Source organism: Bacillus sp. EKM202B (genome assembly GCF_011066025.1).
GTDB lineage: Bacteria > Bacillota > Bacilli > Bacillales > Bacillaceae_G > Bacillus_A > Bacillus_A toyonensis.
On the sequence record NZ_JAAMNK010000005.1, the window covers coordinates 113,621 to 171,291 of the forward strand.

Sequence of the window (57,671 nt, forward strand, 5' to 3'; positions counted from 1 at the left end):
ATTAGAACAATCTCGTAAAGAATTTATGTCTATGATATCCCATGAATTAAAAACACCAATCGCAGCCGTTATGGGACAACTCGATGGCATGATTCACGGAATTGGCGCTTATAAAGATAGAGATAAATATTTAAAACGTTCATATGAGATGATGCAAGATATTAACATATTAACGGAAAAGGTGTCAGAATTATCCAAAATACAAAACCCTCAATTTAAACCCAATTTAAAAGTTATCTCATTGACTAATATTATTGAGGACGTTATAAAGAAAGTAGATTATTTTGTATCTGTAAAACAGTTAAATGTTCAATCTAACATTAAACAAGATGTACAAATTTTAGCTGATCCTAAATTTATGCAAACTGCTATTTTTAACATTATTTCAAACGCAATTCATTATACAATTGACCATCAGCATGTATATATAAAGCTTTATGAAAAGCCAAACGGTTACGCATTAGAAGTATTAAATACAGGTTCTCAAATTGATGAAGATAAACTTGCCCATTTATTTGAGCCATTCTATCGCGCAAATCCTGACAAACATGGCTTAGTACAAGGTAGTGGTCTTGGGTTATATATTGTAAAACAAATATTAGATAAACATCAGTTTCCTTATGGAATACAAAACACACCTCAAGGTGTAAAATGCTCCATTGTATTCCCAAAGGCAATGTAAAACCTATTGTAATTTCATACCCCAAATTCATACTTTGTATGAATGGCGGAATTTTGTAGAGTATGTTACTCTGTTTCGTTCGCCCGTTGTCCTTATTTGGATAGCGGGCGTTTTTTATTTTAAAAGGAGGATTTTTATGGAGAAGTTTAAGTATTCACTACTCGTTTTACTCGGTGCTTGTAGCTACGGCTTGCTTTCAACTATTTTCAAACTCGGATTTATTAACGGATTTTCAGCACATCAACTATTAGGGGGACAATATGTCTTCGGATGGATTGGACTACTTCTGCTCGTTCTTTTCTTTTCACGCCATAAAGTAACAAAAAAGCAATTCTTGTCATTATTAACAGTCGGCACAACAATGAGTATGACTGGTATTTTCTATGCTATTTCTGTAGAAGAACTGCCAGCATCTATCGCTGTCGTTCTACTCTTCCAGTTCACATGGATCGGAGTAGTCATCGAAGCTATTGCAAATCGAACGTTTCCAAGCCGTGAAAAAGTTATATCTATCATCATTTTATTCACTGGTACATTGTTTGCTGGCGGTGTCTTTGAAGGTCTAGGAGAAAGTTTTTCTACGAAAGGTATTATCTTTGGATTATTAGCTGCTGTCTCTTTTTCATTCTATGTTTTTGCAAGTGGACGCGTTGCTACAGATGTTCCGCCTTATACGAAAAGCTTTCTCATGACAACAAGTGCTACCCTTATCGTCTGCCTATTCTTCCCGCCAACCTTTTTAACAGATGGTGCCCTGCAAGCCGGTCTATGGAAATATGCTTTCTTCCTCGGATTGTTCGGCGTTGTCGTACCTGTCATTTGTTTTTCAATTGGTGTACCGAAAGTCGGAATAGGACTTGGTACAATATTAGGAGCAGCTGAATTACCAACGGCCATTATCGCTTCTATTACACTTGTACATGAAGTTGTAACGCTTATGCAGTGGATTGGAATTATATTTATATTGTTTGGTATTTTCACTCCTCAGCTCCTTACGTATAGAAAAGAAAACAAACATAATCGTGTGCATAGTGCATAAGAAAAGACCTTTCATTTACTTGAAAGGTCTTTTCTCTCTCGTTCACTTTACCGCTCCATACAGTTTCTCTATCTCATGCTCAATTTGTTTTACATCGATTCGCTCAAATAATGGCTGTACGCTATCAATTCTATTCGGCAACGTATTTTGCGGTTCCCAATTTCGTTTAACAATCGACAATGTGTTTCGAACTCTTTCACTTGAAAATGGTAAAAATGGTTCAAGGAGATTTGCAAAATTAGCGATAAGATAAACACAATTATAAATCGTTTCTTCACATGAAACTGGATCATCTTCTCTTTGTTTCCAAGGCTGCTTTTCGTCAAAGTATTTATTTGCAAAACGTACTGCATCAAATATTGTCTCTAACGCCACCTTAAATTTAGTTTGTTCAATAGCCGCTCCTACATATTTATATAATCCTTCTACTTTATCTTTCAGCTCTACATGAATAGTTCCCTTCGGTACAACGCCATCATAATACTTTTCAATAAACCTTAATGTCCGATTCACAAAGTTCCCATATGCACCTAACAATTCACTATTATGACTGTAAATAAACTCACGCCACGAAAAATCAGTATCACGATTTTCTGGTGCATTTACTGTTAAAAAGTAACGGATCGAATCTGGATCATAGCTTTCTAATATATCAGGTACCCATACTGCCCAGTTTTTACTTGTCGATAATTTTCTTTTTTCTACCGTTAAATACTCATTTGAAACGATATGACGAGGAATCGCTTCTTCTCCTACTCCAAGTAATACCGCTGGCCAGATGATAGAGTGAAATGGAATATTATCCTTTCCGTGTACATAATACGTTTTCGTTTCTTTATCCCAAAACTCTTGGTCATCTTTCCCTGTTTTTTCAGCCCAATGTTTACTTGCAGAATAATATCCTGTCACTGCTTCAATCCATACGTAAATTTTTTTATCTTCATACCCTTCTACTGGAATTGGTACCCCGATTGGTAAATCACGTGATACAGCCCTATCTAGTAATCCTTCCTTAACATATCTCTCTGTTAGTTGAATCGCATTGTCACGCCATGCCCCTGTTTGCTTTGCGATTTCTACATCCCTTTTAACTTGCTCCTGAAATGTATGCAATGCGAAATAGAAATGCTCTGTTTCCTGTACAGATGGCGTACTACCACATAACTTACATTTCTTTTCTAACAAATCGAGTGGATCTAAAATGGCCGAACAAGCATCACATTGATCTCCTCTTGCTGCTTCATGGCAATGAGGACAAACTCCTTCTACGTAACGATCTGGTAAAAACTGTGTACACGTTTCGCAATATGCTTGTTCCACTGTTTTTTTATAAATATAACCTTCCTCTAATAAACGTAAAAAAACTTTTTGAACTGTTTCATGATGATGCTCGCTATCTGTACGTGTATAGCAATCATAAGTAAAACCAAGGCTATGAAAACATCGCTCAAACTCTTCGTGATACTTATCAGCAATTTCTACCACCGTCACACCTTCTTGTTTTGCTCTAATTGTAATGGGTGTTCCATTACAATCACTTCCTGAAACATACAACACATTCTCACCTTTTGCCCTGTAATAACGTGCTAAAATATCTCCCGGTAACAAACTAGCAATATGCCCAAGATGTAACGAACCATTTGCATACGGCCAAGCGCCTCCAATAAAAATACTCATCTTACATTCCTCCTTTTAAATATAAAAAAGCCCCACCCTTATCTTAAAAAAGATAAGGGCGGGGCTGTATAAACAGTCGCGGTACCACCTTATTTCGCCAATTACTCACATAATTAGCCTTAACAAGTACGGAGCTATGTGCTCTTATACTGTGGTTTTGATAACGAGTACCAACTCTCGTCGCCGCCTACTATTATCATTTGATAAGTTCAGGACGAAGCTCAAAGGCCATTGTTCAAATGAGTATTCTTGCTTCTTCTCACCTACCGAAGCTCTCTGGAAAGAATGGTTTCATCCTACTTTTCCTTTTCAACGCTTTTACGTATAACACGTATTTTACGACTTAATTACAGAAAAATCAAACTCTATTTCAAAAAACAGGAAATCCCATCTTCCTGCCGAATAACTATACGTTCACAAAAGGAGTGATAATATTGAATCAAAAACAACTAAGCGCACGTAATGAAAAAAGCTGGAATGCAGCTGCTTATGAAGCTTGGACGAATCGCCACGGGGCGCCAGTTGATTATGCGAAAAAGATTATGGAAGAGCCCACACGCGAAGTAGCACATTATTTACCTTACATACAATCGCCAAAAGGAAAACGTATTATTAATTTACTCGGGTCAAAAGGAAATAAAGCCGTCGCTCTTTCCCTATTAGGATCTGACGTAACAGTTGTTGATATTTCAGCGAGTAATGCCAAATATGCAAATGAACTTGCAGAAGCCGCTGGTGTCTCTATCCAATACATCGTCTCTGATGTACTGGATGTAAATCTTTCCGAATCATTTGATGTCGTCTTGCTGGAACTTGGTGTACTTCATTACTTTTTAGATTTAAAACCACTCTTTCAAAAGATTGCTAACTTACTTAAACAAGATGGAATGCTTATTCTTCGTGATTATCATCCTGTTTACACTAAATTATTAGGTGTAGATCATCCATCATTTCGGGCCAATGGAAATTATTTCGATAAAGAATTGATTGAAGATGATGTTGCTTATAGCATTCTTCTTACAGAATCGCAGAAAGAGGCTTTACCGAAAACAAACATACGCCGCTGGACATTAGGAGAAATTGTTACAACACTTGCGGAAGAACGTTTTAAAATTGAAAAGCTAGTTGAAGAACACGGATCTCATCAAAGGTGGGTTTTCCCTTCTACTTCACCTGAAGGAATTGAAGAACGTATACCAGGTCTATATACATTAATTGCGACAACATGCAAAAAAGGATCCCTTCACGGATAGGATCCTTTTTGCATGCTTACGCATATAAGTTGAGGTTGGAGATTACCATAATTCTGTAGAATAGGACACAAGATATTTCAACATTTTGTCTCTGACTTACGTCGTCAAAAAGGGGTATGACCAACATAACGAAGAGTAATGTTTCAGTTGATACTGATAATCGTTATCAACTAATTAAAAGTATACATGATGTTATTTCAAATTACAATACCATTTCTAATTTTTATTTATGAATTTTTTGATATACAAATGTATACATTTTAAGAACATTTACTCACATTAATCTGCCATATTCCATTATCTGCTATAATTTTCATGGAACAGATTAATAACTTCTTAATCATGTTTTTATTAATTTCGTTCTAAATATTTATAAATTATAATAAACAGTTTTAAAAGGTAGGGGTAACGATGAAATATGTTAGCATTCGAAAAAAACTACTGTTCACACTCTTAAGCATTTCTTCCTTATTTAGCATTGCTCTTATTGTTATTCTTTCATTTGCGATGCATCAAGCAAGTGAAATCGAAACGTTAAAGAATGATGTATCGAAAAGAGCAACGATTTTAAAAGAACGTGGCGATTGGTTCCAAGCACAGGTCGCTGGTTTACAAGAATATTTACTATCACATGACCAAAAAGGATTGAATAAATTCAACCGGGAAGGAAAAAAACTAGCTGATACTAGGGAGAAAGTAACAAGTGATAAAAAACTCCCAGAAGGAATGAAAGAGGCCATTTTAATGGGAGCAAAATGGCGCAGCGTCGTAGATAATGAAGTCCTCCCTCTTGCGCGTGAAGGAAAATGGGATGAAGCATCCAAAATTGCTCTTGCTCAAACAGATTATGTAAATGACCTTTTAAGTCGTTTTACTAAATATACAAATGAAGAAAATGACAAACGGGATGTATTAATTGCTGACGTAGAGTCTTCTTCATCCCTTATTCAATATATTATTTTCTTCTCACTCATTACATGTACATTAACATCTATTCTATTGGCATGGTGGTTCTCTGGTAAACTCGTTAAACCGATTCGACAAATTGATGCGAAGTTAAAAGAATTAGCTTCGCAAGATGGCGATTTAACCGCTAGATTACACGTAACGAGTAAAGATGAAATTGGTGACATTGCAAATTCCTTTAATCAAATGCTTGCTAACTTACAGCGTATAATAAAGCAAGTTCAACAAACATCAACAAGTGTAAAAGAAGCTTCTGAAAATGTATTTATCGAAACAACTGCTTCTATGGAAAATACCACAAAATCGAAAGAGACTATGAATGCTCTTGTGCACAATATTCGTTCCCAAGTTTCTAGCATCGAAGAAAGTTCAACCGCAATGGATGATATCGCAACGGGTGTTCAGCGTATTGCAGAAACTGCATCTTCTGTCGCTAGCCTAGCTGTTACAACTTCTGAAAAAGCAGATGATGGAAATAAAGTCATTGAGAAGTCTATTACACAAATGCATACAATTAACGAAGCTGTTAACGCTACATCACAAGTGGTAGAGCGACTTATTACACATACGAATCATATTGATACTGCACTTCAATCTATTTCTAATATTGCCGAGCAGACGAATTTACTCGCTTTAAATGCTTCTATTGAAGCGGCCCGTGCTGGTGAACATGGAAAAGGATTCGCTGTTGTTGCCGATGAAGTACGAAAACTTGCTGAACAATCTCAGCTAGCAGCAACTGATATTAACCATTTACTTCATCAAATTCAAGCGGACACAAAAATAGCAAATGACATGATGACACAAGGTCAGTCAGAAGCTTCTGAAGGAATTACAGTCATTCGTACCGCTGGATCTTCATTCTCAGAAATTGTTAATCACATTAACAATTTATCTACACAAATACAAGAAATGTCTGCAACTACTGAAGAAATGGCCGCAAGTTCTGAAGAAATGAATGCAGCTTTAAATAATATCGCTTCTATTTCAAATGAAGTTGCTGCCGAAACATCACAAACAGCAACTTCAGCTGGTGACCAAGTAAACAAAATGAGTATCGTTGCTAAAAAATCATCAGAAATGAAAACAATTGTACAAGAACTTGAAGTGCTCGTTTCTCATTTCAAAACAAATGGTTAAAATGAAAATTCCATTTATACTTCTACGAACTCTAAATTGTTAGAAAGAGCGATTTAGAGTCTCTCTTTTTTCACGCTAAAATATCTCTTTCTATCTCCCATTCTGTCTGCTATAATTCCTAAAGGAAAGAGGAAAGCTTTATTCCTACTGGAATAAAGCTTTCTTTCAATTTTTTACATTAATTAATTCTAATACTAAGATTTTAAAAAGGAGGCTTTTTATCATATGAATTTTATAGGTATCAGAAAAAAACTAATGTTCATGATGGGAACGATTTGTGCTTTATTCGGCATTGCCTTAGCTTTTATTTTATTCTTTACCATGGATCAGTCTCATAAAGCTGAAACATTACAAAAAGAAATTTCTCCTCTTGCAACAGAATTGAAAGAGCGCGGAGACGCTTATCAAGTACAACTTTCTGCTTTAAGAGGTTATTTGCTACAACATGATCAAGCCGAATTAGACAAGTTTAATGAGATGAGTAAACGTCTTGAAGATACAAAAGGGCAACTTCTTTCTAACCCTAACACTTCTCAGTCCGTGAAAAGCACAATGGAATTAGGATCCACTTGGAGAAAGTTCATTGAAGAGAAAGTATTCACTCTTGCAAAAGAACAAAAATGGGAAGAAGCTTTACAAGTAGCTTCTACAGAAAATGGTACTGTTTATAAAGTAATTGGTGATTTCACAAATTACAGTAATGAACAAGCTAAATTACGCGAACAATCTATTGAAAAAATCGATCAATCTTCACTACGAATTGAATATGTTGTCTTCTTATCACTTGTTATTTGTATTGTAACTGCAATTATTCTTGCATGGTGGTTCTCTGGTAAGCTTGTAAAACCAATTCAACAAATTGATATTAAGCTAAAAGAATTAGCCTCTCAAGAAGGCGACTTAACAGCCCGTCTACAAGTAAATAGCAATGATGAAATCGGTGCAATTGCATCATCGTTTAATAAAATGTTAGAAAACCTGCAACATATCATTAATCGTGTTCAAAAAACATCTGTAGAAGTACAAACAGCTTCTGAAAATATGCTAGAAAAGACTAATACATCACGCGAGGCAACAATACGAGTTCAAAGCTCGATGTCCAACTTAAATTCAAGTATTCAATCGCAAACTTCTAGTATGGAAGAAAGCTCAACTGCGATGGATGATATGGCAATAAGCGTTCAACGCATCGCTGAATCTGCTTCATCTGTAGCCGAACTTGCTGTAGCTACATCTGAACATGCTAACGATGGAAGTACTGTTATCCAAAAATCTGTTTCACAAATGACAACGATACATGAAGCTGTAAATGCTACATCAGAAGTAGTCGAACGTCTAATCACCCATACGAAATATATTGATACGGCTGTACAATCTATTTCTAATATCGCTGAGCAAACAAACTTACTTGCTTTAAACGCTTCTATTGAAGCAGCTCGTGCTGGTGAGCAAGGAAAAGGATTTGCTGTCGTAGCTGATGAAGTTCGTAAACTTGCGGAACAATCTAAAACTGCTGCAACAGATATTAACCAATTACTAAATCAAATTCAAAATGATACAGAAACAGCTAGTTCTATGATGTCTAAAGGTCGTTCTGAAGCATTTGAAGGCATTACTGTCGTTCGTGAGGCTGGTACTTCTTTCACAACAATTGTTGAACAAGTAAATAAAGTATCAACTCAAATGCAAGACATATCAGCAACTGCTGAAGAAATGGCTGCAAGCGCTGAAGAAATGAACGCTTCACTTAATAACATCGCTTCTATTTCAAATGAAGTATCTAGTGAAACAGCCGCAACGGCACAATCTGCTGAGCAGAAAGTTATTGTTATGAATGAAATGACAGTAACTGCAAGACAAATGAAACAAACGGTTGAAGAATTAGATCAACTCGTATCTCATTTTAAAACTGAATAGCTCAAAAAAATATTCCTCTTTCAAGAGGAATATTTTTTTGAGCTCATTTCCTGCACATTATACATATATCCGTTATAATGAGAATCGATATCATTAATCTGTAGGGGGTGCTACACATGTCACAACAAGCATTTGAAGAAAAATTATATGCAAACTTAGAAGCTGTTATTGATCCTGAACTAGGTGTTGATATTATCAATCTTGGATTAGTTTATGACGTTACAGCGGATGAAAATAATAATGCTATCATTACAATGACGATGACTTCTATCGGCTGCCCAATGGCTGGTCAAATCGTATCAGACGTTAAAAAAGTACTATCAACGAACGTACCTGAAGTAAACGAAATAGAAGTAAATGTCGTTTGGAATCCACCATGGTCGAAAGAACGTATGTCACGTATGGCGAAAATCGCATTAGGTATTCGTGACTAAATAAAGTGAAACTTTAATCAACCTACACCAATCCAGTGCTTGCTGGATAAAGAAAGACCTGACGTCATAGTCAGGTCTTTTTCTCTTATTATTTAACGCCTACTGCATCATAAGCTTTCGTTACAACTTGTAACTCTTTAGAGTTTTTACCATATAAATCTTCTGCTGACTGAAGTGCTGCTTGACGCATCATTTTAAAGTCAGAGTTTGCAGTTAAATATTTAGTAAGAGCACGGTAGTAAATTTTTTCTGTCGCTTCACGGCCCACTCCAGTTACTTTCACGCCGTAATGCGTGCCACCGTCAGATACTAAGTACGCAGCTTTATTGTTAATACTACTGTTAATATGAACGCCGCCATTATCAGCTGTTCCAGTATAGCGTTTATTGTAATGATCTGGGTAACCTTCACCTGGTTTTAATGGGTTTGGAATAGATGCTGGATCTTTCAGAGAACGAAGCGCATCACCAGGTTTACCAGGTGTATAAATATCAGCACCTAAATCCCAGCTCTTCTTCTCAACCATGACACCCATAATATCAGATAACGATTCATTTAACGCACCTGATTCATTTTTATAAACAAGGTTTGCTGTATGCTCAGTTACAGCATGTGTTAATTCGTGCCCGATAACATCTAGGCCAGCAGATAATGGAATAAATGTCTTGCCATCTCCATCACCATACATCATTTGGATACCGTTCCAAGCTGCGTTATTCCAGCTTTCTCCTACGTGAACAGAGGAGATCAGCTTCGCGCCTTTATCATCGAAAGAGTTACGGTTAAATGTCTTTTTGTAGTAATCGTATACTTTCCCTGCATTTACATGCGCATCAACCGCTGCTTTGTCATCAAAGAACTTATTTTTACTTTCTACTTCGACACCTGTATATCCAAACCATTGTGAGAATATGTTAAACCAGTTTTCATCCATATTCTCTGCATCAAACGTATGAACACCTTGTCCACGCTTACCATCAAATAAATGGAATGCTCCTGTCTTCTCATTTTGAGCAATTTCAAATGATTGTCTAGCACCTAATACTCCGTAACCAAATCCTGTAATGTTATCTACAGCATTATATTTCTCAATCACATTTCCATTTGTTGCATCAACAAAGTAATGCCAATAGCCTGGAGCTGGTTTTGAAATCGATGCCTTAACTAAGTATGCAAGATAGTAGTTTCCATCTTTTTCATACACAAATAAATCTTTTTTCACACCATCATAATTCTTTACTTTACCAACTTCTTTTTCAATATCTGCCTTTGCAATTGTTTCTGCTTGTTCTGCACTAATACTTGCAAAGGTAGGAATATTTTTATCCTCTAAATTCGGAATAACTTGTCCGAAGAATGCTTTTACATTATTCTCTTTATCTAGTGTAACAGTTTGGTCTGAACCATACACAGGAATGTTATTATGTTTCTCAACTAACTTCACATGTGTCGTACCAGATTCAGCATCTTTTTCTTCCCCAACGACATTAAAATGTGTTTCAATATTTCCTGCTAGTTTAAACATATCTTTTTTACTCTCTAAATATTGAAAGACCGTCTCTTTTTTATCTAGTCCTTCCGGTGCTTTCCATTCTTCACCTATGTATGCAGGTGTTTTAAATTCTTGATGATATTGAATTTTTTGTTCTTCTGCTTTCGTTGTCGTTGCTCCAAACGTTCCAAATCCCCCGGCGATAACAGTTAACGCTAATGCTGATGAAATGACTTGCTTTTTCACTATAACATTCCCCATTCCCATAAAGATTTTTGACACTTTTATAAAATTCTGAATTTTTAACCCGATACCTCTTCCAAAAATTTGAGAAACATTTTTCAGATAATTCCACACAAAAAGAGGACACCCTATCAGGTGTCCTCTTTTTTATAAACATTTTGTTATTTTTTTAGCTCAATTGCTAAATAGTGTGATTGCTCTTTCGCTTGAATATGAATATCTTCTTCTACTGCTTCTGCCGCATCGCGCATAACAAGTATCTCACCATTTATCACACTACTTCCTTCAATTTGTACAAGGTACAATTGACGGCCTTCTTTCACAGGAAAATGAATTTCTTTTCCTGCCTCTAACGATAAAGAATATAAATTCGCGTCTTGGTGAATTTGAATTGGCGCATCACCGTCCACTGGGGAAACCATATGGAACCACTCATTTTCACGTTTACTCCAATCAAATTTAAACTCACCATAGTTTGGTTTATGATCAGCACGGTCTGGTAAAATCCAAATTTGTAATAAACGCAATGTTTCATTTCCTAAATTATGTTCACTATGAAATACACCAGTACCAGCACTCATATATTGAACATGTCCACGCTCAATTGTTCCTCTATTCCCCATGCTATCTTCATGTGTTAAGGCACCATCTACAACGTAAGAAATGATTTCCATATCGCGGTGCGGATGCATATCAAACCCAGTTTGTGCCGCTACTAAATCATCGTTAATAACACGTAACGCTCCAAAACTCATATTATTTGGATTGTAATAATTAGCAAAGGAAAAATGAAAATGTGTATTTAACCAACCGTGATTTGCTCTACCCATATTTTTATGATCAACTTTTCTAAACATATCCTTCACCTCATATTATCTCGAATTCAAGATTTACTTTAAAATTGTTTCTTACTGTAATTTTTTTAGTAATTTTAATAATTGATTTTGTTCTTCTATATTTAATTTATGAAACTGCTCCGCTTGGAACGTTTCCTGGGGCGGGACGATCTCCTCATATAAAGCTCTTCCCGTTTCTGTTAACGAAATATATTTCGTAGTACCTTCTTGTTCACGCCCAATCCAGTCCAGCTGCTCCATTTTATTTAAAAGCTGCGTGACATTTCCTTTCGTAACAAATAGCTTCTTCCCAAGCTCTTGCTGCGTTAAACGATTATGTCCTCCAACTTGAGCTAGTACATCAAACTGAGCGGCAGATACATTCCATTTTTTCAAATGCTGATTCGTCTCACGAATACTCTTGTTATAAAAACGTGATAAACGAAACCATAATAGTAGTCCTAATCTATCTTCTGTTTTCATTTCATCACCTCGCTCGTTTCATACTATTAGTTTAGAACTAAACTTTATAGAAGTCAATTACTTATTTTTAGTAAGTAACAAAGGAAGCATAGCGCTATTTCTCCACTATGCTTACATCAATTTTCTATTTTTATATTCATCTAATTTCCTCTCCGCGAACTTCTTCGCATCTTTCTCAATCCATCTCTCTTCATACGATTTACTTCCAACATACAATACTTCTCTCTTATGCTGCATCGCATGGCGAAATTCATGCAGTAGTGTTTTAAGCACTTGCTCATACTCATCCCACATACAAACGAAAATTAATTGTTTTTCTTTATGATAAAAACCACCTACGGGGAATAAAAACTCCTCTTCCTCTTCCCCTAATGATAGAAGTACATGATTTGCATCACACGTATCGCAAAAAATAACTGGCGTTTTACATACTTCAATAAGAGAAAATAAATCCTCTCTAATCCTTTTGACATCCCAAGGAAGCTCCGAATCCAACACATACCAATTCTCCACCTGTTGATATACATTTTGAAACTGGAGTTCCATTTCTTTTTATTCCCCTTTCCAAGCTCTCTTTTTCTATATGTATGCCACAATATGGTAAATATTAAACATACTCTTTCCCCCTTTGAAAAATGACAATAAAAAGAACCTATATTAGTATAGGTTCTTTTCCATAATTACTTTTTTTTCATAATTTTTTTTAGTACAAAATAACCAATTGCGCAAACAATAGCAGCAAGTGCAAAATATTTCACATATGGCCCAGCTACTTTATTAATGCTTTCCCACTCTGAACCTAATTTAAATCCTAAATATACAAACACAATTGACCATGGAATAACAGCTAATGTAGTTAGCGTAATAAACTTAGCATGTGACATTTTCGCAATACCCGCTGGTATGGAAATAGCATGACGCACAACAGGAATAAAACGTGCCGTAAAGATAACGCCAGTTCCGTAACGATTAAACCAATCTTCTGCATAATCAATATGCTTTTTCTGAATTAAAATATATTTTCCATATCGCTCAAGAACAGGTCTTCCTCCGTATCGACCAATCCAATAAATAAATAGTTGTGCGATTACACCGCCAATTGTCCCGAACGCAACAGCTCCCCAAAATGTAATGCTTCCTGTTGATACTAAATAACCTGCATAAGACAATACGATTTCACTCGGAATAACTTCTAACATCAATCCAAGCATAATTCCCCAATAACCAAGTCCTTCTAGAAAAACTAAAACTGAATGAATCAACTCTCCTAACATCATTTACCTCTCTTTACTGTTTTCGTTACCAAAAATAAAAGTACAAGCAGTAAGTATCTTGTACTTTTACTTTTAAAATTTAGTTAGTCTTCGTATCCCACTTAAAGATTTTATTTAAAAATTTATATACATTCTTTGACTCTTTTGTCAGAAGTGGACCTAAGATGGATAGTATAAGCACGTATAGTGCTGAGAATGGTTTTAACACTGACATTAAACCACCTGCGATACCGATATTAGCCATAATGATGGAGAATTCTCCCCTTGAAACGATTGTTAATCCAATATTTGTAGAAGCTTTATGAGATAATCCAGCTTGTCTTCCTGCAATCATCCCTGCTACAAAGTTACCGATTATCGTAAGAAGTACCGCACCTAGCGTTAACCATATTGCTCCGCCTAACGAGAACGGATCGATACTTAACCCGAAGCTGAAGAAGAAAATTGCTCCGAAAAAGTCTCTAAATGGAACAACAAGATGTTCAATTCGATCACTATGCTCTGTCTCAGAGAAAACTAATCCTAAAAGAAGTGCTCCGATTGCTTCTGCAACGTGAATTGTTTCTGAAAAACCAGCGATGAAGAATAACGAAGCAAATACTACAATAATAAAGATTTCATCTGAACTAATATTGAGCAATTTATTTAATAACGGCGTTGCTTTTCTAGCCACAATAAAGAATAGAAGCATATATCCTAAAGCAATTCCAATTGAAGTAAGAGCACCTAAGAAGGAAGCATGATCCCCAAGTACTAAACCAGAAACGACTGATAAATATACAGCAAGGAATATATCTTCAAACATAATAATTCCTAAAATTAGTTCGGTTTCATTATTACCAGTTCTTCTTAAATCCACTAATACTTTCGCAACGATGGCACTAGAAGAAATCGTAATAATACCCGCAATAATTAAAATTTCTAGTAATGGGAATCCCATGATAAACCCGTATAATAATCCAAGTGAAAAGTTAATTAGAATATAGATTGTTCCACCAATCGCAATAGAACGTCCGGATTTAATTAGTTTCTTCATCGAAAATTCTAGCCCTAGATAGAAGAGAAGGAACAGAACGCCAATTCTTCCAAGGAAGGATATTACACTTGCACTTTCAATAAATTTGAGATCGATTACACCTATTGTCGGCGCGTGCGGCCCTACTAACATGCCAAGAACAATTAGAAAAGGAATTACTGAGAACTTAAACTTTCCAGCGATTACTGCTGCAATTGCCACTAGAACTAAAGCTGTACCAACTTCAAAAATTAAAGTATCCATCTAGTCAGTCCCCCTATTCGAAAGTAACTCATTAATAATTTTTTTAATTTCTTCTCTCTCACCTGAAACTACTAGCATATCGCCTTCTTCAATTACTGTTTCTGGTCCTGGATTAAATAGCTTTTTCATATTCTTTTTCATAACTGCAATTATCGTTACGCTATACGTTTTTCTTATTTCAAGATCACCAATTGTTTTTCCGATTGCTGGAGCTGCATTCTCCACTTTAAACCACTCAATCGCTAAACCTTCAAAGACCATCTCAACATTTTCTAATGCCCTAGGCTTATATACCATTCCACCTAATATTGCTGCAACTTGTCTTGCTTCTGAGTCACGTAATGAAATACTAGAAATACTTTCTTCATGATCTGAATCAAAATGATACATTTCTCTACGTCCGTCATCATGAATCACAATCACCATTTTTTCGTTACCTTTCGTAACGATTTGAAATTTATACCCAATACCTGGAAGTTCACTTTCTCTAATATTCATATTTAGCTCCTCCTCAACAATTTTATTTGAATTTTCTGTTTTTCAGTCTTTTGTTCATCCAACCAATTTTAGAAATTCTAACCACTCCGGATACTTATGATTTGGAAATCTTTTATTGTAATAATAAGTGGCCCCTAGAAAAATACTTGAAGATGTAACGATAAAAAATACATTGCTTCTCATTTTTAAACTCTCAAGGCTTACTTTCAATAAAGTTTCTTCTTTCAAATTATCCCCACTTTCTCGCTTTACATTTAGTTTTTTAAAATGTAAATAATTCTAAAAATATTACGATGTAACATAATCATAACATAAAACACATTTAAGTAACATCATTTTTTAGAAAAATTGATTCTAGTATATTTTTTGCATATAATTTTCTTATTACAGAAAAAAGGAAGTGTATTATATGGTTGATATCTTTAGCAGATTCCTTGAGGTAACGAATAATATTTTATGGTCATATATTCTTATTGCAATGCTAATCGGCTTCGGTCTTTATTTCTCTTTCAAATTAAAATTTGTCCAAATTACTCATTTCAGTGAGATGGTCAGTTTAATTAGTAAAGGATTTAATCGAAAAGAAAAAAAGAAAGATAGCATCTCTCCATTCCAAGCATTTTGCTTAAGTGCAGCCGCTCGCATTGGTATCGGGAACTTAGCTGGTGTAGCATTAGCAATTTCAATGGGAGGACCTGGTGCAATATTTTGGATGTGGTTTATCGCGATTCTCGGAGCAGCTACTAGTTTTGTAGAATGTACGCTCGCGCAAATTTATAAAGTAAAAGATGGACGCAGGTTCCGTGGTGGCCCAGCATATTACATGGAAAAAGGGTTAAACAAACGCTGGATGGGTGTCTGGTTTTCACTTCTTATTACAGTTGCGTACGGATTAATTTTCAATTCAGTACAAGCAAATACAGTAACAATAGCGTTTGAAAATGCTTTCGGATTAGAGCGAACGATCGTAGGAGCTATACTAGCTTTACTAGTTGCAGTTATTATTTTCGGCGGTATTAAGAGCATTTCACGCATTACAGAAATGATTGTTCCCCCAATGGCAATTGTTTATATTGGTGTGGCTATTTTTGTCGTGATTAACAACTTCAATATGTTACCAAGCATTTTCATGGAAATCTTTAACGGTGCATTCGGTTTAGACCAAGCCATCGCTGGTGGTATTGGAGCAGCTATCAAGTTCGGAATCCAACGCGGTTTATTCGCGACAGAAGCAGGTATGGGGAGCTCTCCTAATGCAGCAGCAACATCTGATGTATCTCATCCTGTAAAACAAGGACTTGTTCAAGCATTAGGTGTTTTCGTAGATACATTCTTAGTATGTACATCAACAGCGTTTATCGTATTATGTTCTGGACTTTACAAAGGATCAAATTTAGAAGGTATTGAATTAACACAGCAAGCATTAAGTTCACAAATTGGACCGTGGGCAAGCACTTTCTTAGCGATTATTATTTTCCTCTTCGCTTTCAGCTCCTTACTAGGAAACTACTATTATGGTGAAACAAATATCGCATTCATTAAAGAAAGCAAAACATGGTTAATGATTTATCGCGTTGCAGTTGTCGGAATGGTGTTCTTCGGATCAATCGCTGCCCTTCAAACTGTTTGGAGTTTAGCTGATTTATTCATGGGACTAATGGTATTCACAAACTTAATTGCCATCTCATTCCTTAGCAAATTTGCCTATGCAGCATTAGTAGACTACATTAAGCAAAAGAAACAAGGTAAAGATCCTGTCTTCCTTGCAAGTTCTATCCCTGGCTTAAAGAATACAGAGTGTTGGGATGGGCAGGATGTAGAAGAAAAACAAAAGGCTGTTTAACAAACAAAGGCCCTATTACTTCACCGTAATAGGGCCTTTTATTTACAACAGTTCATAATTTGTTCAAATTAATTCCAGCAAAAGGGTTGATTTATACAAATTACTAGATTATAATAATTATAAATTAGTAATTGATATAACATAACAACTCAAAAGGAGATTGATCATAATGAACAAACAAGTAATCGAAGTATTAAACAAACAAGTAGCAGACTGGAGCGTTTTATTTACAAAATTACACAACTTCCATTGGTACGTAAAAGGACCTCAATTCTTCACATTACACGAGAAATTCGAAGAACTTTACACAGAATCAGCTACTCACATCGATGAAATTGCAGAACGCATTTTAGCAATTGGCGGCAAACCAGTAGCAACAATGAAAGAATACTTAGAACTATCTTCTATTCAAGAAGCAGCTTACGGAGAAACTGCAGAAGGGATGGTCGAGGCAATCATGAAAGACTACGAAATGATGCTAGTCGAACTGAAAAAAGGCATGGAAATCGCTCAAGACTCTGACGATGAAATGACATCTGACCTACTACTAGGCATCTACACAGAACTAGAAAAACACGCTTGGATGCTACGTGCGTTCTTGAATCAATAATAGATTTTAAAGCGGAGGTAGCTTGCTCAGAATGTGAGGGGGATGGAGCTTTTAACGTAGAGGCGCTCTTTGCCTCGCAGGAAAAAGCGAAGCCACCGAACATTCTAGCTACCGGAGCTGGATATTATGTAAAAGCGGAAGCGACTCGTTCAGAGTCGCTTTTTTTATGTAATGGTTGCATTTAACGGTACACGAAATTATATCAACGATTTTTCAAATATATCGATCATAACTCGCAATATATCAACGATTTTTTCATTATATCGATCATTACAAGCAATATATCAACGATTCGACAAAGGATATCAATTTATCGACAAATCATGACAATATTAACACCCCCCTCGCCCTACTTTTATCAATATATTACAATCTCATCTATGTTAAAATATAGGAAACACCTTTTAGTAAAATAGATCCAAAAAGCTTTTCCAAATTCATCATTTACTACTTAAATGGCGGGAGTGGTTCAGTTGAAAGACTACTTAATTAGAGCATTTTTTGCGTTAATAACAGTTGGAATCGTCTTACTTATAGCTAATATTTTCAATATACGTGTCGAGGTGAAAGACTATGCTTTCCTCGTTGTCGTAGCAATTGGTGGCGGCTGGGGTGGCTGGTACCTGTATAAAAAACAAAGTAATCAAAATGATAAAGGCATTCCAAAGTAATATGGAATGCCTTCTTTTATTTCCGTCTATAATAAATAACAAAATTCAAACCACTGATACAACCAATCGCAATAAACATAGAAAACGATTGTCCATCTCCACCTAGACTATATTCATCAATGATAAATCCAGACATAAACAATGTTATCGCTGAAACACCAACACACAATATCGAAATAAACCAAAGCGAAAACTCATTAATCAGCTCTTTCTTCTGTCTTAAAACAATTAGCATAACAAGAATAGACGCTGCTAAAATACTTTTAAAAACAGGACGTAAATACACAAACTCCTCCATCTATTCCTCCTTTCCGAAAAACTATATATTCTAACATTAATATATTTAACTAAATTAAAAACACATGTCTTTTTACGATAAAAAAGACATGTGTTTCTATAAATCGCTATAAAAACGTACTATGATAATTGCTTCCACTTCGTCCCCAAGACAGGACGCTCGTAATTTTGGATTTCATGAATTAGTTTATCTGCCGTCTCAGCGGAAACAATTAACTCTTTATTCGATGGATTCATAAAGCCTTCTTCTGCTGCCCGTTCAACCATTTGCAAAATTGGTCCGTAAAAGTCTTTTATGTTCAATAAACCAACCGGCTTATTATGTATACCAATTTGTGACCAACATACTACTTCAAAGAGCTCTTCAAACGTTCCATATCCGCCTGGTAATGCAATGAAAGCATCCGCAAGCTCTGCCATTTTCGCCTTGCGCTCATGCATCGTTTCTACCTCAATTAATTCTGTTAATCCTGTATGTACGATTTCTCCTCGAAATAGACCACGCGGCATAACACCTGTTACACGTCCGCCTAAGCGAAGAACTTCGTTTGCTACTTCTCCCATTAATCCAACGCATGAACCACCGTATACGAGCTCATAGTCGTTCTCAACAAACATTTTTCCTAACTGGATTGCCTGCTCTTTAAACTCTGGTCTCTCCCCTAAATTGGAACCTGCAAACACACAAATCTTTCTCATTCCTACACCCCGAAACTATATATTGTTATGATACAATTGACATTGTACAACATATTGAGGAGATGAGGAAGAAATGGATATCGTTGCATTTCAAAGATGGGTTGAGGAATTTTACGAAAAACGAAGCTGGTCACAGTATAATGCCTTTATTCGCTTAAATTTCTTAACTGAAGAAGTTGGAGAAGTTTCACGAGTTGTTCGCGCTATTGAAATCGGCCGCGATCGTCCCGATGAAGATGCGAAAACAGAAGAAGAGCTAAAACAAGAACTAAAAGAAGAACTTGGTGATGTACTATCTAACCTTATTATTCTTTCGCAAAAATATGATTTGGATTTACAAGACATTATGGACGCACACGTCACAAAGCTTTCGAAAAGGTTCGAAGCACTCAAATGAGAATATTATCAATTATGGTATAATATTCTTGTCACAATAATAAGGGGGATTTTATGTTATCTAAAAAATTGCACGACGCATTAAATGAACAAATGAACTTTGAATTTTACTCTGCCCACGCTTATATGGCAATGGCTGCTTACTGTACAGCTGAGAGCTATGATGGATTCGCTAACTTTTTCCTTGTACAAGCTGAAGAAGAGCGTTTCCACGCAATGAAGCTTTACAACTATATTAACGACCGCGGTGAGCGCGCTATTATTACTGGATTCGATAATCCAAATAACGAATATGAATCTGTATTGAACGCTTTTGAAATCGCACTTGAGCACGAGCGTGAAGTAACGAAACGTATTTATCACTTATCTGATATTGCTTGGGATGAGCGTGAGCATGCAACAATTACATTCTTAAAATGGTTCGTTGATGAGCAAGTAGAAGAAGAAGCTTCATTCGATAGCATCATTCAAAAATTAAAACGTATTACAAGCGATTCAAACGCACTATTTATGCTAGATGCTGAATTAGAGAAACGTACATTTACGCCTCCAGCTGAGTAATATTTTAATCACCTTAATGAGTGTATTAAGGTGATTTTTTTATTTGCTTTCTATCTTAAAATCACCTTAAATTTCCTAGCATTTGACATAGAACCAGTTAAGGAATGGTATTATCTTCAATATAAAGTTCAACTAATCGGGCCTTTACGGGCAGTTGATCTCCCACCTAACCTCTTTGTTGAGGTAGGAGTCTTACTGCTGGTTAATGCGGGATAAAACAATATGTGAGGAGAGAAAAAATGAATCAACGTGTAGAAGCTGTTGATGCAATTCGTGGTTTCGCTTTATTTGGCATTTTACTTGTTAATATAACATTAATTCAATTCGGGTTATTCGCTAATGAAAAACCCACTTATATTTTCGGAAAACTCGATGAAAGTGCTAATTGGTTTATTCAATTTTTCGGCACACAAAATTTCATTTCCCTATTCTCTTTTTTATTTGGGCTTAGCATTATTTTGTTACAAAAAAGTATTATCGCAAAAGGAAAAAAGTTTTTCCCCACATATATAAGACGTATTAGCATTCTTTTACTACTAGGTTTCATTCACGGTACCTTTATTTGGTCCGGAGATATTTTATTTGCATACGGACTTATCGGGATTTTCTTAATGATGTTTATAAATAGAAAACCAAAAACATTATTGATTTGGGCAACTATTCTACTCGCACTCATTACACTTATGTCTTATCAAACTGATCCAAATACAAATATTAATGATTTTGCTCCTTATATTGAAAAAGAGCATAAAGTTCATGAAACTGGAAGCTATATGGATCATGTCAACTTTAGGTTAACTGAAAGTCCTTTCGATTATATTGGGATTAACGGTTTCTTCGGACTAGTTTTCATATCAATTTTCGCAATAATTTTTATGTCCCCACTTTTCTTACTCGGAATGTATGTAGGAAAAAAGGGCTGGCTATTTGAGATTGATAAACACATACCTTCTATCAAAAAGATTTGGCTTATCACTGGTATTTTCTCTTTTACAATTAAAATCTTAGCCGTGTTCGTAAAGCATCCAATTTTAATTATGTTACACGATGGCCTTACATCAGTAACCATGACATTCTTTTACGGAAGCACCATTATTTTATTATTCCATTACAAAAAAGCATCGCGCTTACTAACATATATGGCGAATATGGGGAAAATGTCGGTTAGTAATTACTTAGCTCAATCCATTATCACAACAACAATTTTTTACGCATACGGCTTTGGCTTATTCGGTAAAATCGGATATTTCTTCGGTATTCTTTTGACCATTGGAATTTATACAATTCAATTATTCGTTAGCACCTATTGGCTACAGAAATACCGAATGGGCCCTATAGAATATGCGTGGAGAATGGGAACTTATTTAGAGAGACCACGATTTAAAAAAGACTTGGATAAAGCAAGTTAAACAAAAAAAGCAATGAGCCTACGCTCATTGCTTTTCTTAATTTATTAAAGCATAACCCCAACAATAATCGCTGATAATATACTTACTAACGTTGCACCGTATACAAGTTTTAGTCCGAATGATGATACAACATTTGCTTGTTTGCCATCGATACTCTTTGTTGCACCTGCGATAATTCCGATAGATGAGAAGTTCGCAAATGATACAAGGAAGATAGATAAAATACCTACTGTACGAGTTGATAAATCACCAGCTACTTTTCCAAGGTCAAGCATTGCAACGAATTCGTTCGTTACTAATTTTGTTGCCATAATTTGTCCCGCTGCTAGCATCTCTGATGTTGGAATACCCATTACGAATGCTAATGGTGAGAAGATATATCCTAAAATGCTTTGGAATGTGATTCCGAAAATTGAATCGAATACACCGTTAATTGCTGTAATTAATGCTACGAAACCGATTAACATCGCCGCTACTGTTACAGCGATAGAGAAACCAAGCATAATATATTCGCCTAACATTTCAAAGAATGTTTGTTTCTTATCTTCTTGTAATTCTAAAATATCGTCTTCTTCTTTCACTTCATATGGATTGATAATATGAACGATAATGAATCCACTAAATAAGTTTAATACAAGTGCTGTTACTACATATTTTGGATCAATCATTTTCATATAAGAACCGACGATTGACATTGATACTGTTGACATTGAAGATGCACAAAGTGTGTATAAACGATTTTTCGGTAATTTGCTTAATTGATCTTTTACTGTAATAAATACTTCACCTTGACCAACAATTGCAGCTGCTACTGCATTATATGATTCTAGTTTTCCTAAACCGTTAATTTTACTTAGTACGAAACCGACTGCACGAATGATAATCGGTAAAACTTTAATATGTTGCAAGATCCCAATTAATACCGCTAAGAAAATAATCGGTAATAATACTGTTAAGAAGAATGGTGCTTGTCCATCGTTCGCTAAACCACCAAATACGAAATTAACCCCAGCTTCCGCAAATTTTAAAATAGCGCCAAATCCATCTGCAATCCCTTTTACTAATACAAATCCGACCTTTGTATTTAATAAGAAATACGCAAGTACCAATTGAATGACAAGCATAAGTGCAATTGGCTTATATTTAATTTTCTTACGATCTGAACTTATAAGGAAACCTAGTACAAACACTACAAGTAAACCAACTAGAAACATTACTATTTTCATATGTGAATCCTCCACTTCTCCCACGAGTTATTGGTCGTATAACGTATAACGAATGACGTCTGACCATTGATGTTAAAAAAATTTAAAACCCCTAAATACTATTCAACTGTTATCTAAAATCAGTAAGCGTTTACATAAATTGCAATTTATAAAAGGTAGCCTCTTCTCTCCTACCGTATTAAAAGTCTGAAATTGATACCACCTACAAATCAAATTGTAAGCGTTATCTAGAAGAAATGCAATATAAATTTTAAAAGATTTTCATATGTTAATATATTCCTAATTAATTGGTTTTTTTATGTAATTTAACCATAAAAAACGGCCCTAGCTATGAGCTAGAACCATCCTTTTTTATCCCGCATTAACTGGCAGTAAGATCCCACCTCAAAATGCAGCGAAAGCAAAGAAGTTAGGTGAGGGATCAACTGCCCGTAAATGCCCGATTGGTTCAACTAATAATCACTGGGGGATGAAGCCCCCCGCTGATTAAAGTTTCACTTTATAGCATAACACCAACGATAATCGCTGATAATATACTTACTAATGTCGCACCATACACAAGACGTAAACCGAATGATGATACAACATTTGATTGGTTTTCATCGATACCTTTCGTTGCACCTGCGATAATTCCAATTGATGAGAAGTTCGCAAATGATACAAGGAATACAGAAAGAATACCTACTGTACGAGCTGATAAATCACCAGCTACTTTGCCAAGATCAAGCATCGCAACAAACTCGTTTGATACTAATTTTGTTGCCATAATTTGTCCCGCTGTTACCATCTCTGCTTGCGGGATACCCATTACGAATGCTAATGGTGAGAAAATATATCCTAAAATAGCTTGGAATGTAATACCGAACACTGAATCAAACAAGCTATTGATTGCTGTAATTAATGCTACGAAACCAAGTAACATTGCTGCTACCGTAATTGCAATCGTGAAACCAAGCATAATATATTCGCTTAACATTTCAAAGAATGATTGCTTTTTCTTATTTTCTAACTTCAGTGTATCTTCTTCTTCCGTAATATCGTACGGGTTAATAATATGAATAATAATGAAACCACTAAATAAATTTAATACAAGTGCTGTTACTACATATTTTGGCTCGATCATTTTCATATAAGAACCAACGATTGACATTGATACTGTCGACATTGAAGATGCACATAATGTATATAAACGATGTTTTGGGATTTTACTTAATTGATCTTTTACTGTAATAAATACTTCCGCTTGTCCAACAATTGCAGCTGCTACTGCATTATATGATTCTAATTTCCCTAAACCATTTACTTTACTTAACAAAGTACCAATAGCACGAATAAATATCGGTAAAATCTTAAAGTGTTGTAAAATTCCGATTAATACTGCGAAGAATACGATTGGTAATAATGCAGTTAAGAAGAATGAAACTTCTCCTTTATTAACAAGGCCACCAAATACGAAAACGATTCCAGCTTCCGCATACCCAAGAAGTGCGCCAAATCCATCTGAAATTCCTTTTACTAAAATATAACCCACTTGCGTATTTAATAAGAAATACGATAATGCTAACTGAATTACAAGCATGAGTGCGATTGGTTTATACTTAATCTTCTTTCGATCGGCACTTATAAGAAAACCGAGTACGAATACAACGAGTAATCCTACAAGAAACATAACAAACTTCATTAATAAAATCCTCCATTTAACTCTTCATTAACGTTGAACGTCTGACCATTCAAAACAAGAAATAATCCGAACTTTCCATTTCTCCACCAAAACACTTAACTGGATATGAAAAATCATAAAACCTCTTGTCTCAAAGGCATTTTCCATTCTATCATAAATCCCAACTCATATCCGCACTTTTCTAAAAAAAATTACATTTTATTATAAAAACCTCATTAATGTTCGTCTTTTGCCCCTTTCTCCTGTTTTATAACTACACAAAAAACGAGCATCAAATTTCACTGATGCTCGTTCTATCTTTTATCCCGCTATTTGCCGGGCAGTAAAACTCCCACTGATTAAAGTTTCACTTTATTATACAGCTTTTTCTTTATCTGCTACTTCCGGCTTATCCCAACACTCTGTATTGTTCAACCCTGGAATAGACTCCGCATAAAAGACTGGATCTTTTCCTTGTTTCTTTTGCTTTACGTAATCTGATAACGCTGCGAAAGCGTACTTAGAAAGGAATACAATTGCCACTAAGTTAATAACAGCCATAATCCCCATAAATAAATCTGCTAAGTCCCAAACGATTTGAATTGTTGCTACAGATCCTAACATAACCATACCAAGTACAGCAATGCGGTATGCCGTTAATAACACTTTACTTCCATTTAAGAACTCAATATTTGTTTCACCATAGTAGTAGTTACCTACTAATGAGCTGAATGCAAATAAGAAGATTGCAACCGCTACAAATACAGATGCCCACGGTCCGATATGTTGGCTTAACGCTTGTTGCGTCAATTGAATTCCATTTAAATCAGCTGCACCAGGTACATCAGATAATAAAATGATGAACGCTGTACAACTACAAATTAATAATGTATCTGTAAATACCCCTAAAGTTTGAATGAAACCTTGTTTAACTGGGTGCGTTACGTTCGCAGTCGCTGCTGCGTTCGGTGCACTACCCATACCAGCTTCATTTGAGAATAATCCACGTTTTACTCCTAGTAAAATCGCAGCTCCTAATCCCCCACCAACTACTTCTTTAATTCCGAATGCATGTAAGAAGATTTCTTTAAATACATACGGAATTGCCGTAATGTTTGTTACAACAACGAATAATGCAACTGCTACATATATAATTGCCATTACCGGAACAATCATTTCAACCGCACGCGCAATTCGCTTAACCCCACCGAAAATAATGATTGCAAGTAAACCAGCCATAAACAGACCTACAAGTCTACTATCCATTTTAAATGCGCCATCAAAAGCTGCCGCTACTGTGTTTGACTGTACTGCATTAAAAATCAATCCGAAACTCACTGTTATTAGAACAGAGAAAACAACACCTAACCAGCGTTTCTTTAAACCCTTTTCCATATAATACGCTGGGCCCCCACGGAATGCGTTCCCATCTTTTACTTTATAAATTTGCGCTAATGTGCTCTCTACAAACGCAGAAGCACCCCCAATTACCGCAATTAACCACATCCAAAATACAGCACCTGGACCACCTGCTGAGATTGCAATAGCTACACCAGCTAAGTTACCAGTACCTACACGAGAAGCTGTACTCATACAAAATGCTTGGAATGATGATACACCGCTTTTTTCTTTTTGCGCTTTTCTTGTCTTTGAACTCGCCCCGTCCCCAAGTAGGCGAATCATTTCTCCAAAGTAGCGAATTTGGACGAATTTCACACGAAATGAAAAATAGAGTCCTAATCCAATTAACATCGCGATAATGATATATGACCAAAGGACATTATTTACATCCCCAATTACTTTAGCTAAAAAATCCATAATCGAATTGCCCCCTCTTCCTAACAATAAGAAAATTATATTCTAAAAACTTTTAGTAATCAAGAACTTTATGTTAGGTTTTATGACATGATTAAGTTAGATTTCTTAACATACATATGTTTTTCACTTAAAACTATAACCAATACGTGCATTTATCCACTACTCAATCACTCATCCTATTCGACCAATCATACTTTTAAGACAGTACGTTGCCTACAAATAACGAGAGAAATGAACAAACAAAAATTATATTAATAATTACCTTTCACCCTTCTCATCATTTACTACAACAAAAAAGGCGAGCATCAAATTCCTCTCGATGCTCGCCTTTTCATTACACTGCTTTTTCTTTATCCGTTACCGCTGGCTTATCCCAACACTCTGTATTCGTTAAACCAGGAATAGAATCTGCACTGAAGACTGGATCTTTTCCTTGTTTCTTTTGCTTTACATAGTCTGCCAACGCAGCATACGCAAATCGTCCAAGAAGTGTAATCGCAATTAAGTTTGTAATTACCATTAGACCCATAAATAAATCCGCCATATTCCATACGACTTTAAGCGTCGCAACAGAACCGAATAATACCATTGCAACTACCGCAATACGGTAAATTGTTAACCAAGCTTTACTTTGTTTAATGAATTCAATATTCGTTTCACCATAATAGTAGTTTCCTAGAAGTGAACTAAATGCAAATAAGAAAATAATAATCGCTAAGAAGCTACTTGCCCATGGGCCGATTTGTGAACTTAATGCGTTTTGTGTTAATTCAATACCTTCTAAATTTGTTGCTTTATATGCACCAGAACATAATACGATAAACGCTGTTGATGTACATACTAAAAATGTATCTACTAAAACCCCGATTGTTTGAATAAAACCTTGTTTCGCTGGATGCGTTACATCAGCTGTTGCTGCCGCGTTCGGCGCACTACCCATACCTGCTTCATTCGCAAATAACCCGCGCTGAATACCAAATTTCATTGCAGCACCGATACCGCCACCTACAGCTGAATCTAAACCGAATGCACCTTTAAAGATTTCTGTAAATACATCTGGTATTAAATAGAAGTTTTTAATAACAACGAAAATAGCTACTGCAATATAAATAAGTGCCATTGGCGGAACAATCATTTCTGACATACGCGCAATACTTTTCACACCACCAAAAATAATAACTGCAACTAATGCCGCTAATACAATCCCAACAATATAACGCTCTAAACCGAATGCATTTTCAAATGCTAACGTAACTGTATTCGCTTGTACTGAGTTGAAAATTAAACCGTAACTAATTGTGATTAGAATAGAGAACCAAATTCCCATCCAACGTTTATTTAAACCTTTTTCCATATAATAAGCAGGACCACCACGGAAGCCACTGCCATCTTTTATTTTATAAATTTGCGCAAGTGTACTTTCCACGAAACTTGAAGACGCCCCGATAATTGCAATAACCCACATCCAAAATACAGCTCCTGGTCCTCCCATAGAAATAGCTAGCGCTACACCAGCTAAGTTTCCGATACCGATACGAGCTGCTGAACTCATACAGAACGCTTGGAAAGAAGATACGCTACCCTTTTTACGTGTCTTACCAGTTAGTCCATCACTCATTAATCGAACCATTTCTCCTAAATGAGTAATTTGTACGAATTTTAATTTAATAGAAAAATAAAGCCCTAAACCAATTAGCATTGCAATAAGAACATATGACCAAAGAATCGTATTCGTTGATGAAACGAATTGATCTAAAATATTCATACAATTAACCCCTCCTTTTCTCCATAAATCGAATTATATTCAAAAAATATTCAAAAATCAACATTTTTCGACATCTTATAACTTCCAAATATTAGGTTTCTCTACGTAAATACATCCTTCTTTTATGACTCCACTTTCAGTAGCTGTGCATACTAAAACAAAAAATAATTTCATAAACAACACCATTGACAAAAATATATAACTGTAACTATAATAGTTACATCATGTTGTAACTAACCTAATTACATTACATTCATTCATTTCAGATATACACTTTAACAAAACACTTTGGAGGGATTTATTATGAAAATCGGAATCATCGGAGCAACTGGTAAAGCTGGAAGCCGTATTTTAAAAGAAGCATTAGATCGTGGACATGAAGTTACTGCAATTGTAAGAAATGCTGCGAAAATTACAGAAAAAAATGTAAAAGTTTTAGAGAAAGATGTATTCGCTCTTACATCTAACGATCTACAAGCATTCGATGTAGTTGTAAATGCTTTCGGTGCTCCAGCAGGACAAGAGCATCTTCACGTAGATGCAGGAAATGTACTGATTGAAGCTGTGAAAGGTGCACCACATACAAAATTACTTGTAGTTGGTGGAGCTGGAAGCTTATTTGTAGACGAAGAGAAAACAACACGTGTATTTGATACACCAGGTTTCCCGGGCGAATACCTTGCAACAGCTCAAAACCAAGGTAAAAACTTAGAAATCTTACAACAAACAAATGACATCACTTGGACATTCATCAGCCCTTCTGCACTATTCGCATTAGGAAAACGCACTGGCTCTTACACAGCTGGTAAAGACAATCTTCTTGTTAACTCAAAAGGCGATAGCTATGTAAGTTACGAAGACTTCGCAGTAGCAGCACTTGATGAAATCGAAAATCCAAAACATGTGAACGAACGCTTCACAGTAGTTTCTGAAGCTGAATAATACGAAAAAGCTCGTAAAACATTATGTTTTACGAGCTTTTTTATTTTTTAAGCTTTTACCTCTTGTATACCTTCTGTTCTTTCGAAACCTTGTTTCGTAATTTTAAAGAATACGTCATGTATACCATACTCAAATAACATACCATTAAATTGTTCTGTCAATGCTTTCGTATTTTCCATTCCTTCTAATCCATGTATATAAAAAGCATCGGCAAATGCCAATGCTTTTTATACTATCTTTTAATTTGATTTGGTTTATGTGGTTCGTTTGGAGTATACGGTTTATTCGGTTTCTGTGGTCCTTCAGACTTTTTCCAACTCACCGCTAATTCCGGACTTGTTTTCTCTTCACTACGTTCTAATAATACAACCGCATTTTGAATCGTCGGTGTTCCTTTATGCGCAATCCCTTGTAATTTCGTTAAATTTCCTGATACTTTAAAGCTAAATCCACCTGCTGGTGTTTGTTTTGGAATTAAAATGCGGAACTTTTCTCCTACATTAAATTCATTTTTTGCTTCGCCTTTTTCATTTACAAATTTCACACCAGCTGGTGCACCTGTTGCTTGCACTTTATACGTTCCGCTTTTTGCATTCGTTTCTACTGTATATAAACCTGTTTCAAAGAAATCATTTTTCAATACTGCTTCTTGTTCTTCTGTAGGAGTTACACTCATCGTAATTTCTTGTAACTCTTCACTCGCATTTGCCTTTGCAACTATGTCTTTCGTTACTTTCTCTACGTTTTTATTACGGAAATCTAAATCGTTAATATCGATTTGTTTTAATGCATTCCATACTGCAAGCTGTGTTGCGTAATGTGCTTCTCTCCAATCGGAAACGCCTAATTCTTGCGGACTCTTTTGTGGATATCCATTTAATAGTACACGGTACACGTTAATATCCACTTTTCCCATTTCCGGTAAATCTTGACCACTTGGAGATTTCAAATCTACATTTAAGCAAAATGCAATTTTTCCATCTGCCGTTTTAATAAGCTCTGTTCGGATTGGTCTTTTCTTTGACTTACTATAACTCCAATCCATTTCATACTTTGTATGGTCCATAACTTCTGCAAATGCTTTTTGAAGTGGGAATAATACAAATAAAACACTTAAAAAAACAGCTAAAAGTTTGAACGATTGCTTTATATTCATGTTTTACAACCCCTTATGAAATAACAAATTTACTAATAAGTAGTATTTAGTTAGAATTTTTTTTTATACATAAACACAACAAAAAGAGTGCAAATAATTTGCACTCTTTTTCTCTACTTTAATCTTAGAAATCGAAGTTATCAGGATCTGGACCAACGCGGTGATTTTGGTTTAATGCATCGATTTTTTCCATATCTTCTTTTGTTAATTCAAAGTTAAATACATCAGCATTTGCAATAATACGGTGTTCTTTCGTTGATTTTGGAATTGTAATAACTCCATTTTGTAAGTCCCAACGTAAGATAACTTGCGCTGTTGTTTTACCGTGTTTATCAGCAATTTCTTGTAATGTTTCGTTATCTAATAATTGACCTTGCATAAGTGGTGACCATGCTTCCATTTGAATACCTTGTTCTTTACAGAAAGCTTGTAATTCTTTTTGTGTTAAACGAGGGTGATATTCTACTTGGTTAATCATTGGCTTAATTTCTGCATCTTTCATTACATCTTGTAAGTGATGAATTTGGAAGTTACTTACGCCAATTGCACGTACACGCTCTTCTTTATAAAGTGTTTCTAGCGCTTTCCATGTATCTTTATATTTTCCTTCTACAGGCCAGTGAACAAGGTATAAATCTAAATAATCTAGTTCTAATTTTTTTAAGCTCTCTTCATATGCAGCAATTGTTTCGTCATATCCTTGATCTGCGTTCCATACTTTTGAAGTGATAAATAATTCTTCTCTTGAAATACCAGTCGCTTCAATACCTGCACGGATTCCTTCACCTACAGCTTTTTCATTTCCGTAAATTGCAGCTGTATCGATGCTACGGTATCCTGCTTTAATCGCTGATTTAATTGCTTCTACAAGTTCTGGTCCTTCTTCTACTTTAAATACACCTAAACCGAACCAAGGCATTTCTACACCATTATTTAATACTGTTTTACTTTGTAAGTTTTTCATTTTATTTTCTCTCCTTTTATCCCGCATTAACGGGCAGTAAAATTCCCACTTCAAAATTCGGCTGAAGCAAAGACGTTAGGTGGGAGATAAACTGCCCGTAAACGCCCGATTGGTTCAACTAATAATCATTGGTGGAAGAACACCCCCACTGATTAAAGTTTCACTTTATTTTACTTGATCTCTTTTTTCTAATGTCATACTCCATGCTGTTAAAATAACAGCACCTACTACCATAAGGCCGCCTACCCAAGCAGTATGGATTAACCCTAACGAATTCGTTACAAGGCCACCTATATAAGAACCTAAAGCGATTCCTCCGTTAAATGCGGCAATATTAATTGCTGAAGCAACATCAACCGCACTTGGAACAAAGCGCTCTGCCAATATAACTACATATACTTGTAGCCCCGGAACATTCATAAACGCGAATAGTCCCATGAAAATAATTGTGATTAATCCAGCTACTTTAAACGGCGCTGTAAATGTTAAAACAAATAATATAATCGCTTGAATAAGGAACATGTAGAATAGCGCTCGAATTGGATTATGATTCGATAATTTTCCGCCGACCATATTCCCTATCGCAATGGCGATTCCATACACTAATAAAATGATGGTAACGGTACTTGCTTCAAATCCTGTTACTTCTTGTAATAACGGTGATAAATACGTAAATGTTACGAATGTACCGCCGTATCCAAGTGCAGTAATAATGAAAACAAGTAACAGTCTTCCATTTTTAATTAGTTTAAATTGATCACGAAACGATACAGGTACACCATTTTTTAAATTAGATGGGACGAGTATACTATTTGCGATGAAAGCAATAATTCCAATTACAACGATCGCCATAAATGACACTCTCCAGCCAAACTCTTGACCGATAAATGTTCCAATTGGCACACCAGTAATAGTCGCGACTGTTAATCCAGTAAACATAATCGCAATTGCGCTAGCACGTTTATTCTCTGGTACGATTGCAGCCGCAATTGTAGATCCTATCGACATAAACACACCGTGTGCAAATGCAGCTACAATCCTTGCGATAATTAATACAGTGAAGCTTGTTGCTACCGCCGCAATGCCATTACCAATAATGAAAACAACCATAATCCACATTAATAATGTCTTTCGCGACATACTAGCCGTTAACGCTGTTAAAACAGGAGCTCCTACTGCCGCTCCTAACGCATATAAGGAAACCGTTAAACCAGCTGTTGTAACCGAGACATTTAAATCTTTTGAAATAGATGGTAGTAAACCGACACTAATAAACTCGGTCGTACCAATCCCAAACGCACTAATTGCTAGTGCTAATAAAGCAAACATACTTCTTCGATTCGTCTGAACTTCCGAAGATGGTACTGTATATGAACTCAATTGAATTCCTCCTTATTACAAGAAATCCAATCATAATAGTATGATAAAAGGGCCCTTCTATCTTCTAAAACATATATTTCATACTTACAAATGCTATTATGAATGGTTTCATCCTTTTTTTGAAGAACGCACTTTAAAGTACGATAGGCACCAAAAAGTAACATAGTCACTTTTCAGTACCGTACTACTCATTTGCCTCTTACATGTGCTATTATGAAACATATTTAACATAATAAAAAGTACGTACTTTAAAGTGCTATAGGTACTAAAAAGTAACATTTATATTATTTAACTTACTTCGCTCACAAAAGGAGGGTTTCATATGAAGAAATACAATATTCCTGTAGAGGCGACTTTAGAAGTTATCGGCGGCAAATGGAAAGTTGTTATTCTTTGTCACTTAACGAAAGGTACAAAGAGAACGAGTGAACTAAAACGCTCAATGCCTGGTATTACACAAAAAATGTTAACGCAGCAATTACGTGAATTAGAAGACGACGGCGTTATTCAAAGAAAAGTATACAATCAAGTCCCACCAAAAGTAGAATATTCTCTTACTGATTACGGTTGGTCTTTAGAATCGATTCTTGATTCTCTTTGTTCTTGGGGCGAATGCCATCTTGAAAAAGAAGGTAACACATCGATGCTAATTGCGGAAGGTGAATAATAGGAAAAAGGAAAAAACGAACATGAATTTGTTCGTTTTTTCCTTTTTTTCTATATATATATATGTACATTTCTAACTGAAACAAAATATTTTATACGCTTTCATACCTTGTCAGCACTACGTTATACACTCAATATCAAATAATTAGGAATCATTTTTATGTTAACATAGGTGTATATAGTATATAATATAGGATATATATTATATACACTTTCCGGTAACGGAGCTTTTCCATTATGCGGACAAGCCATATATCGGACAGTTCATAAATAATAAGTAAGACGTTATGGTTTTAGATTTATGTTTGCAGCTTAGTTGCTGTCATAAATTTAAAGGCATTTTATTGTGTTTTGTGAAACTTTGTATAAAGTTTCGTAAACGGTTACTATCTTACTTATAAAAAATAAGAGTATTGCTATCGTAAAGGAGAATTGGAGATGCCAGAAACTATGACTCAAACAAAGCCAGAACAAGAAACTGTACAAATTTCTGCTAGCCAAGGACAACTTGATGTACTTGATCAGTTGTTAAAACCTGAGGTACAAGAATCATTAACAACACTAGTAGAACAGCTTCCAAAATTAACTGAGCTTGTTAACATTTTAACTAAGTCTTATGACTTCGCTCAAACTGTTGCTACTGATGAAGTATTAAAAAGCGACACTGTTGGTGCAATCACAGAGCTTGTAGAGCCTGTAAAAGATACAGTGAAAAGCATGGCTGCAACTGCAATCGAAGCGAAAGATCGTGCTGACGAAAGCAACGAAGTTATCGGCCTATTCGGTCTATTAAAATTACTAAAAGACCCACAAGCACAAAAAATGTTCCGCTTTGTGAACGCATATCTTCAAATTAGTGCAGAACGTAACAATAAATAAGTTAACTTATAACAACAATTAGTAAAGACGGGGGATATCATACTATGTCAAAACAAATTGTCATCTTAGGCGCTGGTTATGGCGGTCTTCTTGCCGCTTTAAACGTACGTAAATTTTACAGCAAATCAGAAGCACAAGTTACAGTGATTAACCAATACCCAACACACCAAATCATCACTGAACTACATCGCCTTGCAGCTGGTAACGTTGCTGAGCAAGCAATTGCAATGCCACTTACAAAGCTTTTCAAAGGTAAAGATATCGATCTTAAAATCGCAACAGTTGAGTCATTCTCAGTTGATAGCAAAGAAATCAAACTAGCTGGTGGCACTACATTATCTTACGATGCACTTGTAGTTGCTTTAGGAAGTAAAACTGCTTACTTCGGTATTCCAGGACTAGAAGAAAACAGCATGGTATTAAAATCTGCTGCTGATGCAAACAAAATCTACAAACACGTTGAAGACCGTATTCGTGAATACGCGAAAACGAAAAACGAAGCGGATGCTACAATCGTAATCGGTGGTGGCGGATTAACTGGCGTTGAGCTAGTTGGTGAGCTTGCTGACATTATGCCTAAACTTGCAAAAAGCCACGGCGTAAATCCAAAAGAAGTTAAACTTCTTCTTGTTGAAGCAGGTCCAAAAATCCTTCCAGTATTACCAGACCACTTAATCGAACGTGCAACTACTAGCCTAGAAGCACGCGGTGTTACATTCTTAACTGGTCTTCCTGTAACAAACGTTGCTGGCAATGAAATCGACTTAAAAGACGGTCAAAAACTTGTTGCTAACACATTCGTTTGGACAGGCGGCGTACAAGGTAACCCATTAATCGGTGAATCAGGTCTTGAAGTAAACCGTGGTCGTGCAACAGTTGATGCATACCTACAATCTACTTCTCATAAAGACGTATTCGTTGCTGGAGACAGCGCTGTTGTCTTCGCTCCAGACGGACGTCCATACCCACCAACTGCACAAATCGCTTGGCAAATGGGTGAGTTAATTGGATACAACTTATACGCAGCACTAGAAGGCAAAGCATTCGAAGAGTTCGCACCTGTAAACTCTGGAACGCTTGCTAGTCTAGGACGTAAAGATGCTGTTGCTACAATTGGAGCAAGCAATACTCCACTTAAAGGCTTACCAGCATCATTAATGAAAGAAGCAAGTAACGTTCGTTACTTATCACACATTAAAGGTCTATTCAGCTTAGCTTACTAATCTGAATATAAGCCCGAATCATGCCCTGCATGGTTCGGGCTATTTTTATCCCGCATTAACGGGCAGTAAAACCTCCACCTTAAAATCCAGTGAATGCAGGGATGAAGTCGGAAGATTAACTGCCCGTAAAAGCCCGATTGGTTCAACTAATAATCAGTGGGGAGGAACAACCCCCCACTGATTAAAGTTTCACTTTATCCGTAATTTTCTCTAACTTATTTATTCGGCAGAAGAATCGTATAACCCTTTTAATTATCTAAATTTACTGATTATTTTATGTCTAAATTGTGTATATGAAAGGATGGAAGTATCCTTCCTACTCCCATCCCCTTCACACAAACTATTCTCCTAATTTCACAAGGCTGTAGTTCTTCTTCCCTTTACGAATAATAATAAATCTTCCATCAAATGAATTTTCTACAGTAACATCCGTACCTACATCCGTTACTTTCTCACCATTCATAGAAATCGCACCGTTATTAATGTCTTCACGAGCTTGACGTCTAGATGGTTCAATCCCTAAATCAACTAGCCACTCTACAATATTTTTCGTCTCTTTGGAAGACTGGAATGTCGGCATCTCTTTAAAGCCTTGTTCAATTTCATCAGCTGTTAACGATTTAATATCTCCGCTAAATAATGCCGAGGTAATTTTCACAGCTTGCAATAATGCCTCTTCTCCATGAACGAATTTCGTCATTTCTTCGCCTAACACTTTTTGCGCTTCACGTTTATGAGGCTCGGCTTCTACCTTCGTTGCCAATTCATCAATTCGCTCTTTCGCTAAGAATGTAAAGTATTTCAAGTATTTAATTACATCACGATCATCTGTATTCACCCAGAACTGGTAAAATTCAAATGGCGTTGTTTTTTCAGCATCAAGCCAAACCGCACCACTTGCTGATTTTCCAAATTTCGTACCGTCTGATTTTAATAATAACGGAATTGTTAGTCCAAATACTTTCGCCTCATGTCCTTCTAACTTACGAATTAAATCTAACCCGCTCGTAATATTTCCCCATTGGTCACTACCACCAATTTGCAGTTGAACATCTTCTTTCGTGTATAAATGATGGAAATCCATCGCTTGCAAGATTTGGTACGTGAATTCTGTAAAAGAAATGCCTGTATCTAAACGACTTGCTACAATATCCTTCGCTAACATGCTATTGATACTAAAGTTTTTCCCGTAATCACGTAAAAACTCAATAATGTTTATTTCATGTGTCCAGTCGTAGTTATTTACCATCTTCACTTCGCTATTTCCACCGAAATCAAATAGCTTTTTCATTTGCGCTGTTAACGCATCTACATTATGCTGCACTACTTCTAAAGTTTGCAGTTGACGCTCTGATTGACGTCCACTTGGATCACCAATTGTTCCTGTTGCCCCGCCAATTAAAATAACCGGATGATGACCAGCTAATTGGAATCTCTTCATCATCATAAACGGAATCAAATGTCCGATATGCATACTATCACCAGTTGGATCTACTCCGCAGTATAGTGAAATCTTTTTCTCTTCTACTAACTTACGTAAACCTTCTTCATCCGTCTGTTGATTCACAGCACCGCGCCATTCTAATTCATCAATAATATTCATCTTTTGTCATCCCCTTTATTTTTTTAAAACAAAAAAGCCCCTATGTCTATGACATAGGGACGATTATTCACCGTGTTACCACCCAGTTTGCATAAATAGCATAGCTATTCATACCACTCTTAGCAATAATATCGATTGCTACTCCGCTTAGCGTTACCTAAGATACTCCAGAGTGTAATTCACAAGTTTGTTTGTGCTAGGTTCCAGCAACCCCTAGCTCTCTTTGATAACAGTGACAAACTGCTACTGGGCTCTTTCAACGTATGTTATTTGTTAAATTATTAGCCATTATATTGAATTGAAAACAAATTGTCAACAATACCCAAATGTTATTTTAAAATAATTCATACTTTTATACGCTTTTAATTCAAAAATTATTGTAGATCTTCTCCAATAATCCTTACTTCTCTCTCTAACTTCACACCGAATTTTTCTTCAACTGTCTTTTGTACGAAGTGAATTAAATCGATGTAATCTTGTGCTGTTCCATTATCAACATTCACCATAAATCCAGCATGTTTTAATGAAACTTCTACTCCGCCAATTCGCTTTCCTTGTAGTCCTGATTCTTGAATCAACTTACCAGCAAAGTTATTTGGTGGGCGCTTAAATACACTACCGCATGAAGGATATTCTAAAGGTTGTTTCGATTCACGCTTATACGTTAAATCATCCATTTTTTCTTTAATCTCTTCATGTACACCTTCTTCAAGTTCAAATCTCGCTTCAAGAATAATGTAATGATTGTTCGCAAATACACTCTTACGATATCCAAATTCAAATGCTTCTTTCGTTAAAGTGCGTAACTCTCCATCACCTGTCATTACGACAGCTTCTGTTAATACAAACGATACTTCACCACCGTAGGCACCAGCATTCATATATAATGCTCCGCCAACTGAACCTGGAATGCCACAAGCAAACTCAAGACCTGTTAAATTGTGGTCTAATGCAATACGTGATACATCAATAATTGCTGCACCGCACTGTGCTACAATCGTTGTTCCTGTTACAGTAACACCTGTAATATGAATTAAACTGACCGTAATTCCGCGAATCCCACCATCTTTAATAATGACATTTGATCCATTTCCTAAAAACGTAACTGGAATATTATATTGGTTAGCATACTTAATAACTTCTTGAATTTCATCATAATTCGTAGGCGCAACGAACACATCTGCTTTTCCGCCAACTTTAATATGCGTATGATTCTTTAACATTTCATCTTGTGTAACATGACCTTCAGGCAATACCGTACTTAAATATTTATAAACCTCTTGCATATTCATTTTACGATTCCTCTATTTCTATATTCTTTTTATCCCGCTATACGGGCCCATAATATCCCCACATACATGAAATGAAACTAAAGTGGTGGATACAGTGTACCCAAAATCAATTCGAGACACCTATAAACCTCTTAAATTATAAGAGGTGCCACTCATATTAAAATATATATTGCATAATAAAGCAACCCAAATGGACTACTAAACTTGACATGTCATCAGAAAGACAACAATTTGTAAAATATATAACTTTTATAAAACACTATCCTTCAGTATCTTACTATACCACACGAAAATAAAGTGGTATTTTTTTGTAATCTTTACTTTATTTTCTTCAATATAAAAAAAGAGCACATCCCACAGAATGCGCTCTTTCTATACTCTTTATATTACTTTTCGTTCTCTTCTTTTTCCTTATCAAACCATAATAGTTCATCGTCATCAACTTCACCATTATAATTGATTAAAATCTCTTCTCCAGCTTTTATATCCTTATAAGCAAAGAAGTTAAACGTATGGTTCTCGAAGACGATATCATACGTTGCATTCGGCTTATATGAATGATTAAATAACATGCCGTATCCTAAAAGGAATGCCGTATGATTTACCCCATACTCAAATGCGTAGTCAGCAAGTAACGTTTTCTCAATATGTTCATGCTGTTCATTCGGATAAGAGATAACTGGTGCTGAGTGTATCAACTCACCCTTTTTAATATCACGAGTTGCAAATACACCTCTATTAAATTCTCCATCACTAAGTTCAGAAGTCTTAACTTCGATCATATGCGTCACCTATATAATTCTTTCTTTGAAGTATTTTATCTCGCTATCCGCGAGATTTAACTAATAATCAGTAGCTATTAGTTAAATTTTATCTCCTTAAGCTTGGCAGAAAACTCATAGAAAAGCAATTAAATTCCTATCAAGTATTCGTTCAACTGAAAAAGAGCACATCATTTGTGCTCTTTTTCAGCGATATTATTTTTCTAAAATATCTTCTAGCAACTTCACTTGCTCACTAACAGTATGTAGCGTCTTCACCGACGTATCATTTCGATTCTTCTCTTCTTCAATACTTGCTAACACTTCTTCCGTAGCTGCAGAAGTTTGCTGAATTACGTTAGAAGCATGTGTCACATCTTTAACGATATTCGTCGTTTTAACTTGGAAATTTTCTTGATGACCAACAATCTCTCTCATTACATCATTAATCGTATCAATAAACTTCCCTAAATCCGTTACATTCGTTAAAACACTTGCTAACATTTCGTTACACTCTTCTTGTACTCTTTCTGACTTCTCTACCTGCACTTCTACTTTACTTGCTTGATTACTAAACTCCTTCAAAATCCCTTGAATTCTCCCCGCAGAACGATTCGATTCTTCAGCAAGCTTCAACACTTCATTCGCTACAATAGCAAAACCTTTTCCATGTTCTCCTGCCCTTGCAGCTTCAATATTTGCATTTAAAGCTAGCAAACTCGTCTGACTTGAAATATTCGTTATTACATCTACAATTTCATTAATTTGTTTCGATTGTGTCATCAATTCTCTAAATATCGTTTCTGATTGTGAAACAACATCATTTAAACTTCTCATGTTAGCTTCAAAATTTCTTAAAGTGTTTACACTACCCTTTGAGATTTCCAAACTTTTATCAACACGCATCGAAGCATTTCTTACTTGAGAGATGATTTGGTCAATATTTCCCTCCATATCATTCAATACTTCTACTGAACGTGACATCATCTCTGATTGTGATTGAGTACCAACTGCCACTTCTTCAAAAGCAAAATTAATTTCACTCATCGACTCCATCGACGTGTTCATATTCTGTCTTAAATGATTGAAATTACTATCTAACTTCACAACAGTTTCCTCAATAAGCCTTTGCGTTTCTTCTAACTCCTGAGCTTTCTTCATCACTGCTTGCTTCTCATCACTTAAACGAGCCAAAAGATTAGAACCAATCTTTGTGACACCCCACATTGCGATCGTTACAATCGCTAACAAGCTTGCAAAATTTGCAGCTTCAGATGATGCTGTATAAGCAAAAAATTGATTTGGCCAATAACTACAAAGTATAAATGTAACAACAACTGCTACCCCGCCAAGAATTAAAATAAGACGTTCACTCAAATAAATAAGTGAAACCGCTAATGTAAAATAGACCATTTGAAATACAGCTGGGCTTTCATTAAATGCTTGTACCATAATGAAAGACATAATAAGTAGCATACATGTCATGATGTATTTATACATCGCTTCCATACTTTCTATAAAAGTAAGCAGCGTTCCAAATACTACGATAGAAATACCACACATCCAAAATGCTATTGCTCTCTCTGTAAAAATATATCCGTAATACCCAATCGCGATTACCCCAAGGAAGAAACTGCAAATCGTGATAAACAGCAATAAATGATTTTTCTGTGATTCTTTCTCAAGGTTAGAAAAACAAGTTCTCTTTAACCACTCCATATATGAAGCCCCACCTTCTCATACGTATCGATTACTTCAGCTTGAATACCGCACTCACTGGGTTATGATCGCTATTTTCAAACTTCAAATCTTTCCCTTCTACATTTACAATTTCAACATTCGGTGAAACGATAAAGCCATCAATAATCGTGACAAAGTTTTCACCTTCCACGTATTTCTTCACATCATCTCTCACAGTCATAACAGACGGATCTACAGCCCACTTAAAGCCACCATCAGTAAAGTCCTTCGGTAACTCTACTAACCACTCAGGACGCTCCTTCACGAACTTCGGATCACTTAACTGAGCGTTAGAAATTAATTGATTCCAGTCTCCGCCCATTATTACATAATCACCATTTTTATAATGTTTGTTCATATATTCTTTTAAATACTCCACTTGTTGCTTTCTAATTTTTCCGCCTTCATCATAAGCAGACAAATGTAAATTTACGAGTCTAACAAATTTTCCATTATTAACAGGAATTTTATGTTCAACAATCGCTCGGTCTAAATCAAATAAACGCTTTGGCCACGGCTCCATTCCTGGTAATTGGAACCTCTTCGCTGTTTGAACTGTATATTTAGAAAATGTACTTAGTCCAGCATCAGCATATCCCATTGGACTTGTGATTGGTACCGGAACCCATTTTGTATCATAGTTCTTTCCGAACGAAGAAGCATAATCAGGCAGTCCTTTTTTCAAAAATTCATGCCCATTTATATCAAATGATCTCATTGATTTTATATCTACTTCTTGTAATAGCGTAAAATCACTATTCTCATTTTGTAAAAACGAAAGCATATTCTTTAAATTCGTTTCCGTTTGTTCTTTACTACTTGAACCAGACCCTTTTCCCCCATCCATAAAGAAGTCTTGATCCTTATCTAGTCCAGCATATCCAATATTAAACGTTGTAACTTTAAATTCATTTCCCTGCGCAATTACGCGCTCCTTATTGTTTTCCACCTTCAAGCTTATAACATCAGCTGGCTGTTCTTTTGTAAGTGTCATATACGCTAAAAACCCACCTACAACTCCCACACCTACTAAAATACATATAAGTACTATTTTTAATAACTTTTTCAAACAAACGACTCCTTTTCTAAAACATACGATTTTATTTTTCTTTATTTTCAGTCAAATAAAAAATGACAGATATACGAAACATTTTATCACACTGAAAACCTTATATCACTATATTTAGTTTATAAGTAATTATTCCCTATCTTAAACGATTAGAGAACTACAAAATACACCAACTTCTTCACTGGAAATCAAACGCAATCTTTAGTACACTATATGTAATAATTATAGGCGATGGAGTTCGCCATAACCGCTGCTTAGCTAATGACTCCTACCAGTATAACTACTGGTAGGAGTCTATTTTTTTGAGCAAGCTATTTAAAGAGGTGAGGAATTTGATTTATATTATCGTCGGTATAGCTGGTATATTAGGAGCCCTTTCTCGTTATTATTTAGGTCTTACTATTCATGAATTTTGGCATCATTCATTTCCATTAGCTACATTACTCATTAACTTAATCGGCTGCTTCTTATTAGCATGGCTGACTACATATGTTGCACGGCTAAACATCTTACCTTCGGAGGTTATCACAGGCATCGGTACTGGATTCATCGGTTCTTTTACGACGTTTTCAACATTTAGTGTAGAAACCATGCAATTAATTAATCATTCTGAATGGAGCATGGCTTTCTTATATGTATCATGTAGCATACTTGGCGGTCTCATTATGTCTGGACTTGGCTATACACTAGGTGATTTCTTAATTAAGAAATCAGTTACGGAAGGTGATCACTTATGATGGAAGCTTTATTAGTGGCAACTGGAGGGTTTTTCGGTGCGATTACACGATTTGCAATTAGCAATTGGTTTAAAAAAAGAAATAAAACATCCTTTCCAATTGCTACATTCCTTATTAATATAACAGGAGCATTTTTACTCGGGTATATAATTGGCAACGGAGTCACTACAGGCTGGCAATTATTATTAGGAACTGGATTTATGGGCGCATTCACAACGTTTTCGACATTTAAATTAGAATCCATTCAGCTTCTCAATCGCAAAAAAATTTACACATCCCTTTTATATGTAAGTACTACTTACATAATCGGTATCCTCTTCGCATTCCTTGGAATGAAGCTCGGTGGAATATAAAAAAGCGACTCTATTGAGTCGCTTTCTTTCATAAGAAGTAAGTCCCGCCATATGGAATGGAAAGTAAACCCGCTGGATACACATCATAATGCACACTTTGCATTGGAAATTGTGAGTATTGCATATACTGTCCTTGCATTATTTGTGCAAAATATGCTTGTTGCTGCATTTGAATCACTTGATTCACAGCATGAATTGTCCCCTGTGCCCCGGCTAGCGTTATAGCCGCCCCTACTTGTCTACCATTATAAAAATAATGATTCATCATTATTCAGCTCACTTATTATTTTTCTTCCATATGGTATGTTTCTATTTCATAGTGAGTATTTTGTCCGGATTGGGGAATCCATCACTAATTAAGCTTCACTTTATCTATTACTTTTTCTCAGCTTTGAAGTAATACATCCAAATAGTAATACACCAATACCACTAAAGAACAATACATAACTTACCGGTACTAGGAAAAAGAAAGGTTCTTCAAGAAATCCATCCGCTCCAACTTTACTGTTTGAAGCATGTATAGTTAAAGAAATAATCGCTAAGATCATGAAAGAAATAGCTACTACGTATTTATTTTTCATTTTACATTCTCCTCTATTCATATAATTCTTCTTAATTAACATCATATTATCCAAAACAAAATCATTAGTCAATAATATTTTATCGTTTTGCAATAAATTATTATTGAATAGAATGAAAATAAAAGGTTTATGAAGCATCTTAAATTGCCTCACAAACCTTTTATAGACAATAAATATTTACACTTCAAACTTCCTGCTTAATACAACATACATTGCGCAAAATAGTACGAATATCCCAGCATAAATTAACAAAACCTCTACACTAAACACATCAGCCAAAGGACCAAATATAATCATCCCTAAAGGTAAAGCACATGAATTTGCAATCTGTACGAGGCTAAACATTCTGCCATGCATAACTGGATCTACTTTCTCCTGCAATAACACAGTAACTGGCGTATTAAAACATGGCATTGTTATATCAATTAAAAAATTAAAGACTAAATACATAATAAATACCGGTGCAATTCCTAGTCCTACCATAAGCAGACCATATAACGCACAGGCCAGCGCTGTTGTATGCATACGATTACGGAAACCACCCCATGCTGCAATCAGTACGCCACCAGCTGCTGCACCAGCACTAAAGGTCATCTCACTAGCAGTAAGTCTCCACATTTCGGCCCCGAAAGAACGAGTTACCATTAAAGGTGTTAAAAAAGCAGCTGGACTTATTAAAATCATGACGATAATTAATAAAACGATTAGCCTTTTAATAAATACATTTTCTTTTAAATAAGAGAACCCTTCTTTAATTCCTTGTAGATTAGATTTTTGCTTATTCTCTGCATTCACATGTCCCTCTACTTGAATGATAAGCATAATACTAATTCCAATCATAGCCGTAATAACATCAATAAAAAATGTTGTTTCAATGCTGGCAATAGAAAGAATCGTAGCACTTGCTGCTGGAGAAAGAAACATAATTAAAGATGTAATACTACTATTTATCCCATTTACTTTCATAAGATAATCTTTCGGAACAATTTGTGGAATTAACGCATTCACAGCCGGCGTTTGTACACCTGTACCAGCTGAGCGAATGAGTAATACTATAAACAGCATCCAAATACTTTTATATCCTGTTAAAAATAAAATTGCCAAAATTAACGTAGCAATCGCTATAATCCCATCCGATAACATAATCATCTTTTTACGGTCATAACGATCAATCCACACACCAGCAAATAAAGATATCGCAATTTGTGGTAGAAAACCGCAAACAGTTGAAATGGTCAACATCACCCCTGATGATGTTGTAAGGGTGATATACCATATAATCGCGTATTGCACGAGAGATGAACCGAACAACGAAATAGTTTGAGCGGTCAAAAATAATATAATTTTCGTTTTCCAATTGTTTTCACTCATATGTTTCACACCCCCTTAACTAATCCTGTCTCTATATCAAAGATGCTATCTGCCCAATTAAGATAAAAACTTGCTTCGTGAGATACAAGTATAATGCTGCCCTTAAACTGAATTAGCGCCTTTTGCAAAGCTTCCTTCGCTTCTGCATCTAAATGATTTGTCGGCTCATCTAAAATTAAGAAGTTACAAGGTGATAGTAATAATCCACACAGTTTCACCTTCGATTGTTCACCACCACTTAACGTACGAATTTCTTGCGAGACATGAGTATCTTTCACACCACACGCAGCTAAATGATGACGTATTTCCTTCATATTCAATGTAGGAAACTGTTCCGAAATAATTTGAAGCGGAGTTAAAGAATCATTGCTCCAATTTAAATCTTGCTCATAATATCCAATCTTTATTTGCTCTGAGAAGTGAAATTCTCCAGCAATACTAGCAATAGTGCCAACAATTGTTTTTAATAAAGTAGATTTCCCTACTCCATTGAATCCTGTAATAACAAGTTTTTGCCCACCCATTACTGAAAAATTCAATTTTGGTAAGAGAGCAAAGTCATAACCAACTTCGAGATTATTTACCTCAAGAACTGTTTGAACTGAAATAGGAAGTTCCCGAAAATGAATAGACGGTTTATGGGTAAAACTTGGTGGCGCAATTCTTTCCATACGTTGCAACTGCTTTCTACGTCCTTGTGCTATTTTTGAATTCACTCCAGCAATATTTCTACGAATATACTCTTCCGTTTTTTCAATTTTCTTCTGTTGTGCATGGTATTGGCGAATATAATCTTTTCGCAAATGCTCCTTTTGTCTTACAAAATCTGAGTATTTTCCGTAATACTTCTTAACTGTTCCAAACTCTACATCACATATGCAAGAAGTCACCTTTTCCAGAAAATCAAAATCATGTGACACTACAATAAACGCCCCTTCAAAATTCATTAAATAATTAGCAAGCCACTCCACATGCTCCTTATCAAGAAAATTCGTCGGTTCATCTAGTAATAAAATAGTCGGCTCTTCTAATAAAAGCTTCGCTAAAATTACCTTTGCACGTTGTCCTCCGCTTAATTCACCAATAACACGATCCATCCCGATAGCATCAATACCTAAACCAGCTGCCACCTTATTCGTTATACTGTCTACCGAATAAAAATCACGAGCCTCAAGCTGTTCTTGAATCTCTGCCGCTTTTAATAGTTGATTCTCATCTCCAGTCCTAGCACTTTCTTCATATAACTTGTTCATTCTATCTTCCATTTCATACAAATCATAAAAAGCTTTCTTTACATATTGTGAAATGGTATAGCCCCCATCAATTTCTGCGTATTGATCCAGATGTCCAATTTGAATATTAGGTTGCCACTTTATATCTCCTTTATCAGGAATGATTTCTCCAATCAATATTTTCATTAACGTGCTTTTTCCTGCACCATTCTGTCCAACAATTCCCATATGTTCTCCTTTATGCAAACTAAAAGAAGCATTTTCATATAAGGCTTTATCTATAAAACTATGTGATAAACTTTCAACTTTAAGTAAACTCATTCGTATTCCTCTTTTCCTGAAATTAAAAAAAGCAGAGAGATAGCGTCATTCGACACTAGCCCTCTGCTTCGTGGTTTTTCCTATACTACTCCAATTTATAGTAAAAGCTCATTGGAATAATATACACAAAGGGCCATAGACAAAGCATTGTCTATGGCCCTTAATCTATTTTATACATCGACTTACAAACCGTAACCAAATAAGCATAGATAAACTATACTTTTTTAGAAAAGTTATTCAGCCGATGAATATAGGGGATTTATGCCCCTTGATTAAGCTCCGTACAACGCTTCACCGTATACATTTGTGCGGAGCAAAGTTTTCTAATGAGTTTTACAAATTTTATATAAAGCATGTTCTGCACCTTCCTTAATACTTAAAAGGGATTTTAGCATACGGTTTTGCGAAGCGTCAACATTACTTCCAAATCATTCAACTACTTACTTTCAAAATATTGCTTCTGAAACATACACATTCTTATCGCATTATGATAGTTACCATCAACGAAAAACTCGTCGAGAAGCTCACCTTCTACCATAAATCCAACCTTTTTATAAACATGCACAGCCTTTTCGTTTTCTTTATCGACAACTAAATATATCTTATGCATATTTAAGACAGCAAAGGCATAACCCATCGCTAAACGCGTCGCTTCTGCTGCGTAACCATGCCCCTGATAATTTGGATCAATAATAATTTGGAATTCTGTTCTTCGGTGAATATAATCAATCTCCACTAACTCAACCAATCCAACCATTTCATTATCTTTCTCAACGATAAATCGGCGTTCACTTTGATCGTGTATATGTTTATCATACAAGTCCTGCAATTCTACAAAGGCCTCATAAGGTTCTTCAAACCAATACGACATAATATGCGCGTTATTATTCAGTTCGTGTACAAACTTTAAATCTTCTCGTTCTAATGGACGTAACTTCAATTCCTGACTCATTTCTATAACCTCCAAGTAAAAGAAACCTCTTCACTTAATTTCTCAATTTTTTTCAATTTCAAACGCCCTAATTTCATTGTAAACCTTCAAGTAACTTGAAGGTCAAGGTGAAAAAAGTAGTGCAAACTTATGTCTGCACTACTACTCTTTTCTCAAATCTCTCATATTCGATATGTATAAAGCAATGACTAAAACAAGAATGGATCCCGCATATAATAACGTCTCCATCGGTTCCTCATGAGATACAATAATTAACCGAATTAATGCCGTAATTCCGATATAAATAAAATAACGTAACGGGAAATGATAGTTCGATTTAAAATACTTAATAATTAATGCAATAAACTCGAAGTATAAGAAATATACGATGATACTTTCAACCAATTTATACGATGTATATTTCTTTGTTGAAAAGATGTATTGAATAAATGTGATTGTCTCATTAATTAAAAAGATAGATAAGACAATGGATAATATAATTAGCGCTATATTTAATATCCATTGCAAAACACTAGCTATAAGATGATCGATATTAAATGACTTCATTTTCTCTTTAAACTCCCCTTCGTATACGTACGTATTTATTATAGCAAAATTACGATTGGAAAGAAGTTAAATCATATATTCGTCCTTTGTTGTTGCCAGTGTAGGGAAGATTTAGTGTGTGGAGAATTCTGTTTACAACCATACCCGACGAAACATGGAGAAACTCTTTCAAATTACCGTTTGTACATGTCGTACTAATGAGCAATGCATAATCTCGTATAGCATCCTCATGTGCCACTTTTGAAAAATCTTTACAACTTGTACAACACCAACCCTTCTTCACTTTAACCATTGGAATAACTAAGCATTTCTCACATTGTACTCCCTTTAACAACTCCTCTTTTTCTATTTTATATTGCTCAAGTATATTTTGTTGAAGTGGAGAATGCTCCGTTATTATTTGATGAATGAGCCTATCTACATTATCTATAACTTTTCTTTTATATTTACTTTCAAACCACTTTATTTTATGAGGTAAATTTGCACTATGAATAATTGTATGAAGAAGATTGTCATCTGAAGATTTTATAATGGTACGAGGCGAGCTAATAACAACAAGGGACTCAATTGGAAGACTAGAAGAAAATCCATGTAAGCTTAACCATCTCTTCATTTGTATTTCTTGCCTTTTTATTTGTAAAACCGGATCTGGAAATCCCTCTGAATTTCCTTCTGTTATTCGGATAAGTTGATTAAACTTTGTATCAAATATTAATGTACCTGCTATATTTTTTATCTCAAGAAAAAGAAGAAACTTTGTGGAAAGGATAATAGTATCAATTTGAAAGTATTTATCATAATTAGATAAGCGAATATCATGTAAAATACTATACTCTTTCTCAGAAATAAAACTAAGTGGATAATCAATCGATTGCTCCCCTTTATATCCCGCCATGTGTTTTGCCAAGTTTTCTCCAATTAAATTTCGTTTCGGATGATGTACAGGTAACCTTCTAAGAAGTGCTTCTAACTGCCTTATATAAATCGGTATTTTTCTTTCTTTCACAATCACCTCAAACACCCCTTTACAAATATATCAACGATTTTTTCAATATATCTATCATAACTCACAATATATCAACGATTTTTCCAATATATCTATCACAACTCACAATATATCAACGATTTTTCCAATATATCGATTGGTCGACAATATCCGACACTGCCTCACTCCAATCACTCACAGCATATCCTAGAAAAACACCTTCAGCAAAAACTTAAAATCGCATTTCCGCATAAAAAAACATAACCTGCTCCTCCAGCAAAGTTATGGTTTTTACCTTATAATGCCACTCTACCTATAACTTTACCGTGAATTCCACAAAATCCATTTGTACTTATACCAACTTTCACTTTTTTCACACTGAAACTATATACCTCAAAATCGTTTCATAATGTTATTACTTCAGCATAGCTACAATTTATATAATAACGGTACAGTACAAATAACGTGCTGAATCACTAAGTATGGGGGAATAACGATGAACGAAGCATTACTATTAGTCGACATACAAAATGATTACTTTAAAGGCGGCAATATGGAATTACATCTACCTGAAAAAGCCATCCAAAAAGCGAAAGAAGTATTGAGAGTGTTTCGTGAAAAACATAAAACAATTATTCATGTACAACATATTGCGAACAATGAAGGAGCTACCTTCTTCCTCCCCGAGACAGTAGGTGCTCAAATTCATGATGATGTACAACCGATCGCTAATGAAAGAGTCATTCAAAAACATCACCCTAACAGTTTTTTAAGAACAAATTTATTAGAAACATTAAAAACAGAAAAAATAGACCAACTAGTAATTTGCGGTATGATGACTCATGTATGTATTGATGCAACAGTACGGGCTGCCAGTGATTTAGGATTTCAATGTATTGTAATTGAAGATGCTTGTACAACAAAAGATTTAGAATTCCAAGGAAATCTAATCCCAGCAGTACACGCTCATCAATCGTTCATGAGCGCATTAGAGTTTGGTGATATTTACGCAAAAGTCATGTCAGCAAGCTGTTTTATAAATAAAAACAAATAAAGAATTACAGTTCCATATGAAAAAAGAAAGGATAAATATCTTATTCTTTCTTTTTTTCCATTGTCTTAATGACAGTATTTATACGATAATCACCATAATGTAAAACATCTGCAAGCGTCTCTTCTAATTGCTGATGCGAAGATGTATGAAGAATCATGATATAACACCCATCGCCACTTATACGATACATTTCAGTGATTACGTCTGTTTTTTCGAAAAAACTTTGAATTTGATTATGATAATGTGGTGCATGCAAAAATAGCGTAACAAACGTCATAATGGATCCTTCCAGCTTAGCTCTGTCGATATCTATCGTATATTTTTGAATGACACCTGCCTCTTCTAATTTGTTAATTCGTTTTCCAACGGCTTGGCCAGTCAAATGTACTATCTCTCCAATTTCCCTCCAGTTCATTCTAGCGTTTTCTTGTAGTAACTGTATAATTTTAAAATCTGTTGAATCAAACATGGACATCCCCTTCCTATATGAAGCGACTTCTATAAAATCTTCATTTCCCATACAGTTCAGCTCAAAAATTTTGCACTACAATCAATTAACTCTATTAGGAATTACATTATTGTTAACGGCTTTCCTTCTTCTTTACAATGTATTTTTTTGATTACTCGTAGGCATCAGAAACAACTTTGGTAAATATTAGAAAGATTCCTGTAGCAAGCTAACGATTGCTTTTTTATAAATATGAAAATTTTTTAGGAATTAGTTTATCTTTTTTTAATGTTTTATTTAGAGGGAGTTTATACTCTGGGATTAACATAATAAACGTAGCAACTAAGTTCATTGATTCAACCTAAATCTTTTCATATAACAAAGATTCAGAAGGATGAACTACTACTATAATCACAAACCGCACTACTTAAAACCATGTGAATAACATGAAAATCATACAATGAGGAGACGATAAAAAATGAACAAAAAAACGAAAGCACTATCATCAATACTGCTCGGATTCACATTAGCATTAACAGGGTGTGCTGGTACTAAAGCCGAAGAAAATCATGGTAAACAAAAACAAGAACAAGCTGCTAAAGAGACGAAAAAGGAAAACAAGTTAACGAAAGGCCAAAAAATGGCTAACATTCTTAGCGATACTAATTGGCAAGGTACAAGAGTATATGACAAAGATAAGAATGACTTAACAAAAGAGAATGCAAACTTCATTGGCCTTGCAAAATATGATGCGAAGTCCGGCAGATATGAATTCTTTGATGCTAAGACAGGTGCAAGTCGTGGCGATAAAGGAACTTTCTTTGTCACAAATGATGGGAAGAAGAGAATATTAATTTCAGAATCAATGAAGTATCAAGCTGTTGTTGACATGACAAAACTAAATAAAAATGTATTTACTTATAAACGAATGGGGAAAGACGCTAACGGTAAAGATGTAGAAGTTTTCGTTGAACATGTTCCATATAAAGAAAAAGAACTTTCTTTCACTGATCCGGACAAGCAACTGAACACTACTACAGGCGATATTGTTAAAAATGTTGATGGAGATAAAATTTTAGGTGGCACCCTTTGGCATGGAACAAAGGTATTAGATGAAGCTGGTAATGATGTAACACAGTTTAATTCTAATTTTATAAGTCTAGCAAAATTTGATGACAAGTCTAATAAATACGAGTTCTTCAATAGCGAAACAGGTCAAAGCCGCGGTGACTATGGTTACTTCGATGTTGTACACGAAAATAAAATAAGAGCTCATGTATCAATTGGAAATAATAAATATGGTGCGGCTCTTGAACTTACTGAACTGAACAATAAGAAATTTACGTATAAAAGAACTGGTAAAGACCAATCTGGTAAAGACATAACTATATTCGTTGAACATGAACCTTATAAAGGTGATGTTAAACCACAATTTAGTTTTTAATTAGTTTGATTAAAAATCCTGTACTGAACTACAGGATTTTTCTTATGAGTCTACTTTTTATATTCGAAACATGAATTAGCTGTAAAATGAAATAGGATCATGCCCTCAAATAAGTAATAATAGAACCCCCTGTTGCATACAGCGCAGGGGTTTTGATGTTAAAAAATTCCCCTTCACTAGTCAAAGGCAAATAATGAAAAAAGAAAAATCAGATGTAAAATAATCAATAATTATTAAAAACAAATAAAAGGAGTATCTCTTATTTAATAAGAGATACTCCTTTTATTTTTGGAAACATGTCTTAGCCACAAGCAAAAGGAACCATAAACTTACATAAAGTTTATTTTAACTTCCCTATTGATAGGTTAACACGGTAATTCCCATACTTTAATAGTCGTCCTAGAAAGTTATCCAATTCTTCATTGGAAGCAAAATGTGTTTTTAATAAATAACATCCGTCACCACTTATACGATGTACTTCAGAAATCCCTTCTTCTCCTTGAAAGAAATTCATAAACTCTTGATGGTTAGCTGTTGTTACGAACAAAGTAACAAACGCAGTCACTACTTGTCCTAATTTGATTCGGTTTATTGCGATTGTGTATTGCTCAATAATCCCTAAATCCTCTAACCTTCGAATTCGATTTCCTACCGCCTGTCCCGTCATATGTATTTTTTGACCAAGTTCTTTCCATTGTATTCTTGAGTTTTCTCCTAATAATTTCAGTATCTCAAAATCTGTTTGATCAATGATATAAACCAATCCTTTCACCGTGAAAGTAGAAAGCCAGAAAGTGTTTCGCCAGCTTATTCTGCTTATCGATACAATTCACTATACTTAGTTTATCCTCTTACATCACATTGTTTATCAGTTATATTCACTTATAACATAGAGGACGCAACAAAAAATACATCTAGATTTAAAGGAGGTTACAAATATGTTATTACAAGAAATCCTATCGTTCAATGAACAATTTGTAGAAAATAAGGAATACGCTCCTTTTGAAGCAACAAAAATGCCTAAAAAACGTATGGTTGTTGTTTCTTGCATGGATGCTCGTTTAATTGAGCTACTTCCAAAAGCTTTAGATATACACGATGGTGATGCAAAAGTTATCAGAAATGCAGGTGGTAAAATTGCTTCTCCTTTCGATAGCGTTATGCAAAGTGTTATAGCATCAGTATATGATCTAAATGCAGATGAAATCTTTCTTATCGGACACCATAAATGTGGTGCAAGCCAAACTAATCCAAAAGGAACAATTCAAAAAATATTAGATCGTGGAGTAGCTTCATCCGAAATTTTATCAGCAATTGAATATGCTGGTGTTGATCTTGAAAAGTGGTTATTTGGATTCGATGATGTCTGCGATTCAACTCAAGCTAATGTTGATTTAGTAAGAAATCATCCACTTATTCCAAAAGATGTTCCTGTACATGGTTTAGTCATTGATCCTCACACAGGTAAATTAGATTTAGTAGTTGATGGATATAAAACATTAAATGGTATGAAAAATTAATTATTACTCAAATGAAGGGAAGTTATTAAATATGAATAGACAAGAAGCTACGCAAAAAATTATGGAAGCAAAAATTGCAAAAGGTTTAACATGGGAAGAAATTTCAAAAGTAAGCGAAAACTCTGAGACTTGGGTTGTAACAGCATTATTAGGACAAGCTACAATGACACGTCCGGAAGCAGAAAAAATCGGTAAACTATTAGAATTAGATGAGGAAGTGGTTCAGGCATTAACAGTAGTTCCACTTAGAGGTCAAGTAATGCAAATGCCTCCTACTGATCCAATCTTATATCGACTATATGAAATGATGTTACAATACGCACCAACTCTTAGAGAATTAATCTTAGAAAAAGCTGGCGAAGGTGTAATGAGTGCAATTAACTTCAATCTAGGTGTGGATACACAAGAAGATCCAAAAGGTGGCGATCCTCGTATCGTTATTACACTTAACGGTAAATTCTTACCATTCCGTACATGGTAATTAATTTTAAATCTATATATATAATTAAAATGATTTTATAGATTTATAAAATCCATCCTTTTTAATCTAACTGTATAGAAAGGATGGATTTTTACTATGAGATTCTTTTTCGACAAAGGAGAATAATATGAACAAAAAATACTTTAATACGAGCTTTAGTATTCTACAGTGGTTTGTGTTTCTATTAGCAAATGCAATTGCATTGCCTATCATTATTGGTGGCATATTTCATTTATCAATAGAAGATATCTCAACATTAATGCAGCAAACTTTTTTAGTCGTGGGAGTAAGTTCATTTATACAAGCATGGTTTGGGCATCGCTATCCCATAGCAGATGGTCCAGCAGGTTCATGGGTAAGTATATTTGTCATACTGGGACAAGTAGCTATGCATCAGGGACAAAGTGCAAAAGACGTGTTGCAACTTTTAGAAAGCGGGTTAATTATTGCAGGTATATTACTCTTCGTACTTGGTATAACAGGGCTTGTGCATCGAATCTTACGTTTATTTACCCCTTTAGTTACAGGAACTTTTCTTTTAATCTTAGCACTTCAGCTTAGTGGTGTGTTACTAAAAGGAATGATGGGATTACAAGAATCTGTAACTCATCCTGATTATACAACAACTACTATTGCACTCTTTGTTTTTACCATGATTACCTTCTTATCAATTAAAGGGAAAGGCTGGATGAAAAGTTACGCTGTGTTACTTGGCATTTCATTTGGTTGGCTTTTGTATGCTTTATTAGGAAAATCGTCTCATATGCCTTCACACACACCGTTAGTTAAGTTACCACAGATATTTGCTTGGGGCATGCCTAGATTCGATATTGGAATGACTCTAACTGCAATTTTATTTACATTTCTTTTAGTTGCAAATACGATTGCTGCTATTTCGGCTGTAAAACAAGTGGCTCCATTATCTAAAGAAGATGAAAAGCAAACACTGAACCGTGGTGTATGGGGCGGAGGTATATCACATATTATCTCGTCGTTGTTCTCTACAATTGGAATTGTACCATTACCTGCATCAGCAGGATTTATTCAACTAACAGGACAAAGAAAAGTGAAGTCATTCCTTATAGCAAGTCTCATATTAGCAGGAATTTCTTTTATTCCCTCAATTGTAAGCTTTATATCCTTACTTCCAGGCCCTATTGCTAATGCTGCACTTTTAGCAACATTTGTCCAAGTAATAGGCCTTTCATTTCAATCAATTTTACGTGAAGAATTAAATCAACGCCGATTAACTATATTAGGAATTACATTATTAATCAGTTTAGGAATAATGTTCCTTCCGGAAGGTGCATTTAGCGGTATTCCTTCTTCCTTACAATATGTTTTAAGTAACGGATTACTCGTAGGCACTATGATCAGTATTCTGCTAGAACAGTTTTGGAAAGAGTAAAGGGTTTATACAATGCAATAATACTCCTTGCTCAGTCCTAACAAAAAGGGATCACACCAGACGGTTGATCCCTTTTGTTTTATAATAATCTCTCTTATTTTCCTACAATATCTTTTGCTTATAAAGCTTTATGTTAACACAGCTATTGGTTAGCTTGTCCTGACATATTATGAATTTCCGTTCAATTTATCTAAGATACTCTTATCTATTTTTGTTTGATCCACTTTAGCTATTTTAGAAACAATCCCACGGCGATCTTCCCAATCAATCAAATAATATTGATTTTTTTCCAATTTATTTTGCACGGAAATTTTCAGTTTTCTTTCTTCCCCTTTTTTATCGTACACCTTCTCATCGTAAACATGATACGTAAGAATTTCTCCATTACTCAATTTTTCGTTTTCTACTGTAGAATCAGTCATTACCTTTACATAATATTCTTTAGTTGAATAGTACCCATTACCTGATTTCAGATAGTAGAAAGCACCTCCTATTATAGCTAATAACACAAAAATCCTAATGATCCATTTCATATGATAATACCTAACCTTTCTATCCTACTTGTAAAATTTATATTCATTCACATATAAATCTTCCTTACTTTAAGTATGCTTTATCTAAAAAGAGGGTACAATCCAGTTTCCTTACACCCACATTACACTTTTGTAATCCTATCATTTTGGATTAAAACATTTTTATCATTTTACAAAGCAAGCATAATTTTTTCGCAAACAAAAGAACCATACCCCTGCCAACCTGGAAAAGTTATGGTTCTTATCATATAAAATTGTAATTTGAATATTATTGCCGTAAACGCCAATCTCACAGGATTATTTGCATAAGGTGTTCAGCAATTTTGTCTCCACTTATCTTTTTATTTTTTTCTTTTCTACCAGGGCTGCCGCCCACATTTTAACGAAAATATACGCTAAGGATTATCTTGCAGCGTAACAAGCTACTTCTCCCTTAAATGTAGACACACTATACCGAATCCTAACTACATCACAACTTCTTATATGAGAACGGACGAGACCTACTTTGTCTAACACAATTGTGTTAGCTTATGAGTGGATAACCAAACCAGAATATAATGATTCCCTTACATTCACCGTCCGAGTGTTCAACACGTCGCAGGACTGGGAGTAATGACATATCTGTGGAGCTATTACCAACAGCCAGAAAAATTAAGAGTTATCACGATGGGCAATCGCATAAAAAAAGCTGCTGCCTATAAAATACAGACAGCAACTTCAACTAGAGTAGCTAGCATAATTTACGCAAGCTACAGTATACATTTTGTAACTAATAAACAGCGATTGGCCCATAGGGACCATTGATAATTTCTATTTTTGTTTCAAAAATATCAGTCAAAATTGTTGGGTCCATAACCTCTTCTACTGTTCCAAAAGCCGCAATTTGTCCATCTTTCATAGCACAAATTTTGTCAGAGTATTTAGCAGCAAAATTTATGTCATGCATAACAGTCAAAATTGTTCTTCCGAATTCATTAGCTGCACGTCTCAAATGCTCCATCATTTGAACAGATCGAGCAACATCAAGGTTGTTCAGAGGCTCGTCCAAAAGTACGTATTCGGTCTCTTGGCACAATACCATTGCTACATATGCCCTTTGTCTTTGACCACCAGAAAGTTCATCTAAATATCTATTCTCTAAATTAGTTAAATCCAAGAAATCAATATATTTAGAAATAATAGCTTCATCCTCTTTCGTTAATCTTCCCTTTGAATAAGGAAAGCGCCCAAATCCAACTAGTTGTCTCACAGTAAGCCTAGTTACAAAATGATTTTCTTGTCGCAATATAGTCAAAACTTTTGCTAAGTCTTTTGATTTGGATTCAGAAACATCCATATTTGCTACCTGAATTTGGCCTTCATCCATATCTAAAAGTCTGCCAATCATCAAAAGTGTTGTTGACTTTCCAGCACCATTTGGTCCAATTAAAGAAGTAAAGCCTGCTTTTGGTATTTCAATATCCAAAGGTCCTATTTTTACCTTATCAGTATAGAACTTTTTAACATTATCAATTTTTATCATAAAGCCCTCTTCCTTAAAACTATAGTTAAGAATATGATTCCACCAAATAATTCAATAATAACTGAAACTACACCTTGAGCATGGAATACATGATACATTAAAAAGTATGCGCTCGTCATTATTAAAAATCCTATAGCAAAAGCCATCGGAAAAATATATCTATGATCATAAGTTGACGCTGCCTGATAACTCAAAGTTGCCACTAAAAAGCCGTAGAAAGTAAGTGGCCCAATTAGAGCTGTTGAAATGGACATTAAAATAGCTACTAATACAAGCGTATAAATTACACTAGGTTGGTATTTAACTCCAAAAGAAGTAGCAACATCTTTTCCTAGTGACA

At 35.2% G+C, this 57,671-nt stretch carries 58 protein-coding genes, 1 riboswitch and 2 other annotated features (2 of these 61 running past the window's edge); of the genes, 23 read left to right on the forward strand and 35 right to left on the reverse strand.

The annotated features are described in order from the left end of the window. Together G9F74_RS08880 and G9F74_RS08885 are read left to right on the forward strand one after the other, a co-directional pair. On the forward strand, positions 1-682 hold the 3' portion of the coding sequence (locus tag G9F74_RS08880) for a sensor histidine kinase (RefSeq protein ID WP_000201947.1). Its footprint begins 758 nt before the window's first position; 682 of the gene's 1,440 nt are visible here — the last part of the coding sequence; the start codon falls outside the window, past its left edge; the stop codon is at positions 680-682. A 136-nt stretch (positions 683-818) separates the two neighbouring features. Further along, positions 819-1,721 (forward strand): EamA family transporter, encoded by a 903-nt coding sequence (locus tag G9F74_RS08885; protein ID WP_016107213.1) that lies wholly within the window; start codon positions 819-821, stop codon positions 1,719-1,721. 42 nt (positions 1,722-1,763) lie between these two features. On the opposite strand, the gene metG is transcribed toward G9F74_RS08885, so the two are convergent. Beyond that, positions 1,764-3,398, reverse strand: a complete 1,635-nt coding sequence (gene metG, locus G9F74_RS08890; protein WP_016107214.1) for a methionine--tRNA ligase — start codon at positions 3,396-3,398, stop codon at positions 1,764-1,766. Positions 3,399-3,449: 51 nt separating this feature from the next. Then, positions 3,450-3,720: a binding site (T-box leader), on the reverse strand. 112 nt (positions 3,721-3,832) lie between these two features. Here metG and G9F74_RS08895 point away from each other — a divergent pair. The 4 genes from G9F74_RS08895 (at position 3,833) to G9F74_RS08910 (ending at position 9,108) form a co-directional block, all read left to right on the forward strand. Further along, positions 3,833-4,651, forward strand: a complete 819-nt coding sequence (locus G9F74_RS08895) for a class I SAM-dependent methyltransferase (protein ID WP_001072219.1) — start codon at positions 3,833-3,835, stop codon at positions 4,649-4,651. 411 nt (positions 4,652-5,062) lie between these two features. Further along, entirely contained in the window at positions 5,063-6,757 is a 1,695-nt protein-coding gene (locus G9F74_RS08900) for a methyl-accepting chemotaxis protein (RefSeq protein ID WP_000878426.1), read from the forward strand. Between the two features lie 225 nt (positions 6,758-6,982). Then, positions 6,983-8,674, forward strand: a complete 1,692-nt coding sequence (locus G9F74_RS08905; RefSeq protein WP_016107215.1) for a methyl-accepting chemotaxis protein — start codon at positions 6,983-6,985, stop codon at positions 8,672-8,674. A 116-nt stretch (positions 8,675-8,790) separates the two neighbouring features. Then, entirely contained in the window at positions 8,791-9,108 is a 318-nt protein-coding gene (locus tag G9F74_RS08910) for a metal-sulfur cluster assembly factor (RefSeq protein ID WP_000082520.1), read from the forward strand. Positions 9,109-9,196: 88 nt separating this feature from the next. Here the strand turns inward: G9F74_RS08910 and nprB are convergent, their stop codons facing one another. The 7 genes from nprB to G9F74_RS08945 all read right to left on the reverse strand — a co-directional run bounded on the left by nprB (position 9,197) and on the right by G9F74_RS08945 (position 15,213). Further along, positions 9,197-10,846, reverse strand: coding sequence for a neutral protease NprB (nprB, locus tag G9F74_RS08915; protein WP_033668206.1), 1,650 nt, complete (start codon positions 10,844-10,846; stop codon positions 9,197-9,199). A gap of 158 nt (positions 10,847-11,004) precedes the next feature. Then, complete coding sequence (locus G9F74_RS08920; protein WP_000488949.1) at positions 11,005-11,700, reverse strand: pirin family protein; 696 nt, start codon at positions 11,698-11,700, stop codon at positions 11,005-11,007. A gap of 51 nt (positions 11,701-11,751) precedes the next feature. Continuing rightward, complete coding sequence (locus tag G9F74_RS08925; protein ID WP_000845485.1) at positions 11,752-12,162, reverse strand: MarR family winged helix-turn-helix transcriptional regulator; 411 nt, start codon at positions 12,160-12,162, stop codon at positions 11,752-11,754. 111 nt (positions 12,163-12,273) lie between these two features. Further along, complete coding sequence (locus G9F74_RS08930; RefSeq protein WP_000422813.1) at positions 12,274-12,708, reverse strand: DUF3920 family protein; 435 nt, start codon at positions 12,706-12,708, stop codon at positions 12,274-12,276. A 134-nt stretch (positions 12,709-12,842) separates the two neighbouring features. Next, positions 12,843-13,436 (reverse strand): undecaprenyl phosphate transporter UptA, encoded by a 594-nt coding sequence (gene uptA, locus G9F74_RS08935; protein WP_000900210.1) that lies wholly within the window; start codon positions 13,434-13,436, stop codon positions 12,843-12,845. 79 nt (positions 13,437-13,515) lie between these two features. Then, on the reverse strand, positions 13,516-14,715 hold the full coding sequence (locus G9F74_RS08940) for a cation:proton antiporter (protein ID WP_000380223.1): 1,200 nt from the start codon (positions 14,713-14,715) through the stop codon (positions 13,516-13,518). After that, positions 14,716-15,213: a cation:proton antiporter regulatory subunit gene (locus G9F74_RS08945; protein ID WP_001026079.1), complete on the reverse strand. Its 498-nt coding sequence runs from the start codon at positions 15,211-15,213 to the stop codon at positions 14,716-14,718. A gap of 409 nt (positions 15,214-15,622) precedes the next feature. On the opposite strand from G9F74_RS08945, the gene G9F74_RS08950 reads away from it, so the two are divergent. The 3 genes from G9F74_RS08950 (at position 15,623) to G9F74_RS08960 (ending at position 18,337) form a co-directional block, all read left to right on the forward strand. Further along, positions 15,623-17,056, forward strand: a complete 1,434-nt coding sequence (locus G9F74_RS08950; protein ID WP_000227598.1) for an alanine/glycine:cation symporter family protein — start codon at positions 15,623-15,625, stop codon at positions 17,054-17,056. Positions 17,057-17,225: 169 nt separating this feature from the next. Continuing rightward, positions 17,226-17,666 (forward strand): Dps family protein, encoded by a 441-nt coding sequence (locus tag G9F74_RS08955; RefSeq protein ID WP_001041895.1) that lies wholly within the window; start codon positions 17,226-17,228, stop codon positions 17,664-17,666. Between the two features lie 473 nt (positions 17,667-18,139). Next, positions 18,140-18,337 carry a hypothetical protein gene (locus G9F74_RS08960; RefSeq protein ID WP_000656329.1) on the forward strand — a complete coding sequence of 66 codons (198 nt, stop codon included), beginning with the start codon at positions 18,140-18,142 and terminating at the stop codon, positions 18,335-18,337. A gap of 16 nt (positions 18,338-18,353) precedes the next feature. Here the strand turns inward: G9F74_RS08960 and G9F74_RS08965 are convergent, their stop codons facing one another. Together G9F74_RS08965 and G9F74_RS08970 are read right to left on the reverse strand one after the other, a co-directional pair. Next, positions 18,354-18,635, reverse strand: a complete 282-nt coding sequence (locus G9F74_RS08965; RefSeq protein ID WP_000390904.1) for a hypothetical protein — start codon at positions 18,633-18,635, stop codon at positions 18,354-18,356. Between the two features lie 119 nt (positions 18,636-18,754). Further along, a complete protein-coding gene (locus tag G9F74_RS08970; protein WP_001225748.1) occupies positions 18,755-19,333 on the reverse strand; it encodes an LOG family protein in 579 nt (192 codons plus the stop codon). Between the two features lie 73 nt (positions 19,334-19,406). Between G9F74_RS08970 and G9F74_RS08975 the strand changes: the two genes are divergently transcribed. The 3 genes from G9F74_RS08975 to G9F74_RS08985 all read left to right on the forward strand — a co-directional run bounded on the left by G9F74_RS08975 (position 19,407) and on the right by G9F74_RS08985 (position 21,699). Next, positions 19,407-19,730, forward strand: a complete 324-nt coding sequence (locus tag G9F74_RS08975; RefSeq protein ID WP_000355745.1) for a MazG nucleotide pyrophosphohydrolase domain-containing protein — start codon at positions 19,407-19,409, stop codon at positions 19,728-19,730. A gap of 53 nt (positions 19,731-19,783) precedes the next feature. Next, entirely contained in the window at positions 19,784-20,290 is a 507-nt protein-coding gene (locus tag G9F74_RS08980) for a ferritin (RefSeq protein ID WP_016107217.1), read from the forward strand. 239 nt (positions 20,291-20,529) lie between these two features. Next, complete coding sequence (locus tag G9F74_RS08985; protein ID WP_001076342.1) at positions 20,530-21,699, forward strand: DUF418 domain-containing protein; 1,170 nt, start codon at positions 20,530-20,532, stop codon at positions 21,697-21,699. A gap of 44 nt (positions 21,700-21,743) precedes the next feature. Here G9F74_RS08985 and G9F74_RS08990 read toward each other — a convergent pair whose 3' ends face one another. The 4 genes from G9F74_RS08990 to G9F74_RS09005 all read right to left on the reverse strand — a co-directional run bounded on the left by G9F74_RS08990 (position 21,744) and on the right by G9F74_RS09005 (position 28,168). Next, positions 21,744-22,925 (reverse strand): NupC/NupG family nucleoside CNT transporter, encoded by a 1,182-nt coding sequence (locus G9F74_RS08990; RefSeq protein WP_000706852.1) that lies wholly within the window; start codon positions 22,923-22,925, stop codon positions 21,744-21,746. 499 nt (positions 22,926-23,424) lie between these two features. Beyond that, positions 23,425-24,606 carry a NupC/NupG family nucleoside CNT transporter gene (locus G9F74_RS08995; protein WP_000673857.1) on the reverse strand — a complete coding sequence of 394 codons (1,182 nt, stop codon included), beginning with the start codon at positions 24,604-24,606 and terminating at the stop codon, positions 23,425-23,427. Positions 24,607-24,960: 354 nt separating this feature from the next. Continuing rightward, positions 24,961-26,403, reverse strand: a complete 1,443-nt coding sequence (locus tag G9F74_RS09000; protein ID WP_000346394.1) for an alanine/glycine:cation symporter family protein — start codon at positions 26,401-26,403, stop codon at positions 24,961-24,963. Positions 26,404-26,737: 334 nt separating this feature from the next. Continuing rightward, the gene (locus tag G9F74_RS09005) at positions 26,738-28,168 is read right to left on the reverse strand and encodes an alanine/glycine:cation symporter family protein (RefSeq protein WP_001022880.1); all 1,431 of its coding nucleotides are present in this window, start codon (positions 28,166-28,168) and stop codon (positions 26,738-26,740) included. 303 nt (positions 28,169-28,471) lie between these two features. Between G9F74_RS09005 and G9F74_RS09010 the strand changes: the two genes are divergently transcribed. After that, positions 28,472-29,110, forward strand: coding sequence for an NAD(P)-dependent oxidoreductase (locus G9F74_RS09010; RefSeq protein WP_000689915.1), 639 nt, complete (start codon positions 28,472-28,474; stop codon positions 29,108-29,110). A 47-nt stretch (positions 29,111-29,157) separates the two neighbouring features. Here G9F74_RS09010 and G9F74_RS09015 read toward each other — a convergent pair whose 3' ends face one another. The 4 genes from G9F74_RS09015 to G9F74_RS09030 form a co-directional block, all read right to left on the reverse strand. Continuing rightward, positions 29,158-29,289 carry a hypothetical protein gene (locus G9F74_RS09015; RefSeq protein ID WP_002093070.1) on the reverse strand — a complete coding sequence of 44 codons (132 nt, stop codon included), beginning with the start codon at positions 29,287-29,289 and terminating at the stop codon, positions 29,158-29,160. Positions 29,290-29,342: 53 nt separating this feature from the next. Beyond that, positions 29,343-30,266 carry a thioester domain-containing protein gene (locus G9F74_RS09020; RefSeq protein ID WP_001022548.1) on the reverse strand — a complete coding sequence of 308 codons (924 nt, stop codon included), beginning with the start codon at positions 30,264-30,266 and terminating at the stop codon, positions 29,343-29,345. A gap of 124 nt (positions 30,267-30,390) precedes the next feature. Further along, positions 30,391-31,230, reverse strand: a complete 840-nt coding sequence (locus G9F74_RS09025; protein ID WP_000793554.1) for an aldo/keto reductase — start codon at positions 31,228-31,230, stop codon at positions 30,391-30,393. A 165-nt stretch (positions 31,231-31,395) separates the two neighbouring features. After that, positions 31,396-32,559 carry an MFS transporter gene (locus G9F74_RS09030; RefSeq protein ID WP_002049375.1) on the reverse strand — a complete coding sequence of 388 codons (1,164 nt, stop codon included), beginning with the start codon at positions 32,557-32,559 and terminating at the stop codon, positions 31,396-31,398. A 373-nt stretch (positions 32,560-32,932) separates the two neighbouring features. Between G9F74_RS09030 and G9F74_RS09035 the strand changes: the two genes are divergently transcribed. From G9F74_RS09035 to G9F74_RS09045, 3 genes are all read left to right on the forward strand, one after another. Beyond that, positions 32,933-33,277: a winged helix-turn-helix transcriptional regulator gene (locus G9F74_RS09035; RefSeq protein WP_000760481.1), complete on the forward strand. Its 345-nt coding sequence runs from the start codon at positions 32,933-32,935 to the stop codon at positions 33,275-33,277. Positions 33,278-33,714: 437 nt separating this feature from the next. After that, positions 33,715-34,155 carry a DUF1641 domain-containing protein gene (locus G9F74_RS09040; protein WP_001115309.1) on the forward strand — a complete coding sequence of 147 codons (441 nt, stop codon included), beginning with the start codon at positions 33,715-33,717 and terminating at the stop codon, positions 34,153-34,155. A gap of 44 nt (positions 34,156-34,199) precedes the next feature. Continuing rightward, positions 34,200-35,378 carry an NAD(P)/FAD-dependent oxidoreductase gene (locus tag G9F74_RS09045; RefSeq protein WP_000043190.1) on the forward strand — a complete coding sequence of 393 codons (1,179 nt, stop codon included), beginning with the start codon at positions 34,200-34,202 and terminating at the stop codon, positions 35,376-35,378. 340 nt (positions 35,379-35,718) lie between these two features. Here G9F74_RS09045 and tyrS read toward each other — a convergent pair whose 3' ends face one another. The 5 genes from tyrS to G9F74_RS09070 form a co-directional block, all read right to left on the reverse strand. Beyond that, on the reverse strand, positions 35,719-36,981 hold the full coding sequence (gene tyrS, locus G9F74_RS09050) for a tyrosine--tRNA ligase (protein WP_016107218.1): 1,263 nt from the start codon (positions 36,979-36,981) through the stop codon (positions 35,719-35,721). Between the two features lie 52 nt (positions 36,982-37,033). Beyond that, positions 37,034-37,250, reverse strand: a binding site (T-box leader). Between the two features lie 105 nt (positions 37,251-37,355). Next, entirely contained in the window at positions 37,356-38,273 is a 918-nt protein-coding gene (gene murB / locus G9F74_RS09055) for a UDP-N-acetylmuramate dehydrogenase (protein WP_001057110.1), read from the reverse strand. 386 nt (positions 38,274-38,659) lie between these two features. Beyond that, entirely contained in the window at positions 38,660-39,055 is a 396-nt protein-coding gene (locus G9F74_RS09060) for an SET domain-containing protein (RefSeq protein WP_000573656.1), read from the reverse strand. 195 nt (positions 39,056-39,250) lie between these two features. Beyond that, positions 39,251-40,753 carry a DUF4077 domain-containing protein gene (locus tag G9F74_RS09065; protein ID WP_016107219.1) on the reverse strand — a complete coding sequence of 501 codons (1,503 nt, stop codon included), beginning with the start codon at positions 40,751-40,753 and terminating at the stop codon, positions 39,251-39,253. A gap of 31 nt (positions 40,754-40,784) precedes the next feature. Next, complete coding sequence (locus G9F74_RS09070) at positions 40,785-41,843, reverse strand: endonuclease/exonuclease/phosphatase family protein (RefSeq protein WP_016107220.1); 1,059 nt, start codon at positions 41,841-41,843, stop codon at positions 40,785-40,787. 218 nt (positions 41,844-42,061) lie between these two features. Continuing rightward, a riboswitch (Fluoride riboswitch) is annotated at positions 42,062-42,121 on the forward strand. A 54-nt stretch (positions 42,122-42,175) separates the two neighbouring features. Here G9F74_RS09070 and crcB (G9F74_RS09075) point away from each other — a divergent pair. Next, a complete protein-coding gene (gene crcB / locus G9F74_RS09075) occupies positions 42,176-42,580 on the forward strand; it encodes a fluoride efflux transporter CrcB (protein WP_016107221.1) in 405 nt (134 codons plus the stop codon). Continuing rightward, entirely contained in the window at positions 42,577-42,933 is a 357-nt protein-coding gene (gene crcB, locus G9F74_RS09080; RefSeq protein WP_000969609.1) for a fluoride efflux transporter CrcB, read from the forward strand. Before crcB (G9F74_RS09075) ends, crcB (G9F74_RS09080) begins: the two co-directional genes overlap by 4 nt. A 28-nt stretch (positions 42,934-42,961) precedes the next feature. On the opposite strand, the gene G9F74_RS09085 is transcribed toward crcB (G9F74_RS09080), so the two are convergent. The 7 genes from G9F74_RS09085 to G9F74_RS09115 form a co-directional block, all read right to left on the reverse strand. Continuing rightward, positions 42,962-43,201, reverse strand: a complete 240-nt coding sequence (locus G9F74_RS09085; protein ID WP_016107222.1) for a DUF3947 family protein — start codon at positions 43,199-43,201, stop codon at positions 42,962-42,964. Between the two features lie 100 nt (positions 43,202-43,301). After that, positions 43,302-43,514 carry a DUF3955 domain-containing protein gene (locus tag G9F74_RS09090; protein ID WP_000792613.1) on the reverse strand — a complete coding sequence of 71 codons (213 nt, stop codon included), beginning with the start codon at positions 43,512-43,514 and terminating at the stop codon, positions 43,302-43,304. 177 nt (positions 43,515-43,691) lie between these two features. Next, on the reverse strand, positions 43,692-44,885 hold the full coding sequence (locus G9F74_RS09095) for an MFS transporter (protein ID WP_016107224.1): 1,194 nt from the start codon (positions 44,883-44,885) through the stop codon (positions 43,692-43,694). 5 nt (positions 44,886-44,890) lie between these two features. After that, positions 44,891-46,438: an ABC-F family ATP-binding cassette domain-containing protein gene (locus tag G9F74_RS09100; protein WP_000054846.1), complete on the reverse strand. Its 1,548-nt coding sequence runs from the start codon at positions 46,436-46,438 to the stop codon at positions 44,891-44,893. A gap of 436 nt (positions 46,439-46,874) precedes the next feature. Further along, on the reverse strand, positions 46,875-47,390 hold the full coding sequence (speG, locus tag G9F74_RS09105) for a spermidine N1-acetyltransferase (RefSeq protein WP_000076822.1): 516 nt from the start codon (positions 47,388-47,390) through the stop codon (positions 46,875-46,877). Positions 47,391-47,531: 141 nt separating this feature from the next. Then, positions 47,532-47,936 carry a phosphate-starvation-inducible protein PsiE gene (gene psiE, locus G9F74_RS09110; RefSeq protein ID WP_000834705.1) on the reverse strand — a complete coding sequence of 135 codons (405 nt, stop codon included), beginning with the start codon at positions 47,934-47,936 and terminating at the stop codon, positions 47,532-47,534. A 49-nt stretch (positions 47,937-47,985) separates the two neighbouring features. Next, positions 47,986-48,942, reverse strand: a complete 957-nt coding sequence (locus G9F74_RS09115; RefSeq protein ID WP_016107225.1) for a nuclease-related domain-containing protein — start codon at positions 48,940-48,942, stop codon at positions 47,986-47,988. A 475-nt stretch (positions 48,943-49,417) separates the two neighbouring features. Between G9F74_RS09115 and G9F74_RS09120 the strand changes: the two genes are divergently transcribed. Further along, the gene (locus G9F74_RS09120; protein ID WP_016107226.1) at positions 49,418-49,975 is read left to right on the forward strand and encodes a cysteine hydrolase family protein; all 558 of its coding nucleotides are present in this window, start codon (positions 49,418-49,420) and stop codon (positions 49,973-49,975) included. A 40-nt stretch (positions 49,976-50,015) separates the two neighbouring features. On the opposite strand, the gene G9F74_RS09125 is transcribed toward G9F74_RS09120, so the two are convergent. Continuing rightward, positions 50,016-50,450, reverse strand: coding sequence for an Lrp/AsnC family transcriptional regulator (locus G9F74_RS09125; protein ID WP_033657330.1), 435 nt, complete (start codon positions 50,448-50,450; stop codon positions 50,016-50,018). 451 nt (positions 50,451-50,901) lie between these two features. On the opposite strand from G9F74_RS09125, the gene G9F74_RS09130 reads away from it, so the two are divergent. Beyond that, a complete protein-coding gene (locus tag G9F74_RS09130; RefSeq protein ID WP_001036594.1) occupies positions 50,902-51,867 on the forward strand; it encodes a DUF4822 domain-containing protein in 966 nt (321 codons plus the stop codon). A gap of 340 nt (positions 51,868-52,207) precedes the next feature. Here the strand turns inward: G9F74_RS09130 and G9F74_RS09135 are convergent, their stop codons facing one another. Continuing rightward, positions 52,208-52,639: an Lrp/AsnC family transcriptional regulator gene (locus G9F74_RS09135; protein ID WP_002039967.1), complete on the reverse strand. Its 432-nt coding sequence runs from the start codon at positions 52,637-52,639 to the stop codon at positions 52,208-52,210. Between the two features lie 166 nt (positions 52,640-52,805). On the opposite strand from G9F74_RS09135, the gene G9F74_RS09140 reads away from it, so the two are divergent. From G9F74_RS09140 to G9F74_RS09150, 3 genes are all read left to right on the forward strand, one after another. Next, positions 52,806-53,387 carry a beta-class carbonic anhydrase gene (locus tag G9F74_RS09140; protein WP_000926483.1) on the forward strand — a complete coding sequence of 194 codons (582 nt, stop codon included), beginning with the start codon at positions 52,806-52,808 and terminating at the stop codon, positions 53,385-53,387. 31 nt (positions 53,388-53,418) lie between these two features. After that, positions 53,419-53,868 carry a cyanase gene (cynS, locus tag G9F74_RS09145; protein ID WP_001081567.1) on the forward strand — a complete coding sequence of 150 codons (450 nt, stop codon included), beginning with the start codon at positions 53,419-53,421 and terminating at the stop codon, positions 53,866-53,868. A gap of 127 nt (positions 53,869-53,995) precedes the next feature. Then, complete coding sequence (locus G9F74_RS09150; protein WP_016107227.1) at positions 53,996-55,276, forward strand: purine/pyrimidine permease; 1,281 nt, start codon at positions 53,996-53,998, stop codon at positions 55,274-55,276. A 167-nt stretch (positions 55,277-55,443) separates the two neighbouring features. Here G9F74_RS09150 and G9F74_RS09155 read toward each other — a convergent pair whose 3' ends face one another. The 3 genes from G9F74_RS09155 to G9F74_RS09165 all read right to left on the reverse strand — a co-directional run. Then, positions 55,444-55,809, reverse strand: coding sequence for a YxeA family protein (locus G9F74_RS09155; RefSeq protein WP_000871137.1), 366 nt, complete (start codon positions 55,807-55,809; stop codon positions 55,444-55,446). 769 nt (positions 55,810-56,578) lie between these two features. After that, positions 56,579-57,331: an iron ABC transporter ATP-binding protein gene (locus G9F74_RS09160; protein ID WP_000590058.1), complete on the reverse strand. Its 753-nt coding sequence runs from the start codon at positions 57,329-57,331 to the stop codon at positions 56,579-56,581. Next, positions 57,328-57,671, reverse strand: partial view of an iron chelate uptake ABC transporter family permease subunit gene (locus G9F74_RS09165; RefSeq protein ID WP_000631245.1) — the end only. 721 nt of this gene lie beyond the right edge of the window; the window shows 344 of its 1,065 coding nt (coding positions 722-1,065); the start codon falls outside the window, past its right edge; it ends in the stop codon at positions 57,328-57,330. The genes G9F74_RS09160 and G9F74_RS09165 overlap by 4 nt, the downstream gene beginning before the upstream one ends.

Coding starts and splice junctions, on each gene's coding strand:
- G9F74_RS08885 (WP_016107213.1), top strand. CDS start 819: ATGGAGAAGTTTAAGTATTCACTACTCGTTTTACTCGGTGCTTGTAGC.
- metG (WP_016107214.1), bottom strand. CDS start 3,398: ATGAGTATTTTTATTGGAGGCGCTTGGCCGTATGCAAATGGTTCGTTA.
- G9F74_RS08900 (WP_000878426.1), top strand. CDS start 5,063: ATGAAATATGTTAGCATTCGAAAAAAACTACTGTTCACACTCTTAAGC.
- G9F74_RS08905 (WP_016107215.1), top strand. CDS start 6,983: ATGAATTTTATAGGTATCAGAAAAAAACTAATGTTCATGATGGGAACG.
- G9F74_RS08910 (WP_000082520.1), top strand. CDS start 8,791: ATGTCACAACAAGCATTTGAAGAAAAATTATATGCAAACTTAGAAGCT.
- G9F74_RS08920 (WP_000488949.1), bottom strand. CDS start 11,700: ATGTTTAGAAAAGTTGATCATAAAAATATGGGTAGAGCAAATCACGGT.
- G9F74_RS08925 (WP_000845485.1), bottom strand. CDS start 12,162: ATGAAAACAGAAGATAGATTAGGACTACTATTATGGTTTCGTTTATCA.
- G9F74_RS08930 (WP_000422813.1), bottom strand. CDS start 12,708: ATGGAACTCCAGTTTCAAAATGTATATCAACAGGTGGAGAATTGGTAT.
- uptA (WP_000900210.1), bottom strand. CDS start 13,436: ATGTTAGGAGAGTTGATTCATTCAGTTTTAGTTTTTCTAGAAGGACTT.
- G9F74_RS08940 (WP_000380223.1), bottom strand. CDS start 14,715: ATGGATACTTTAATTTTTGAAGTTGGTACAGCTTTAGTTCTAGTGGCA.
- G9F74_RS08945 (WP_001026079.1), bottom strand. CDS start 15,213: ATGAATATTAGAGAAAGTGAACTTCCAGGTATTGGGTATAAATTTCAA.
- G9F74_RS08950 (WP_000227598.1), top strand. CDS start 15,623: ATGGTTGATATCTTTAGCAGATTCCTTGAGGTAACGAATAATATTTTA.
- G9F74_RS08955 (WP_001041895.1), top strand. CDS start 17,226: ATGAACAAACAAGTAATCGAAGTATTAAACAAACAAGTAGCAGACTGG.
- G9F74_RS08965 (WP_000390904.1), bottom strand. CDS start 18,635: ATGGAGGAGTTTGTGTATTTACGTCCTGTTTTTAAAAGTATTTTAGCA.
- G9F74_RS08970 (WP_001225748.1), bottom strand. CDS start 19,333: ATGAGAAAGATTTGTGTGTTTGCAGGTTCCAATTTAGGGGAGAGACCA.
- G9F74_RS08975 (WP_000355745.1), top strand. CDS start 19,407: ATGGATATCGTTGCATTTCAAAGATGGGTTGAGGAATTTTACGAAAAA.
- G9F74_RS08980 (WP_016107217.1), top strand. CDS start 19,784: ATGTTATCTAAAAAATTGCACGACGCATTAAATGAACAAATGAACTTT.
- G9F74_RS08985 (WP_001076342.1), top strand. CDS start 20,530: ATGAATCAACGTGTAGAAGCTGTTGATGCAATTCGTGGTTTCGCTTTA.
- G9F74_RS08990 (WP_000706852.1), bottom strand. CDS start 22,925: ATGAAAATAGTAATGTTTCTAGTTGGTTTACTTGTAGTGTTTGTACTA.
- G9F74_RS08995 (WP_000673857.1), bottom strand. CDS start 24,606: ATGAAGTTTGTTATGTTTCTTGTAGGATTACTCGTTGTATTCGTACTC.
- G9F74_RS09000 (WP_000346394.1), bottom strand. CDS start 26,403: ATGGATTTTTTAGCTAAAGTAATTGGGGATGTAAATAATGTCCTTTGG.
- G9F74_RS09005 (WP_001022880.1), bottom strand. CDS start 28,168: ATGAATATTTTAGATCAATTCGTTTCATCAACGAATACGATTCTTTGG.
- G9F74_RS09010 (WP_000689915.1), top strand. CDS start 28,472: ATGAAAATCGGAATCATCGGAGCAACTGGTAAAGCTGGAAGCCGTATT.
- G9F74_RS09015 (WP_002093070.1), bottom strand. CDS start 29,289: ATGGAAAATACGAAAGCATTGACAGAACAATTTAATGGTATGTTATTT.
- G9F74_RS09020 (WP_001022548.1), bottom strand. CDS start 30,266: ATGAATATAAAGCAATCGTTCAAACTTTTAGCTGTTTTTTTAAGTGTT.
- G9F74_RS09025 (WP_000793554.1), bottom strand. CDS start 31,230: ATGAAAAACTTACAAAGTAAAACAGTATTAAATAATGGTGTAGAAATG.
- G9F74_RS09030 (WP_002049375.1), bottom strand. CDS start 32,559: ATGTTTGCTTTATTAGCACTAGCAATTAGTGCGTTTGGGATTGGTACG.
- G9F74_RS09035 (WP_000760481.1), top strand. CDS start 32,933: ATGAAGAAATACAATATTCCTGTAGAGGCGACTTTAGAAGTTATCGGC.
- G9F74_RS09040 (WP_001115309.1), top strand. CDS start 33,715: ATGCCAGAAACTATGACTCAAACAAAGCCAGAACAAGAAACTGTACAA.
- G9F74_RS09045 (WP_000043190.1), top strand. CDS start 34,200: ATGTCAAAACAAATTGTCATCTTAGGCGCTGGTTATGGCGGTCTTCTT.
- tyrS (WP_016107218.1), bottom strand. CDS start 36,981: ATGAATATTATTGATGAATTAGAATGGCGCGGTGCTGTGAATCAACAG.
- murB (WP_001057110.1), bottom strand. CDS start 38,273: ATGAATATGCAAGAGGTTTATAAATATTTAAGTACGGTATTGCCTGAA.
- G9F74_RS09060 (WP_000573656.1), bottom strand. CDS start 39,055: ATGATCGAAGTTAAGACTTCTGAACTTAGTGATGGAGAATTTAATAGA.
- G9F74_RS09065 (WP_016107219.1), bottom strand. CDS start 40,753: ATGGAGTGGTTAAAGAGAACTTGTTTTTCTAACCTTGAGAAAGAATCA.
- crcB (WP_000969609.1), top strand. CDS start 42,577: ATGATGGAAGCTTTATTAGTGGCAACTGGAGGGTTTTTCGGTGCGATT.
- G9F74_RS09085 (WP_016107222.1), bottom strand. CDS start 43,201: ATGATGAATCATTATTTTTATAATGGTAGACAAGTAGGGGCGGCTATA.
- G9F74_RS09090 (WP_000792613.1), bottom strand. CDS start 43,514: ATGAAAAATAAATACGTAGTAGCTATTTCTTTCATGATCTTAGCGATT.
- G9F74_RS09095 (WP_016107224.1), bottom strand. CDS start 44,885: ATGAGTGAAAACAATTGGAAAACGAAAATTATATTATTTTTGACCGCT.
- G9F74_RS09100 (WP_000054846.1), bottom strand. CDS start 46,438: ATGAGTTTACTTAAAGTTGAAAGTTTATCACATAGTTTTATAGATAAA.
- speG (WP_000076822.1), bottom strand. CDS start 47,390: ATGAGTCAGGAATTGAAGTTACGTCCATTAGAACGAGAAGATTTAAAG.
- psiE (WP_000834705.1), bottom strand. CDS start 47,936: ATGAAGTCATTTAATATCGATCATCTTATAGCTAGTGTTTTGCAATGG.
- G9F74_RS09120 (WP_016107226.1), top strand. CDS start 49,418: ATGAACGAAGCATTACTATTAGTCGACATACAAAATGATTACTTTAAA.
- G9F74_RS09125 (WP_033657330.1), bottom strand. CDS start 50,450: ATGTCCATGTTTGATTCAACAGATTTTAAAATTATACAGTTACTACAA.
- G9F74_RS09130 (WP_001036594.1), top strand. CDS start 50,902: ATGAACAAAAAAACGAAAGCACTATCATCAATACTGCTCGGATTCACA.
- G9F74_RS09140 (WP_000926483.1), top strand. CDS start 52,806: ATGTTATTACAAGAAATCCTATCGTTCAATGAACAATTTGTAGAAAAT.
- cynS (WP_001081567.1), top strand. CDS start 53,419: ATGAATAGACAAGAAGCTACGCAAAAAATTATGGAAGCAAAAATTGCA.
- G9F74_RS09150 (WP_016107227.1), top strand. CDS start 53,996: ATGAACAAAAAATACTTTAATACGAGCTTTAGTATTCTACAGTGGTTT.
- G9F74_RS09155 (WP_000871137.1), bottom strand. CDS start 55,809: ATGAAATGGATCATTAGGATTTTTGTGTTATTAGCTATAATAGGAGGT.
- G9F74_RS09160 (WP_000590058.1), bottom strand. CDS start 57,331: ATGATAAAAATTGATAATGTTAAAAAGTTCTATACTGATAAGGTAAAA.